Source organism: Micromonospora sp. URMC 103, from assembly GCF_051386435.1.
Classification (GTDB): domain Bacteria; phylum Actinomycetota; class Actinomycetes; order Mycobacteriales; family Micromonosporaceae; genus Micromonospora.
On sequence record NZ_JBPQTR010000006.1, the window covers coordinates 906,605 to 963,016 of the forward strand.

51 protein-coding genes and 1 tRNA gene (1 of these 52 running past the window's edge) are annotated in these 56,412 nt (G+C 73.2%); 16 read left to right on the forward strand and 36 right to left on the reverse strand.

Annotated elements, in window-relative coordinates; genetic code table 11:
- Positions 1-197: 197 nt before the first annotated feature.
- The 3 genes from ACSNOA_RS30570 to ACSNOA_RS30580 are packed head-to-tail and all read right to left on the reverse strand — an operon-like array spanning position 198 to position 1,583.
- Positions 198-716, reverse strand: a complete 519-nt coding sequence (locus ACSNOA_RS30570; protein ID WP_436663227.1) for a DUF998 domain-containing protein — start codon at positions 714-716, stop codon at positions 198-200.
- 13 nt (positions 717-729) lie between these two features.
- Complete coding sequence (locus tag ACSNOA_RS30575; protein ID WP_436663228.1) at positions 730-1,149, reverse strand: VOC family protein; 420 nt, start codon at positions 1,147-1,149, stop codon at positions 730-732.
- Between the two features lie 35 nt (positions 1,150-1,184).
- On the reverse strand, positions 1,185-1,583 hold the full coding sequence (locus ACSNOA_RS30580) for a helix-turn-helix domain-containing protein (protein WP_436663229.1): 399 nt from the start codon (positions 1,581-1,583) through the stop codon (positions 1,185-1,187).
- Between the two features lie 159 nt (positions 1,584-1,742).
- Between ACSNOA_RS30580 and ACSNOA_RS30585 the strand changes: the two genes are divergently transcribed.
- A complete protein-coding gene (locus ACSNOA_RS30585; RefSeq protein WP_436663230.1) occupies positions 1,743-2,987 on the forward strand; it encodes an acyltransferase family protein in 1,245 nt (414 codons plus the stop codon).
- A 108-nt stretch (positions 2,988-3,095) separates the two neighbouring features.
- Here ACSNOA_RS30585 and ACSNOA_RS30590 read toward each other — a convergent pair whose 3' ends face one another.
- Complete coding sequence (locus ACSNOA_RS30590; protein WP_436663231.1) at positions 3,096-3,218, reverse strand: hypothetical protein; 123 nt, start codon at positions 3,216-3,218, stop codon at positions 3,096-3,098.
- A gap of 178 nt (positions 3,219-3,396) precedes the next feature.
- A tRNA-Thr gene (locus ACSNOA_RS30595) sits at positions 3,397-3,473 on the reverse strand.
- A 340-nt stretch (positions 3,474-3,813) separates the two neighbouring features.
- Between ACSNOA_RS30595 and ACSNOA_RS30600 the strand changes: the two genes are divergently transcribed.
- Positions 3,814-4,905, forward strand: coding sequence for an ABC transporter ATP-binding protein (locus ACSNOA_RS30600; RefSeq protein WP_436663232.1), 1,092 nt, complete (start codon positions 3,814-3,816; stop codon positions 4,903-4,905).
- A 63-nt stretch (positions 4,906-4,968) separates the two neighbouring features.
- On the opposite strand, the gene rlmB is transcribed toward ACSNOA_RS30600, so the two are convergent.
- Positions 4,969-6,087 carry a 23S rRNA (guanosine(2251)-2'-O)-methyltransferase RlmB gene (gene rlmB / locus ACSNOA_RS30605; RefSeq protein ID WP_436663233.1) on the reverse strand — a complete coding sequence of 373 codons (1,119 nt, stop codon included), beginning with the start codon at positions 6,085-6,087 and terminating at the stop codon, positions 4,969-4,971.
- Positions 6,087-7,502 (reverse strand): cysteine--tRNA ligase, encoded by a 1,416-nt coding sequence (cysS, locus tag ACSNOA_RS30610; RefSeq protein ID WP_436663234.1) that lies wholly within the window; start codon positions 7,500-7,502, stop codon positions 6,087-6,089. Before cysS ends, rlmB begins: the two co-directional genes overlap by 1 nt.
- A 324-nt stretch (positions 7,503-7,826) precedes the next feature.
- On the opposite strand from cysS, the gene ACSNOA_RS30615 reads away from it, so the two are divergent.
- Positions 7,827-8,480: a helix-turn-helix domain-containing protein gene (locus tag ACSNOA_RS30615; protein ID WP_436663426.1), complete on the forward strand. Its 654-nt coding sequence runs from the start codon at positions 7,827-7,829 to the stop codon at positions 8,478-8,480.
- A gap of 242 nt (positions 8,481-8,722) precedes the next feature.
- Positions 8,723-9,778, forward strand: coding sequence for a hypothetical protein (locus ACSNOA_RS30620; RefSeq protein ID WP_436663235.1), 1,056 nt, complete (start codon positions 8,723-8,725; stop codon positions 9,776-9,778).
- A 132-nt stretch (positions 9,779-9,910) separates the two neighbouring features.
- Here the strand turns inward: ACSNOA_RS30620 and ACSNOA_RS30625 are convergent, their stop codons facing one another.
- The 3 genes from ACSNOA_RS30625 to ACSNOA_RS30635 form a co-directional block, all read right to left on the reverse strand.
- The gene (locus ACSNOA_RS30625) at positions 9,911-11,620 is read right to left on the reverse strand and encodes a S8 family serine peptidase (RefSeq protein WP_436663236.1); all 1,710 of its coding nucleotides are present in this window, start codon (positions 11,618-11,620) and stop codon (positions 9,911-9,913) included.
- A gap of 128 nt (positions 11,621-11,748) precedes the next feature.
- On the reverse strand, positions 11,749-12,429 hold the full coding sequence (locus ACSNOA_RS30630; RefSeq protein ID WP_436663237.1) for an HAD family hydrolase: 681 nt from the start codon (positions 12,427-12,429) through the stop codon (positions 11,749-11,751).
- A gap of 12 nt (positions 12,430-12,441) precedes the next feature.
- Positions 12,442-13,407: an EamA family transporter gene (locus tag ACSNOA_RS30635; RefSeq protein WP_436663238.1), complete on the reverse strand. Its 966-nt coding sequence runs from the start codon at positions 13,405-13,407 to the stop codon at positions 12,442-12,444.
- A gap of 85 nt (positions 13,408-13,492) precedes the next feature.
- On the opposite strand from ACSNOA_RS30635, the gene ACSNOA_RS30640 reads away from it, so the two are divergent.
- Complete coding sequence (locus ACSNOA_RS30640; RefSeq protein WP_436663239.1) at positions 13,493-14,038, forward strand: CGNR zinc finger domain-containing protein; 546 nt, start codon at positions 13,493-13,495, stop codon at positions 14,036-14,038.
- A gap of 1,108 nt (positions 14,039-15,146) precedes the next feature.
- Here the strand turns inward: ACSNOA_RS30640 and ACSNOA_RS30645 are convergent.
- Both ACSNOA_RS30645 and ACSNOA_RS30650 read right to left on the reverse strand, forming a co-directional pair.
- Positions 15,147-16,556 carry a class II fumarate hydratase gene (locus ACSNOA_RS30645; RefSeq protein WP_436663240.1) on the reverse strand — a complete coding sequence of 470 codons (1,410 nt, stop codon included), beginning with the start codon at positions 16,554-16,556 and terminating at the stop codon, positions 15,147-15,149.
- 47 nt (positions 16,557-16,603) lie between these two features.
- Positions 16,604-19,585, reverse strand: coding sequence for a BTAD domain-containing putative transcriptional regulator (locus tag ACSNOA_RS30650; protein WP_436663241.1), 2,982 nt, complete (start codon positions 19,583-19,585; stop codon positions 16,604-16,606).
- Between the two features lie 354 nt (positions 19,586-19,939).
- On the opposite strand from ACSNOA_RS30650, the gene ACSNOA_RS30655 reads away from it, so the two are divergent.
- Positions 19,940-22,336, forward strand: coding sequence for a hypothetical protein (locus tag ACSNOA_RS30655; RefSeq protein WP_436663242.1), 2,397 nt, complete (start codon positions 19,940-19,942; stop codon positions 22,334-22,336).
- Between the two features lie 60 nt (positions 22,337-22,396).
- Here the strand turns inward: ACSNOA_RS30655 and ACSNOA_RS30660 are convergent, their stop codons facing one another.
- The 3 genes from ACSNOA_RS30660 to ACSNOA_RS30670 form a co-directional block, all read right to left on the reverse strand.
- Positions 22,397-24,064, reverse strand: a complete 1,668-nt coding sequence (locus tag ACSNOA_RS30660) for a fumarate hydratase (protein WP_436663243.1) — start codon at positions 24,062-24,064, stop codon at positions 22,397-22,399.
- A gap of 80 nt (positions 24,065-24,144) precedes the next feature.
- Positions 24,145-25,593, reverse strand: coding sequence for an outer membrane protein assembly factor BamB family protein (locus tag ACSNOA_RS30665; RefSeq protein WP_436663244.1), 1,449 nt, complete (start codon positions 25,591-25,593; stop codon positions 24,145-24,147).
- 94 nt (positions 25,594-25,687) lie between these two features.
- Positions 25,688-26,176, reverse strand: coding sequence for an Lrp/AsnC family transcriptional regulator (locus ACSNOA_RS30670; RefSeq protein ID WP_436663245.1), 489 nt, complete (start codon positions 26,174-26,176; stop codon positions 25,688-25,690).
- A gap of 140 nt (positions 26,177-26,316) precedes the next feature.
- Between ACSNOA_RS30670 and hppD the strand changes: the two genes are divergently transcribed.
- From hppD to hisC, 3 genes are all read left to right on the forward strand, one after another.
- Positions 26,317-27,522: a 4-hydroxyphenylpyruvate dioxygenase gene (hppD, locus tag ACSNOA_RS30675; RefSeq protein ID WP_436663246.1), complete on the forward strand. Its 1,206-nt coding sequence runs from the start codon at positions 26,317-26,319 to the stop codon at positions 27,520-27,522.
- 211 nt (positions 27,523-27,733) lie between these two features.
- The gene (locus ACSNOA_RS30680; protein WP_436663247.1) at positions 27,734-28,708 is read left to right on the forward strand and encodes an RDD family protein; all 975 of its coding nucleotides are present in this window, start codon (positions 27,734-27,736) and stop codon (positions 28,706-28,708) included.
- Complete coding sequence (gene hisC, locus ACSNOA_RS30685) at positions 28,705-29,808, forward strand: histidinol-phosphate transaminase (protein ID WP_436663248.1); 1,104 nt, start codon at positions 28,705-28,707, stop codon at positions 29,806-29,808. Before ACSNOA_RS30680 ends, hisC begins: the two co-directional genes overlap by 4 nt.
- A gap of 58 nt (positions 29,809-29,866) precedes the next feature.
- Here the strand turns inward: hisC and ACSNOA_RS30690 are convergent, their stop codons facing one another.
- From ACSNOA_RS30690 to ACSNOA_RS30725, 8 genes are all read right to left on the reverse strand, one after another.
- Complete coding sequence (locus ACSNOA_RS30690; protein WP_436663249.1) at positions 29,867-30,937, reverse strand: hypothetical protein; 1,071 nt, start codon at positions 30,935-30,937, stop codon at positions 29,867-29,869.
- Positions 30,938-30,971: 34 nt separating this feature from the next.
- Positions 30,972-31,514, reverse strand: coding sequence for a hypothetical protein (locus tag ACSNOA_RS30695; protein ID WP_436663250.1), 543 nt, complete (start codon positions 31,512-31,514; stop codon positions 30,972-30,974).
- Positions 31,515-31,572: 58 nt separating this feature from the next.
- The gene (locus ACSNOA_RS30700) at positions 31,573-32,079 is read right to left on the reverse strand and encodes a hypothetical protein (protein WP_436663427.1); all 507 of its coding nucleotides are present in this window, start codon (positions 32,077-32,079) and stop codon (positions 31,573-31,575) included.
- Between the two features lie 194 nt (positions 32,080-32,273).
- Positions 32,274-33,527, reverse strand: coding sequence for an outer membrane protein assembly factor BamB family protein (locus tag ACSNOA_RS30705; RefSeq protein ID WP_436663251.1), 1,254 nt, complete (start codon positions 33,525-33,527; stop codon positions 32,274-32,276).
- A gap of 72 nt (positions 33,528-33,599) precedes the next feature.
- Positions 33,600-34,082 carry an SRPBCC family protein gene (locus ACSNOA_RS30710; protein WP_436663252.1) on the reverse strand — a complete coding sequence of 161 codons (483 nt, stop codon included), beginning with the start codon at positions 34,080-34,082 and terminating at the stop codon, positions 33,600-33,602.
- Between the two features lie 117 nt (positions 34,083-34,199).
- Positions 34,200-34,409 carry a DUF397 domain-containing protein gene (locus ACSNOA_RS30715; protein WP_436663253.1) on the reverse strand — a complete coding sequence of 70 codons (210 nt, stop codon included), beginning with the start codon at positions 34,407-34,409 and terminating at the stop codon, positions 34,200-34,202.
- Between the two features lie 206 nt (positions 34,410-34,615).
- On the reverse strand, positions 34,616-35,815 hold the full coding sequence (fahA, locus tag ACSNOA_RS30720) for a fumarylacetoacetase (RefSeq protein ID WP_436663254.1): 1,200 nt from the start codon (positions 35,813-35,815) through the stop codon (positions 34,616-34,618).
- A complete protein-coding gene (locus ACSNOA_RS30725) occupies positions 35,812-36,672 on the reverse strand; it encodes a hypothetical protein (RefSeq protein ID WP_436663255.1) in 861 nt (286 codons plus the stop codon). Before ACSNOA_RS30725 ends, fahA begins: the two co-directional genes overlap by 4 nt.
- Positions 36,673-36,766: 94 nt before the next feature.
- On the opposite strand from ACSNOA_RS30725, the gene ACSNOA_RS30730 reads away from it, so the two are divergent.
- Positions 36,767-37,933, forward strand: a complete 1,167-nt coding sequence (locus ACSNOA_RS30730) for a homogentisate 1,2-dioxygenase (protein WP_436663256.1) — start codon at positions 36,767-36,769, stop codon at positions 37,931-37,933.
- Between the two features lie 54 nt (positions 37,934-37,987).
- Here ACSNOA_RS30730 and ispF read toward each other — a convergent pair whose 3' ends face one another.
- From ispF to ACSNOA_RS30745, 3 genes are read right to left on the reverse strand one after another with little or no spacing between them, the layout of a single operon-like run.
- A complete protein-coding gene (ispF, locus tag ACSNOA_RS30735; protein ID WP_436663257.1) occupies positions 37,988-38,470 on the reverse strand; it encodes a 2-C-methyl-D-erythritol 2,4-cyclodiphosphate synthase in 483 nt (160 codons plus the stop codon).
- 16 nt (positions 38,471-38,486) lie between these two features.
- A complete protein-coding gene (ispD, locus tag ACSNOA_RS30740) occupies positions 38,487-39,182 on the reverse strand; it encodes a 2-C-methyl-D-erythritol 4-phosphate cytidylyltransferase (RefSeq protein ID WP_436663258.1) in 696 nt (231 codons plus the stop codon).
- Positions 39,183-39,238: 56 nt separating this feature from the next.
- Complete coding sequence (locus ACSNOA_RS30745) at positions 39,239-39,724, reverse strand: CarD family transcriptional regulator (protein ID WP_007073334.1); 486 nt, start codon at positions 39,722-39,724, stop codon at positions 39,239-39,241.
- Positions 39,725-40,053: 329 nt separating this feature from the next.
- Between ACSNOA_RS30745 and ACSNOA_RS30750 the strand changes: the two genes are divergently transcribed.
- Positions 40,054-40,737, forward strand: coding sequence for a hypothetical protein (locus tag ACSNOA_RS30750; RefSeq protein ID WP_436663259.1), 684 nt, complete (start codon positions 40,054-40,056; stop codon positions 40,735-40,737).
- A gap of 42 nt (positions 40,738-40,779) precedes the next feature.
- Here the strand turns inward: ACSNOA_RS30750 and ACSNOA_RS30755 are convergent, their stop codons facing one another.
- The 4 genes from ACSNOA_RS30755 to ACSNOA_RS30770 form a co-directional block, all read right to left on the reverse strand.
- Entirely contained in the window at positions 40,780-41,412 is a 633-nt protein-coding gene (locus ACSNOA_RS30755; RefSeq protein WP_436663260.1) for a hypothetical protein, read from the reverse strand.
- Positions 41,413-41,434: 22 nt separating this feature from the next.
- A complete protein-coding gene (locus ACSNOA_RS30760; protein ID WP_436663261.1) occupies positions 41,435-42,493 on the reverse strand; it encodes a type III polyketide synthase in 1,059 nt (352 codons plus the stop codon).
- A gap of 66 nt (positions 42,494-42,559) precedes the next feature.
- Complete coding sequence (locus tag ACSNOA_RS30765; protein WP_436663262.1) at positions 42,560-43,726, reverse strand: acyl-CoA dehydrogenase family protein; 1,167 nt, start codon at positions 43,724-43,726, stop codon at positions 42,560-42,562.
- 42 nt (positions 43,727-43,768) lie between these two features.
- Positions 43,769-44,530, reverse strand: coding sequence for a class I SAM-dependent methyltransferase (locus ACSNOA_RS30770; RefSeq protein WP_436663263.1), 762 nt, complete (start codon positions 44,528-44,530; stop codon positions 43,769-43,771).
- Here ACSNOA_RS30770 and ACSNOA_RS30775 point away from each other — a divergent pair.
- From ACSNOA_RS30775 to disA, 4 genes are all read left to right on the forward strand, one after another.
- Positions 44,529-45,416: a UbiA family prenyltransferase gene (locus ACSNOA_RS30775; protein ID WP_436663264.1), complete on the forward strand. Its 888-nt coding sequence runs from the start codon at positions 44,529-44,531 to the stop codon at positions 45,414-45,416. The genes ACSNOA_RS30770 and ACSNOA_RS30775 overlap by 2 nt on opposite strands.
- Before the next feature lie 139 nt (positions 45,417-45,555).
- Positions 45,556-46,338 (forward strand): hypothetical protein, encoded by a 783-nt coding sequence (locus tag ACSNOA_RS30780; protein WP_436663265.1) that lies wholly within the window; start codon positions 45,556-45,558, stop codon positions 46,336-46,338.
- 94 nt (positions 46,339-46,432) lie between these two features.
- Positions 46,433-47,887, forward strand: coding sequence for a DNA repair protein RadA (gene radA / locus ACSNOA_RS30785; RefSeq protein WP_436663266.1), 1,455 nt, complete (start codon positions 46,433-46,435; stop codon positions 47,885-47,887).
- A gap of 130 nt (positions 47,888-48,017) precedes the next feature.
- Positions 48,018-49,193, forward strand: coding sequence for a DNA integrity scanning diadenylate cyclase DisA (gene disA / locus ACSNOA_RS30790; protein ID WP_436663267.1), 1,176 nt, complete (start codon positions 48,018-48,020; stop codon positions 49,191-49,193).
- 63 nt (positions 49,194-49,256) lie between these two features.
- Here the strand turns inward: disA and ACSNOA_RS30795 are convergent, their stop codons facing one another.
- From ACSNOA_RS30795 to ACSNOA_RS30805, 3 genes are all read right to left on the reverse strand, one after another.
- Positions 49,257-49,991 (reverse strand): hypothetical protein, encoded by a 735-nt coding sequence (locus tag ACSNOA_RS30795; protein ID WP_436663268.1) that lies wholly within the window; start codon positions 49,989-49,991, stop codon positions 49,257-49,259.
- Between the two features lie 160 nt (positions 49,992-50,151).
- Positions 50,152-50,712 (reverse strand): peptide deformylase, encoded by a 561-nt coding sequence (locus ACSNOA_RS30800; protein WP_436663428.1) that lies wholly within the window; start codon positions 50,710-50,712, stop codon positions 50,152-50,154.
- Positions 50,713-50,720: 8 nt separating this feature from the next.
- Complete coding sequence (locus ACSNOA_RS30805; RefSeq protein ID WP_436663269.1) at positions 50,721-51,233, reverse strand: glycine cleavage system protein R; 513 nt, start codon at positions 51,231-51,233, stop codon at positions 50,721-50,723.
- 153 nt (positions 51,234-51,386) lie between these two features.
- Here ACSNOA_RS30805 and ACSNOA_RS30810 point away from each other — a divergent pair, with 153 nt between their 5' ends.
- Entirely contained in the window at positions 51,387-52,298 is a 912-nt protein-coding gene (locus tag ACSNOA_RS30810; protein ID WP_436663270.1) for an A/G-specific adenine glycosylase, read from the forward strand.
- 416 nt (positions 52,299-52,714) lie between these two features.
- Here ACSNOA_RS30810 and ACSNOA_RS30815 read toward each other — a convergent pair whose 3' ends face one another.
- From ACSNOA_RS30815 to lysS, 3 genes are all read right to left on the reverse strand, one after another.
- Complete coding sequence (locus ACSNOA_RS30815) at positions 52,715-55,249, reverse strand: ATP-dependent Clp protease ATP-binding subunit (RefSeq protein ID WP_436663271.1); 2,535 nt, start codon at positions 55,247-55,249, stop codon at positions 52,715-52,717.
- Between the two features lie 513 nt (positions 55,250-55,762).
- Positions 55,763-56,107: a histone-like nucleoid-structuring protein Lsr2 gene (locus tag ACSNOA_RS30820; RefSeq protein WP_165947327.1), complete on the reverse strand. Its 345-nt coding sequence runs from the start codon at positions 56,105-56,107 to the stop codon at positions 55,763-55,765.
- A 111-nt stretch (positions 56,108-56,218) separates the two neighbouring features.
- Positions 56,219-56,412, reverse strand: partial view of a lysine--tRNA ligase gene (lysS, locus tag ACSNOA_RS30825; protein ID WP_436663272.1) — the final stretch only. It continues 1,315 nt past the right edge of the window; the window shows 194 of its 1,509 coding nt (coding positions 1,316-1,509); its start codon lies off the right edge, out of view — the gene reads right to left on this strand; the stop codon is at positions 56,219-56,221.

The window sequence follows — 56,412 nt, forward strand, 5'->3', positions numbered from 1 at the left end:
CGCGATCGTAGTCGCGCCTCCCGATCCGCGTGGTACCGCGGTTCACCGTGACGGACCCCGTACGGCCGCCGCGAGCGTCACCGTGAGCCAGGCCCAGCCGGCCGTCACGGCGAGGCCGAAGCCGATCATGGTCACCGGTCCCGGCCGTACGATCATGGCAGTCCAGGCCACCGTGAAGAAGGCGCCGACGAGCAGGCTCAGCCCGGCCCGGCCCGGCCCCGGTCGCCCGACCGCGCGGCCCGGCGGGCGAGCAGCACGGTGGCGACGATCAGCGCCACGAAGGCGAGCGCCGCCGCGAGGAAGTGCAGACCGCCGTGCCAGCTGATCTGCCCGGGCCCGCGAGGTGTGCCGGCGGGAAAACCGTCCGCCGGGTCGGCGCTGAACACGCCGGCCGCCATCAGCCCGACGCCATAGAGGGTGACCAGCCGAGGCAGCCACACCGACCCGGCAGGCTCGGTCCGCCGGAGCGCCCGTGCCGCGCCGACGGTGAGCAGACCGGTGACCAGGAACGTGGCGATCTGGACCCAACCCAGGTCGCCGGTGCTCAACACGCTCACCGGATGCCGCCGGAAGTCGAAGCCGTCGCGGGTGAGGCCCTGGACGAGCGCGGAGCCGACGAAGATCGGCCCCGCCAGAATGCCCCCGAGCAGCGGGAGCCGGTCCCGGCCGACCGCCTCGGCCGGGCGTACGGGGTGGAACGTGGTCGCCTGGGTCACCGGTCTTCTCCCCTCAGCCCTGCTGGCGCATCTGACCGATACGGATCTTGTTGCCGAACGGGTCCCGGATCCCGAAGTCGATCCCGTACGGACGCTCGGTCGGCTCGTCGGTGATCTCGACGCCCTTGGCGACCAACGCCTCGAACGTCTTGTGCGCGTCGTCCGTCGTGATGGAGAGCCAGCCGCCCATGGCGCCCTTGGTCAGCAGCTCGCGGACCTGCTCGGCGGTCGCCGGGTCCAGGGCCGGCGGGCCGGGCTTCTCGAGCAGGATCTCCCGCTCGGGGTCGCCGGGCACGTTGACCGTGAGCCAGCGCATGAAGCCGAGGTCGACGTCGGTGTGCACCTCGAAGCCGAGCTTGCCGACGTAGAAGTCGAGCGCCTCGTCCTGGTCGAGGACGTAGATCTGGGAGCGGGTCAGTGCGTTCATCGTCATACCCGAAACGCTAGAGGGCCGCCCTGACGTGCTGCTTATCCAAAACTGCTGGGTCGCGTCCAGGCCTTCGTGAAGCAGGCCGGGACGTCGACGGGGACCTTGCGCCGGCGGTAGTCGGTCGGCGACTCCCCCACGATCTGGCGGAACGTCCGGCTGAACGTGCCGAGGCTGCTGAACCCGACCGCGAAGCAGATGTCGGTGACGTCCCGGTCGGTCTGCACGAGCAGGTACATGGCCCGCTCGACGCGGCGGCGCTGGAGGTAGCGGTGCGGGGTCTCGCCGAAGGTGGCCCGGAACGTGCGGATGAAGTGCGCCTCGGAGACGTGGGCGATGCGGGCCAGTGCCGGGATGTCGAGCGGGTCGGCGTACGACCGGTCCATCGCGTCCCGGGCGCGCAGCATCGCCCGGTTGGACTCCTCGACGGCCCGGCTCATCCGCCCCCTCCGCATGCGCTCCCGGCCAGGCTAGCGGCCCGCCACGACCATGGTGGGGGCGCGGCCCGTCCGCCACGGCGGCGAGAAACCTGGCATCATGCCTGGAGCGCCAGCCGACCCTCGGTCAGGCGGATGCCTCCAAAAGGTGCCCACATCAGGATGAGTTCTCCCAAAGACCGTATGCCCCGAGTCGAATCTCTGACCGGGCTGCGCTGGTTCGCCGCGTTCGCCGTGTTCCTGTTCCACGCCAACCAGATCATCAAGCTGCCCACGGTTCACGGCATCAGCCTCGGCGAGTTCTTCCGGTTCGGCGACGCCGGGGTGACGTTCTTCTACGTTCTCTCGGGCTTCGTCCTGACCTGGTCGTTCTCCCCCGCGGTGGACACCGGGACGTTCTACTGGCGCCGGTTCGCCCGGGTCTGGCCCGCGCTAGCGGTCAGCACCGTCATCGCCTGGGTGAGCTTCGACCAGGTCTGGCACGACTCCTGGAAACGCACCGCGCTGAGCCTGTCGCTGACCGAGTCGTGGTTCCCCCCGGCGGACCACTTCGTCGCCAACCCGGTGGCGTGGTCGGTCTCCTGCGAGGCCTTCTTCTACCTGCTCTTCCCGTTCATCATCCGGCCCCTGCTGCGGCTGCGGCTGCCGGCGCTCGCGGTCATCGCTGCGGCCGGCCTGGTCATCGAGTGGGCCTACTGGTTCACCGTGCAGGACTTCATCGACCCGGACGACTACTGGATCCAGCTCTCCTGGTTCCTCCGCTTCCCGCCGATCCGATTCATCGAATTCCTGCTGGGAATGATCACCGCGGCCGCCCTCCTACGCGGTTGGCGACCGAGGGTCAACCTGTGGCTCGCCCTGTCAGCGGTGCCGGCATCGGTGCTGGTGCTGTGGTGGGGTGCCCGGCAGGGTTGGTGGGGTGCGCACTGGTCGCAGCAGGGTCTGGTGCCCGCCTGCGTGCTGGTGGTGCTCGCGGCGGCGATCCGCGATGTCTCCGGCCGGCCCTCGTTCTTCCGGAGCAAACCACTGGTCGCCCTCGGCGCCTGGTCCTACGCCTTCTACCTGGTCCACCTGTCGGTCATCCACTGGCTGACCGGCACGGTGAAGACCGGCCCGGCGAGCTGGACGAATCTCAAGGTGCTGCTGGTCTGGGCGGTGATGGGCACCGCCCTGGCGTGGGCCTGCTACCGGTGGGTCGAGCACCCGGTGGAGAGGTTCCTGCGCGGCCTCTACCCGCGCCGGGTGCCGTCCGCACCGCAGGCACCGCAGGCACCGCAGGCACCGCGGGAGGCGGTTGCGGCGTTCGGGCAGCGCCCCGATGCCGCCCCGACCGGGCCTGGTGCCCTGAGGCAGGACATCGACGACGACGCCCGCCGGAGCAGGAGCTCCGTCCACCTCGGAGCGTGAAGGGCACGACAGGGCAGCACACCCAGGTCGACCGCCTTTGGCCGATGTGACGGGATCCCTTGCTCCCGGGATCCCGCCACATCGCCGCACTCGCGTGGAGAAGCGGTCCTACTGGTAGCGCCGGCCGGGCCTCGTGGAGCTGTTCTTGTTGACGACCGCGTCTCCGCCCCTGCGGCGAACCACGATGCTCTTCGCCTTCTTCTTCAACGGTGTCAGGATCCGGTCCTTCATCGCAGGCTTCCCCTTCCGGGTGCGTCGGATCGGCCCACGGCGCCGGGCCGCACCCGCGGTCGGTGGGCCGTGGTGGAGGCCGCGCCCTCCGGGGGCGCGGATCCTCCGCGCGTCGCATCCGGCGTACCCGACGACACGGCCGTCATACGTCGCTCGGCCGCGGCTTGCCTGGTGGTTCTGGAGCCCCCGGCCGGGATCGAACCGGCGACATCTCGCTTACAAGGCGAGTGCTCTGGCCAGCTGAGCTACAGGGGCCTGTGTGTCGTGGTCAGCATAGCGACTGACGTCCGGATTTCCCGCTCGGCAGGCCCCCGAGCACGGGAAACGTCAGCATCCCGACGATGACGGCTCGTCGAGGCGCGGCGATTGATGTCCGCCCGTGCCCGCTTGACCGGAATGCGTATGGCATGGGTCCCAACCGTGATCGTTCCGTCTTGGCAGCGCCCGCAAAGCCGTTTACCGTGCAGTGACACGGACGACACATCCGGCCGCCCCGCGACCGGTCCGCCGCCCGTTGGCCGGCGCGGCGCGCGCCGGTCGCTCCTTCACTCGGATCGTCCGGCACGTTCCTGCCGGTGAAAGGAAGCGCACCACCATGGCCACGGTCACCTACGCCAAGGCGTCCCGGATCTACCCGGGCACCGAGCGTCCCGCCGTCAACAAGCTCGACCTCGAGATCGGCGACGGCGAGTTCCTCGTCCTGGTCGGCCCCTCCGGTTGCGGCAAGTCCACCAGCCTGCGCATGCTCGCCGGCCTGGAGGACGTCGACGAGGGCTCGATCTACATCGACCAGCGCGACGTCACCCACCTCCCCCCGAAGGCCCGCGACATCGCGATGGTCTTCCAGAACTACGCCCTGTACCCGCACATGACGGTGTACGAGAACATGGCGTTCGCGCTGAAGCTCCGCAAGACCCCGAAGTCGGAGATCGACCGGCGGGTCAAGGAGGCGGCCGGGCTGCTCCAGCTGGAGGAGTACCTCAACCGCAAGCCGAAGGCGCTCTCCGGTGGCCAGCGCCAGCGTGTGGCGATGGGCCGCGCGATCGTCCGCGAGCCGCAGGTCTTCCTCATGGACGAGCCGCTGTCGAACCTCGACGCCAAGCTGCGGGTGCAGACCCGTACGCAGATCGCGTCGCTGCAGGCCAAGCTGGGTGTCACCACCGTCTACGTCACCCACGACCAGGTCGAGGCCATGACGATGGGCCACCGGGTCGCGGTGCTGCTCGACGGTGAGCTCCAGCAGGTGGACACGCCGCGGGCGCTCTACGACACCCCGGCCAACGTCTTCGTCGCCGGCTTCATGGGCTCCCCGGCCATGAACATCAAGACGGTGCCGCTGACCGAGAAGGGCGCCGAGTTCGCCGAGATGCACGTGCCGCTGACCCGCGAGCAGGTCGAGGCCGCCAAGGCCGAGGGCGGCGACGGCAAGGTGACCGTGGGCTTCCGTCCGGAGGACTGCGACCTCGTGAGCCCGACCGAGGGCGGCATGCCGGTCGTGGTCGAGCTGGTCGAGGACCTGGGCTCCGACGCCAACGTCTACGGCCACGCCGCGCTGGGTGGCGCGTCCGAGCGCTTCGTCGTCCGGACCGACCGCCGCACCATGCCGAACATGGGTGACACCGTGTTCGTCAAGCCGCGGGCCGACCGCACGCACGTCTTCCACGCCGCCACCGGCAAGCGCATCTGACGTACGACGGAAAGGGGCGGCCCGCCATCGGCGGACCGCCCCTTTCCGTGTCTGCGGGAGGCGTCAGTCGCCGGCGGAGCGGCGGCGGGCCACCTCGGCGAGGGTGACGGCGGCGGCCACGCTGGCGTTCAGCGACTCGACCTCGGAGACCATCGGGATGCGGACGGTCAGGTCGCAGGTCTCACCGACGAGCCGCGACAACCCGCGCCCCTCGGAGCCGACGACCACGACGAGCGGGCCGACGGCGACCTCCAGGTCGTAGAGATCGGTCTCGCCGTCGGCGTCGAGCCCCACGACCACGAAGCCCGCGTCCTGGCAGGCCTTCAGCGACCGGGTCAGGTTCGTGACCTGGGCGACGGGGACCCGCGCGGCCGCGCCGGCGCTGGTCCGCCAGGCGGTCGCGGTGATCCCGGCGGCCCTCCGCTCGGGTACGAACACGCCCTGCGCGCCGAACGCGGCGGCGGAGCGGAGCACGGCGCCCAGGTTGCGAGGGTCGGTCACCCCGTCCAGCGCCACCAGCAGCGGCGCGGGCTGTTCCACGGCGGCGGCGACCATGTCCTCGAACGGCTGGTACGCGAACGGCGGCACCTGAAGGCCCACACCCTGGTGCAGCACCCCGCCGGTCATCCGGTCCAGCTCGGCGCGGCTCACCTCGAGGATCGCGATGCCCCGGTCGGCGGCGGTGCGGACGATCTCGTTGACCCGCTCGTCGATGTCGATGCCCTGGGCGGTGTAGAGCGCCGTCGCCGGCACGTTGGCGCGCAGCGACTCGACCACCGGGTTGCGACCCACCAGCAGCTCGGGCGCGTCCCGGGGTGGGGTGAACTTGCGCCCCGGCGCGACCCGGGGCCCGCCCCGGCCGGCCTGCTTGCCGCCGCGCGGCGCCGCCTTGGCCGCGCCTCGGCCGCCGCCCTTGCCCCAGGTGGTGTCCTTGCTGCCGGGCTGACCGATCTTCGGGGCGCGCCCCTCCTCGGCCGCGGCGCGGCGCTCCTTCTCCTGCTTCCACGCGGTGCGCTGGGGCAGCTTCTCGGTGCCCGAGTACGCCTTGTGCCAGGGGCGCTCGTCCGCGGGCAGGGTACGCCCCCGACCGGCGAGGGCGTCCCGGTTCTTGCCGCCGGTGCCCTTCGAGGCGCCCGCTTTCGGGGTCACCCGCCGGCCACGGCGCTGTGAATTGCCGGCCATCAGTCCTGCTCTCCAATAGTCCAACGGGGGCCCTGGGGGGTGTCCTCGACCACCACACCGGCCTTGTTGAGCTGGTCCCGTACGGCGTCCGCGGCGGCCCAGTCCTTGCGGGCGCGGGCCTGCGCGCGCTGCTCCAGGGCCAGGGCGATCAGGGAGTCCACCACGCCGCGCAGGTCGTCCGCCCGGCCGCCACCGGTCCACGCCGGGTCGAGGGGGTCGACACCGAGGATATCCAGCATGGCGCGGACCGCGGCGAGCGCGGTGCGCAGCGTCACCTCGTCGTCGCCGGTCAGCGCGGAGTTGCCGTCGCGCACCACCTCGTGCAGGACGGCCAGCGCGGCGGAGGTGTTCAGGTCGTCGTCCATGGCGGCCACGAACGCGGGCGGCAGCTCACCGAGCTGGCCCGGGCCCACCCGCTCGACGGCCCGCTGCACGAAGCCCTCGATCCGCCGGTACGCGGTGGCCGCCTCGCGGAGCGCGTCCTCCGAGTAGTCGATGCGGGAGCGGTAGTGCGCTGCCGCGTAGTAGTAGCGCAGCTCGACGGGCCGCACCCCGAGCGAGCCGACGTATGTGAGGTCAAGGGTGTTGCCGAGCGACTTGCCCATCTTCGCGCCGCCGATGCTGAGCAGCCCGTGGTGTACCCAGTAGCGGGCGAAACCCAGGCCGGCGGCACCGGACTGGGCCAGCTCGTTCTCGTGGTGCGGGAAGATCAGGTCCAGTCCGCCGCCGTGGATGTCGAACTCGGCCCCGAGGTAGCGCCAGCACATGGCCGAGCACTCGATGTGCCAGCCGGGACGGCCCAGCCCCCACGGGGACGGCCAGTAGGCGTTGGCCGGCTCGTCCGGCTTGGCGCCCTTCCAGAGGGCGAAGTCGCGCGGGTCCCGCTTGCCCCGGTCGGGGGCGTCGCCCGCGGACTGCATGTCCTCCGGTGACTGGTTGGAGAGCGACCCGTACGCCGGCCAGGAGGCCACGTCGAAGTAGACGTCGCCGGAGCCGTCGACCGCCGGGTAGGCGTGCCCCTCGGCGATCAGCTTGCCGATCAGCTCGTGCATCTCCGGGATGTGCCCGGTGGCCCGCGGCTCGTACGTCGGCGGCAGCACGTTGAGCTGTCGGTACGAGTTCGCCAGGATCAGCTCGTTGGCGTACGCGATCGACCAGAACGGCCGCCCCTGCTCCTGCGCCTTGACGAGGATCTTGTCGTCGATGTCGGTCAGGTTGCGGATGAAGGTGACCTGGTAGCCCGCGGCCATCAGCCAGCGGCGCAGGATGTCGTAGTTGACCCCGGAACGAAGGTGACCGATGTGCGGCGGGGCCTGGAGGGTGAGACCACACAGGTAGACCCCCACCTTGCCGGCTTCCCGCGGGACGAAGTCCCGCACCGTTCGGGTGGCGGTGTCATACAGGCGTAGCGTCACCGTACAAGGGTAGCCGTCCGCACATTTCCGGGTCGGCCGGTGGCGCGTCGTACGCTCCCTGCCATGGACACGGCGGCACGGCCCGGCGGCGGCTCTGCGGCCGCCGATCCCGGGGGAAACCCGGCGGCCCGGCCTCCGCGCGCGGCCGGCGCGGCACGCACGGGCGGCCCGCCCCGACGCGCGACCTCGGCGGAGGGCGACCCGCGCGGGGGCCGGGCGGCCCGGCTCGCCGCCTCGCCGCCGGAGGACGACCGGCCCGGCGACCCCGCGGCCCGGCTCGCGGCCTCGGCCGAGGGCGACCGGGCGCGCGCCGCGGGTGCGGAGATCGACGGTGGCGGAGGCGGGCGGCCCGGCGAAAGCTCCCAGACGCTGGACCGGGGGCTTCGGCTGCTGCACCTGGTCGCCGACGCGCCCAACGGGCTCACCGTCACCGAGGCGGCCAACCGCCTGGGCATCGGCCGGGCCGCGGTCTACCGGCTGGCCGGCCCGCTGACCGGCCACGGCATGCTCCGTCGCGACGAGGCCGGGCGGCTGCGGCTGGGCGCCGGCGTGCTGCACCTCGCGCGGCGAGCCCAACCCCTGCTCGCCGAGGGAGCGCTCCCGGCCCTGCGACGCCTCGCCGAGCAGGCCGGCGCCACCGCGCACCTCACCGTCGTGGAGGGCGGCGAGGGGGTGGCCCTGGCCGTGGTCGAGCCGAGCTGGACGTCGTACCACGTCGCCTACCGCACCGGGGCGCGCCACCCGCTGGACCGGGGGGCTGCCGGTCGGGCCATCCTGGCCGGCCGAGCCGGCTCCGCCGAGCCGGTGAGCAGCAGCGGAGAGCTTCAGGCCGGGGCGTACGGGGTGGCGGCCCCGGTGCTCGGCGTACCCGGCCTCGAGGCGAGCGTGGGCGTCGTCGCGCTCGCGCCGCTGAACGTCGAGACGGTCGCCGCCCAGGTACGCGCCGCCGCGACCGCCATCGCCGCAGCCCTCGGCTGACCCGCCCCGCCCCGGCGCGGCCCGGAACGACGCGGCCGACGCGGCCGGTGCTTGATCGACACCATTCCGGCGATGTGGCGCTATCGACGACGCCGTGACCCCGCCATATCGCCGATCTGGTGTTGATCACATAGCACGACCCGGACGGATCGGTCCGGTTGTCCACAGGGAGCCGTCGCGGGACCGCCGGTCGCCGTCCACAGGGGTGCCGAGGACTGCCCGCCGACCCCGATGGTGGACGTATGCCTCCTCACCCGGCCCGACCCGCTTCCCTCGCGTGGCAGGTCTTCCGCGGCTCCTGCGCCGTCCGCCAGGGCCTGCTCACCCGGCACCAGCTTCGTGGCGCCTCCTGGGTCCGGCTGCTGCACGACGTCTACGCGGACGCCCGCCTCGACCGTGACCACCGGCTCACCTGCGAGGCCGCCCTGCTCCGGTTGCCGCCCGGGGCGACCATCGCCGGCCCGTCCGCCGCCTACCTGCACGGCGTGGAGCACGCGGCCTCATTCACCAACGACGTGCATGTCCTCGTACCGAAGGCCGCCCGCGTCGACTCCCATCGCGGCATCCGGGTGCACGTGGCCGACATGTCGGGTTCGTTGGCCCCTGCCGTCGCTGACCTGTCGGCGGGGCGAGCGTCGAAGGTCCTGGACACCGGTCGGGATCGGTGTGAGGGTGCCCCGCCTCTGGCTCCTGCTCACCCAGCAGGCCCGGTGGTCGGGCCACGTTCCGCTCGGCGCATTCCCAGGTCGGACCCGACCACGACGGCCTGGGAGACGGCCGTCTGGCTGGAACCCGTCCGGGCGGTCGGCATCGTGGACGCCCTCCTCGGTCGCGGTCTGGTCGACGCCGGCGCGCTGACGGAGATCGCCGACCGTCGGATCGAGCGGCCGGGCGGGCGGCGGGCGCGGTGGGTCTTCGACCTGGCCGATCCCGCCGCGCAGTCACCGCCCGAGTCGCACCTGCGGGTCCGGCTGGTGCTGGCCGGGCTGCCCCGGCCGGTCGCGCGACACCCCGTGCGTCTGCCCACCGGCCTGGTGCTGCATCCCGACCTGGCGTGGCCGCGATATCGGGTCGCGGTCGAGTACGACGGGGTGTGGCACGCGGACGCGGATCAACTGCAGCGTGATCGGCGGCGCCTCAACCAGCTCGTGGGCGAGGGCTGGCTCGTGCTCCACGTGACCGGCCGCCGCCTTCAGCAGGACTTCCCCGGCATCGTCCGTGAGGTGTCGGCCGCCCTCTACGCCCGCGGGTGGCGTTCTCGGCCCGGTCGACAGACCGGCGTCCGCCTCGCGAGTTGATCCACTCCATTCCGGCGAGGTGGCGGTCTCTGAGCCTCCCGGACACCGCCATTCCGCTGATCTGGCAGGCACCGGCGCCGAGAACGGGTCCGGGCCCGGCCGAGGATCGACCGGGCCCGGGCAGGGTGTGCGTTACGGGCGGGCGTTGGGCTTGAGCGGGGTCTTCACGGCCGCGTACGCGTCCACGATCCCGTAGCCGTAGAAGCCGTTGAAGTTGAGCCCGCCGGCGCAGTACGCGTCGAAGGTCTCGTCCCGCCCCTCGTTGCGGTACTGCTGGAGCCGCGGCTCCGGGCAGGCGTGCTCGGCCGCGGTCCGGTAGAGGTGCTGCTCGACGAGGTCGGGCGACATGCCGAACCCGCCACGGCGCTCGGCCTTGCCGTACCGGCTGACGATCAGCGCGGCGACGCCGGCGGCGTGCGGGGACGCCATCGAGGTGCCCTGGAGGTACGTGTAGTACCCGCACTCACCGTTGCGCTTGCACTGCTTGAAGACCTCGTTCGCGACCCGGGGGTCGATGTTGCCGTTCTCGTCCACCCGGGGGTCCGGGATGTCGGCCGAGATCGGCTCCTCCTGGAGCACCTTCTTCGGGTACGTCGAGAGGATCATGTTGTCGGGGAGCCGGTAGGTGTCGGTGCCGAACCCGTCCCGGAACCAGCCACCGGGAGCGGCGAGCGAGACCTGCTCGGTCCCGTAGTTCGAGTAGTCGGCCTTCTTGCCGGACGGGCCGACCGACGACACGGCGATCACGTTCGGGCCCTCGGTGGGCAGGTTCCAGCAGCTCTCGTTGTCGATCGGCCGGGGGTACGCGGGCGCGCCGTAGTCCGGGCTCGTCGTGTCGACCCGGGGGCTGCCCAGGTCGTCGTTCTCGTTGCCGAGAGCGGCGACCAGCGTGACGCCCCGGTCGTGGGCGAACGTGAGCGCCCGCTTCATCGCCTTGATGATCGCCCGCTGCTCGGCCTGGTCCTCCGCGGAGTCGGCCGGGTTGGCGGTGCAGTTGTAGAGCCACGGGTCGACGTAGAAGGACATGTTCACCACGTCGAGGCCGGCCTTGCCGGCGTAGAGGAGGGCGTTGACCACCGGGTCGAGGAAGAAGTACCCGGAGTCCTGTCCACCCTTCAGCTCCACCAGCGAGACGTTCGGGGCGACGCCGGAGACGCCGAAGCCGTTGGCCGCCGCGCCGATGGTCCCCGCGACGTGGGTGCCGTGCCCGCCGTCGTCGGTGCCGACCCGGTCGAGGCAGCTGGGCACCTCGCAGGGACCGTCGACGTCCACGAGGTCGGGCGCGAAGTTGCGCGACAGCGACCAGTTGAAGTTCGGGGCGATGTCGGGGTTGCTGGCGTCCACACCGGTGTCCAGGACGCCGACGGTGACCCGTCGGTCACCCGCCTCGACGGTGCGCGCCCGGTCGGCCCGGATCATCTCCAGGCCCCAGAGCCGGTCGTCCAGCGGGTCGAGTTTTGCGGCGTGCGGTTTGCCGGAGCTCTTCTTCGCCGCCGCGGTCAGCAGGTGCTCCTGCTCGACCCGGTCGAGCTTCGGCTTGCGACCGATGGCCTTCTGCTCGGCCGCGCCGATCAGCGCGGTCGCGGCGGTCGCCTTCGCGGCGAAGTCCGCGCGGTCGCTCGTCACCTGGAACATCCCGACCTCGTCGGTCCGGGAGACGACGGTGCCGCCGGCCGCCCGGATGGCCGCGATGGCCGCGTCCGCGCCGACGCCGTCCTCCGCGACCACGGTGAACGTCCGGGAGCTGGCCGGAGCGGCGCCGGCGGGCACCCCCAGACCGGTCACCGTGAGTGCCAGCGCGGTCGCGGTGGCGACGGTGCCGGCGGTGAAGCGCTTGCTCACCACATCGAATCCTTCCGTTCCGCAGATGTGCCAGCCATCACATCGCACGGACGGGAATTCCGCCAGTCGAGCCCGTACCGGAACGAACCGCCTGGACAGGCGCGCGGACCGGCGCCCGGATCTATCGGTCAGCGGCCGAGGCTCGCCAGTACGGCGGGCAGATCCGCCACAGTGGTCAGTTCGGCGTCCGGCACGACGCCGGGCGGGCGGGGCAGGCCGAGGCGGTTGAGCCACACGGCCCGCAACCCGGCACGCTGCGGGCCCACCACGTCGTGGGCGAGCGAGTCGCCCACGTAGACCACGTGCGGGGCGGGGACGCCGGCGGCCTCGACCACCGCCGCGTAGAACTCCGGCGCGGGCTTCTTCGGCAGGCCGCCCTCGTGCGCGTACAGCTCGAAGGCGAACTCACCGGCGAGCCCGCACCGTTCGGCGCGGCTGTTGCCGTTCGTGGCGAAGCCCAGCGTCCACCGCTCCCGCAGGGCCGCGAGCGCCGGCAGCACGTCCGGGTACGGGCGGGTGAGCGCGAACCGCCGGGCGAAGAAGAGCGCGGCAATGTCGTCCAGGTGCGCGTCCAGCCCGGCGCGGGCCAGGGAGCGGGCCAGCGCCGCCCGCCGGATCTCCATGACGGGCGCCGCGCTCAGCGCGCCGAAGACCGCGGCCCAGTCGGACTCCAGGTCCGCGAGGGACACCCCGGCCGCCGCCGGGGTGAGCCGCCGCATCTCCTCCAGTACGGCCACCAGCCCGCCCGTCACCGCCGGGCGCAAATCGAGCAGGGTCTCGTCGGCGTCGAAGACCACGGTCGTCAGCACGCGCCCAGGATGTCACCGCTCCCCGGCAAGCGCGGGCTCGGGCGCCGCGTCGATCGGCCGCCGCGTCCCGCGCAGCTCGTCGAGGCGTACGAGGGCGACGCCGGCAAGGATCAGCAGGCCGCCGAGCATCTGCACCACGGTCGGCAGCTCGCCGAGCACCAGCCAGGCGATCAGGACGGCGAACATGACCTCGGTCAGCCCCACGAAGGACGACAGACGGGGGCCGAGGAGCCGCGCGCCGGCGATCCCGGCCATGTACGCCACGGCGGCCGCGATGAGGGACAGGCCGGCGATCGGCAGCAACCAGCTGGTCTCCTGCCCCGCGAAGGTCACCTCGCCGTACGTGGCGTGCAGCGGCAGCACCCCGACCGCTCCGAGCGCGGCGAGCGCGACGGCGCCCACGCCCATCCCACCGCTGGCCAGCACCACCGAGGGCAGTTCCTCGTCGACACGGCCGGCGAGCACGTAGTAGCCGGCCAGCCCGATCGCGGCGCCCAGCCCCCAGAGCACGCCCAGCGGGTCGAGCCGGCCGGCACCCGTGAGGTCGAGCACGAAGACCAGCCCGGCCAGCGCCGCCACGGAGCCCGCCACGGTGAGGCGCTTGGGGCGCTGCCCGTGGACCAGCCACGTCCAGACCACGACCAGGATGATCCCGAGGTACTCCAGCAGCAGCGCGACGCCGACCGGCAGGTACCGCACCGCGTTGAAGAAGCAGACCTGGGCCAGCGCCACGCCGAGCAGGCCGAAGACGCCCACCACGCCGAGGTTGCGTCGCAGCACGTGCGTACGGCCGCGCAGGGCCAGCGCCGCCGGCACCGCGAGCACCAGCGCGGCGATCCCGACCCGGGCGATCACGGCGGACGGGGCCGACCAGCCGGCCTCGATCAGTGACCGCGCGAAGGTGCCCGAGGTGGCGAACGTGAGGGCGGAGGCCACGGCGAGACCGAGGCCGACCCCCGCGCCGGGTGACTTCTGCATCGGGCGCTCCTTGGCAGTTGGCGGCAGTCATGGGCAAACTATTGCTATGCCGATGACGCTAGGCGGCCACCCGACAGGAGTCAAGTTGCTTTTTGCCCATGACACCGAATGTTCGCTGACCGCCGCCGCGGCGCTCGTCAACACGGGCGGCAGCGACGGCGAGGGGCTTCCCGACGTCGCCGCCCTCGACGCGTTCTACGCGACCCACGCCTACACCGGTCGGCACGAGCACACGGAGGCGGAACTCGCCTCCGTCCGCGCCCTGCGGCCGCGCCTCCGCCGGATCTGGGACGCGGACATCGACGAGGTCGTCGCCATCGTCAACGGGCTCCTCCGCGAGAACGACGCCCAGCCACAACTGATCACGCACGACGACGAGCCGTACCACTTCCACGCCGTACCCCGGGACGCGCCGCTCGCGACCCGCATGGCGGTCGAGGCGGCGATGGCGTTCGCCGACCTGATCCGCAACGGGGAGACCAGCCGGCTGCGCACCTGCGCCCACCCCGACTGCGACAACGTGCTCGTGGACCTTTCCAAGAACCGGTCCCGCCGGTTCTGCGAGGCGGGCTGCGGCAACCGCGCGGCCGTCACCGCGTACCGGGCCCGCAAGGCGGCCTCCCGCGGCTGACCGCCGTGAGCGAACACGGCGCAACCTCCGCGCCGGGCCCGCCGGATCCCTGCCGTCCCGCACCGCCGCGCAGCAACCGCGACACGTCCGCTGGCCGAATCAGCTCCTGCCCCGAACACGCAGTCCAGGTAGGCCAGTTCGGTGCCGTCGGGAAGCGTCGCCCCGACCGAGGACCGGGGCCGGTCCAGCACGGCGCGCGGGACCGGCCGGATCCGGCCGGCGACCTGGGCTCGCTCTGGCCACCCTGCCAGACGCCCTGCCGGGCGCTCGAGCGAGTCTCCGGCGTCTCCTGGCCCGGCCCTGGCCCGCCCCTGTCGAGTTGCCCCAGTTCTGGGGCGACACGATCCGGCGCGGCGCGGACGCCCGGCGGGCGAGCAGGCTCCAGCTTGATCGACTCCAGATCGCCGATGTGGCGGGGTTGCGGTGGGTGTCATACCGCCACCTCGCCGATCCGGCGCGGATCATGCCGGACCGGTCGGGCTGATCGGCCTCCCGTCGCGTCGGGCGCCGGCCAGACCGCGCCGGGTCCCGGCCGCTCGCCGGGCTGCTGCCCGCCACCACCGAACCGCCGGCACGCAGGCGGCCGAGGCGCCGCCACTGCCGCCTATCCCGTCCGGACGAGCTGAGCGGAGGGACCGCAGTCGAGCGGTCTGGCGTCGGGGCGCGCGCCGGGGCTCTGGCCTCGTCACATCGTGGCCCCCGGCGGATTGCCCCGGTCAAACCGTCGTCGCGACCGGCCTGGCCCGGTCAAACCGTCGTCGCGACCGGCCTGGCCCGGTCACACCGTCGTCGCGGCCGGCCTGGCCCGGTCAAACCGTCGTCGCGGCCGGCTGGCCCGGTCAAACCGTCGTCGCGACCGACTGGCCCTGGTCACATCGCGCCGCGCGGGCGATATGGGCCCGCCGCCACGTGCCCCACATTTGGGGCAGCTCGACAGCGACCACCAAGCAATCCCCGCCGCGCCACGTCGACCCTCGGTCCGAGCGCGAACCGGCCGCCGAGGGCGACGGCGCACGCCGGCTAACGACCACCAAGCACTCCCCGCCGCGCCACGTCGATCCCCGGTCCCCGAGCGCGAACCGGCCGCAGGGCCTCGGCACACGTCTGCTCAGGGATGGGTCATCCGGAGCAGGTCGAGCGCCTCGTCGAGCTGGCTCTCGCTGAGCGTGCCCGACGCCACGTGCCCCCGGGAGATCACCACCTCGCGGATCGAGACCTGCCGGGCCAGCGCCTCCTTGGCGATCGAGGCGGCCTCGTCGTACCCGAGATAGCGGTTGAGCGGGGTGACGATCGACGGCGAGCCCTCGGCGTACGCCAGACAGACCTCGGCGTCCGCGACCAGCCCGACCACCAGGCGGTCGGCGAAGAGCCGGCTCGACGCGGCCAGCAGCTTGATGGACTCCAGCAGGTTGCGGCCCATCACGGGGAGCATCACGTTCAGCTCGAAGTCGCCCTGGGTGCCCGCGAACGCGACGGCGGCGTCGTTGCCGATCACCTGGGCGCAGACCTGCCGCATCGCCTCGGCGATCACCGGGTTCACCTTGCCGGGCATGATCGACGAACCGGGCTGGAGGTCGGGGATGCGCAGCTCGCGCAGGCCGGCCCGGGGGCCCGAGCCCATCCAGCGGATGTCGTTGGCGATCTTGTAGAGGCCGACGGCGATCGTGCGGAGCTGGCCCGAGGTCTCGACGAGGGCGTCCCGGGCGCCCTGCCCCTCGAAGTGGTTACGTGCCTCGGTGAGCGGCAGGCCGGTCGACTCGCGGAGCTTGCCGATCACGGCGGCCGCGAAGCCGAGCGGGGTGTTGATGCCGGTGCCCACCGCGGTGCCGCCCAGCGGCAGCTCGGCGAGCCGGGGCAGCGACGCCTCCAGCCGCTCGATGCCGTAGCGGACCTGCGCCGCGTACCCGCCGAACTCCTGCCCGAGGGTCACCGGGGTCGCGTCCATGAGGTGCGTACGCCCGGCCTTGACGACCGTCTCGAACTCGGCCGCCTTCTCCTCCAGCGCCCCGGCCAGGTGCTTCAGGGAGGGGATCAGATCCTCGACGACGAACTGGGTCGCCGCCAGGTGGATCGACGTCGGGAAGACGTCGTTGCTGGACTGCGAGGCGTTCACGTGGTCGTTCGGGTGCACGTCGCGGCCCAGCTCGCGGCTCGCCAGCGTGGCGATCACCTCGTTGGTGTTCATGTTGGACGAGGTGCCCGAGCCGGTCTGGAAGACGTCGATGGGGAACTGGTCGTCGTAGCCGCCGTCGGCCACGTGCGCCGCCGCCGCGGTGATCGCCGACGCCACGTCGGCGTCGATCACCCCCAGCTCACCGTTGATCTGCGCCGCGGCGCCCTTGATCTGGGCCAGCGCCTTGATCTGCGCCGGCTCGATGCCCCGGCCGGAGATCGGGAAGTTCTGCACGGCACGTTGGGTCTGCGCCCGCCACAGCGCCTCGCTGGGCACCTCCACCTCGCCCATGGAGTCGCGTTCGATGCGGTAACCCGTCGCCTCTGGAGTCGTCACGCGTACCATCCTGCCGCGCCCCGCCAGGACGTGCAGATGATCGCGGACACACCCGGTCAGTCCAGCTCGGCGAGGAGCCGCTCCACCTCGTACCGCTCGGGCGCCTCGATCTTGCGGTAGAGGGCCAGCGCCCGCGCCCAGTGGGCGCGCGCGGCGGCCGGGTCGGTGCCGCGCAGGCAGCGGGCGATTCCGTCCAACGCCCGGGCCTGCTCGGCACGGGCGTCCAGTCGAACCGCATCGGCCAGCACCCGGCGATGCAGGTCCAACGCGGCGCCGGCGTCGCCGGCGTCCCGCAGCGCCCGCGCCAGCAGGTTCCGGGAGGCACACTGCCCGAGGCGGTCGCCGGCGTCGCTCATCGCCACGAGCGCCTCCCGGTGCAGCGCCATGGCCGCCTCCGGGTCGCCGCCCGCCCGCTCGAAAACACCGAGCTCGTTGAGCAGCTCGCCGACGCCGTACCGGTTGCCGAGCCGGCGCTTGATGGCGAGCGCTGCCCGGAGCCGCCGGAGCGCCGGCTCACCGTGGCCCATCCTGGCCCGGGCGGCCCCGACATGGCCCATCGCCATGGCCGCGTCGTACAGGCTGCCGGCCGACCGCGCCGACAACAGCTGCTTACGGGACACCGCCAGCGCCTCGGCGAGCCGCCCGGCGCCGAGGAGGATGGCCGCCTGGTTGCCGAGGATGGAGACGACGGCGCCGTCGTCGTCCTCGGGACGGAGAAGATCCATCGCGTCGCGCAGGTGCCGCAACGCGGTCGCGACGTTGCCGCGGAGCGCGTGGACGATTGCCACGTTCCGGTGCGTCGCCGCCTGTCCCACCCTGTCCCCGAGCCGGCTGCGCAGCCTGAGGGCGATCTCCATCGAGGCGATCGCCTCGCCGTAGCGGGCCCGGCGGTGGTACCCGGAGGCGAGATAGTTGTGCATGGCGGCGACCGCCGCGTCGTCACCCAGACGCTCGGCTGCCCGGAGCCCGATCGAGTGCGCTTCGATCAGGTCGTCGAGGTGACCGTGCGCATACCAGTAGCTCCACCCGGCGTGGGCGAGCTGCCAGCAGTAGATCTCCCACCCGGTCGCCTCCGCCAGGCGGATCATCGCGATCAGGAGCAGTCGGTCCGCGTCGAGCCATTCAACGTCCGGCGGCGTTCCCGCCTCCGTGAGGTCGGGCCGGGCCACCGGAGGCAGCGACAACGGCGCCCGGCTGGCCGAGCGGTTGATCCGGCGGCCGGCGGCCACGACCAGATGCAGGTGGACGTTCAGCAGCCGCTCCACGGCCGCCGACCGCTCGGCGTTCGACGTCACCTCCGCCGTCAACCGCCGCGCGTAGTCGCGCACCAGGTCGTGGAAGCGGAACCGCCCCGGGTCGGTCTCGTCCAACAGGTGGGCGTCCACCAGTTCGTCGAGAAGGTGCTCGGCGTCCGCCAACGGCAGGTCGGCCAGCGCCGCGGCGGCCCGGGCGTCGATCGTCGTTCCCGGGTGGAGACCGAGCATCCGGAACATCCGCTGGGCAGCAGGGGTGACCTGCGCGTACGACAGGGCGAACGCCTGCCCCACGGAGCGGTCGCCGGCCACCAGCTCGGTGAGGGCGTCCCGGCCGTCGGTGAGGCGCGCGGCCAGGTCGGCGATGCGCCAGCGGGGGCGGTGCGCGAGCCGCGCGGCGGCCAGCCGGATGGCCAACGGCAGGTATCCGCACCCGCGTACCACCTCGGCAGCGGCCTCCGGCTCGGCCGCCACCCGCTCCCGGCCGACGATCAGGGCGAGAAGGTCGATGCCCTCCTCCGGGTCGAGTACCGCGAGCGACGACGGCCGGCCCTCGTCCAGCCCCGTCAACCGGCGCCTGCTGGTGATCAGGGTGAGCGTGCCCCGCCCGCTCGGCAGCAGTGGCGCCACCTGGGCGGCGCTCGCCGCGTTGTCGAGCACCACCACGGCCCGCCGGTCGGCCAGCTCGCTGCGCCAGAGAGCCGCCCGCTCGTCGGCGTCGGCGGGAACCCGCTCGCCGGGCACGCCGAGCTGACGCAGCAGCGCGGCGAGCGCGGCGGCCGGGGCCACCGGCTCCCGCTCGCTGTGCCCGTGCAGGTCGACGAAGAGCTGCGCGTCGGGATAACGGTCGGCCAACGCGGTGGCGAGATGGATGGCCAGGGTCGTCTTCCCGCTGCCCGCCATGCCGTCGATGAGCTGGACGCGCGTGCGGTCCTCGTCGATCTCCTTGATCAGCCGCGCGAGGGTGTCCTGGCGGCCGGTGAAGTCCTGGATCGCCCGGGGCAGGGCACGGACCGGCACGGCCGGGCGGCGCTCCGGGCCGGTCAGCGCCAGGTCACCGGCGAGCACACGCTGGTGCAGCTCCTGCAGCGCGGCGCCCGGCTCGATGCCCAGCTCCTCGGCGTAGAGCCGCCGCCCGTCCCGGTAGACGGCGAGCGCGTCCGCCTGCCGGCCGACCGCGGAGAGGGCGAGCATGAGGTGACCACGCAGCCGCTCGCGCAGCGGATGCCGGTCGACGGCCTCGGTCAGCTCGTCGATCAGCCCGGCCGCCTGGCCGAGGCGCAGCTCGACGTCCACGCACTCCTCGAGCGCGGCGAGCCGCTGCTCGTCGAGCGCCTGCGCCCGCCGCCGGATGCTCCGGCTGGGTATCCCGGCGAGCGCCGGCCCGCGCCAGTGCCGGAGGGCGGCCCGGAAGTGGCGGCGCGCCTCGGCGAGCCGGCCGACGCCGACCGCGGCCCGCGCGGCCTCGACGGCGCTCGTGAACAGGTCGGCGTCCAGCTCGCCGGGCGCGGTCCGGACGCCGTAGCCCACGGGATCGGTGACGATGGCCTCGGACGGCACGCCGAGTTGGGTGAGCCGGCGCCGGAGGCGGGACACGCACGTCTGCACCTGGGCCCGGGCGGTGGCCGGCGGCTCGTCCTCCCAGATCGCGTCGACCAGGTCCTCCACGGGCACGACCTGGCCGACGCGCAGCAGCAGCATGGCGAGCACGGTGCGGTCGCGACCCGCGGTGACGGTGGCCTCGCCATCGCCGACCCGCAGGGGCCCCAGGATCCCGAACCGCATTCCCGCCCCCGTACGAACCGACGCAACCGTCGCAGGGTAGCCGGGCCCTGACCAGCCACCTCCGTCCGGTGATAGCGATGTGAGAGCGGATCGGCAGCGGGCCGGCCCACACTCCTTGCGGGGTGTCAGCGATGGCATCTGACGGGGGCGGTGCGCCCGCCCGTACCCCCCAGGGGCGGGCGCACCGACGTCGGACCCGACGAGCGTCCTGAGTCCCGCCGCTTCATGGTCACCCGGACCGCGAGATCAGCCGAAAGTCTGGCGCGGTAGCGGCATTTACAGACTTAAGATCATGCGCTCGTCACCACTCCCCTCGGAGGATCTACCTTGCACCAACACGGGGACTCCCCCGGCGTGCCCACAGCACGCCGTCTGCGTATCCGGCGTCGGCTCTGCACCGCCGGTCTCGCCACCCTGCTCGCCGCCACCGCAGCGGTGACCGTCGCGCCCCAGCCCGCCGCCGCCGGCCCGCTCCGGTGGGTCCTGCCATCGAGCGTGAGCTACACGGACGACCGACAGCCCGATACCGCCTTCCCCACCACCGGCGGAGACGTACCGGTGGGCACCTGGGAGTCGGACGGAGCGAAGCACACCTCGCGGGCCTACTTCACCTTCGACCTCACCCCCTACCGCGGTAAGCAGATCCTCCGCGCCGAGCTCCAGACCGGGGAGTCGTCAGTCGGCGACTGCACCAAGCCCCGTGAACTGGAACTGTGGCGGACCGACACGCCGGCCGACGCGCCCACGTGGAACAGCGCACCCACCGCGCGCGAGAAGGTCGGCGACATCGGGGCGACGGCACCCTGCCCGGCCAGCTACCTGGAGCTACTGATCACGCAGGCCGTGCAGCAGGCGGTCACGGATGGGCGGGGCTCGCTCACCCTGATGGCGAGGATCACGGGCGACCACGAGGCGAGCAAGCACCACGGCCGGCGGATGAAGAAGCCGGGCGTCTCGCTCGAGGCGAACGCCGCTCCCGACGTCCCGGTCACGCTCACCGTGGCCGGCCGCGCCTGCGTCGACGGGCGGCGGATCGGCACGACCGCTCCGGTCCTCGCCACCGAGGTGACCGACCCGGACAAGGTCGACTCGTACGCCGGTGACCTGGTGAAGGCGACCTTCGCCTGGTGGCCCGTGGACCGGCCGACCGAACGCACCGAGTGGACGTCCTACTCGGAGCAGTACGCGCCGGCGCGCTTCCAGTACACGGTGCCCGATGGCGCGATGGTCACCGGTCAGACGTACGCCTTCGCGGTGCGCGCCGCCGACCGGTGGGCCACCTCCGACTGGTCCGCCGAGTGCCGGTTCACGGTGGACACGGTCAGCCCGCCGGCGCCCACGGTCTCCTCCGCCGTCTATCCGGCCGGTTGGAGCTCTCCCGGCCACGGCGGCCCGGGCATGGCCGGCGAGTTCACCTTCACCAGCGTCGCCGACGACCTGGCTGGCTACCGGTACGGCCCGACCGGCGCCACCCAGTACGTGGACGCGGACGCGTCCGGTTCGGCGACTATCAACTACACACCCGAGCGTTACGGCCTCAACAGGCTCTATGTGCAGGCGGTCGACCGAACGGGAAACCAGTCGGCGGCGACCATCTACGAGTTCAACGTCCGCAACACTGCGCCCACCGTGGTCGACGGTGACCCCGACGCGGCGCCGGGCCAGCCGCGCGGCTTCACCTTCACCCCGAACATGGCCGACGTAGTGGAGTACGTCTACCGACTCGACGCCGGCACGGAGAAGACCGTGGCGGCTGCGGCCGACGGCACCGCCACGGCGACCGTGACCCCCGTGGCCGGGCGCAACACACTGCACGTCCGCAGCCGTACGCGGGACGGGGTGTTGTCGGGGGACGCCAACTACGGGTTCCACGTGAGCGGCGCACCGGCCGTCAGCTCTGAGCAGTGGCCGCTCGACGGGAGCGCGGGCGCGCCCGCCGGCACGGCGGGCACCTTCGTGCTGAGGCCGAGGATGCCGGACGCCGTCGAGTACGTCTACGTCTTCGACTACGGCGAGCCGCAGACGGTGCCCGCTGGCCCGGAGGGAGTCGCGACGATCCCGTTCACACCCCGCGACGCCGGACGCCACACGCTCGACGTGTTCAGCCGGAGCAGCGACGGGACCGAGTCGGAGACGGCGTACCTGTCGTTCGAGGTGGCCTCCGTCGCCCCGACCGTGTACTCCGAGGTGTATCGGCAGAACCTGACCGGTGGTGGGCCGGGGGTGCAGGGAAGCTTCACCTTCACGCCGCACCCGGGCACCGCCGCCGTCACGTCGTACGTCTACGAGTTCCGGGGCGAGCCCGAGCGGACCGTGACGGCGGGGGCGGACGGCATCGCGACGATCGAGTGGACCCCACGGGAGTTCGACAGCGAGTGGGGCGGCTGGAACGAGCTTCGGGTGCGGGCGCGGACGGCCACCGGGCAGACCACGGACGCCCAGTACTACGCGTTCCAGGTCGACCCGAAGGATCCGCTGGTCACCTCGGAGGTCTTCGGCTGGCAGGGTGGGGCGGTCGTCGGTCAGACGGGTGAGTTCCTGTTCACCGCGCAACTGGCCGGCAGCACCGAGTTCGTCTATTCCGTCGACGGGGGCGCGGATCGTACGGTTCCGGCCGGCGCGGACGGTACCGCCCGGGTGAGCTGGACCGCGGACGCGCCGTACAGCCACAGCATCACCGTGAAGAGCCGCACCGCGACGGGCACGGTCTCCGGGGCCGCCTACTACAACATCTGGATCGACCCGAGCTGACCGAGGACGCAGGAGGGGCGCCGGGCTCGTGCCCGGCGCCCCTTTCGCGTACGTGGTGGGTCAGCGGCGGCCGATGGTGAGCACCGGCTTCGTGACCTCGGCGAAGAAGTCGTTGCCCTTGTCGTCGACCACGGTGAAGGCGGGGAAATCCTCCACCTCGATCTTCCAGACCGCCTCCATGCCGAGTTCCGGGTATTCGAGGACCTCGACGTGCTTGATGCAGTCCTGGGCGAGCCGGGCGGCCGGGCCGCCGATCGAGCCGAGGTAGAAGCCGCCGTACTGCTGGCAGGCGCGCGTGACCTGGGCGGAGCGGTTCCCCTTGGCGAGCATCACGTACGAGCCGCCGGCGGCCTGGAACTTCTCGACGTACGCGTCCATCCGCCCCGCGGTGGTGGGGCCGAAGGAGCCGGAGGCGTAGCCCTCGGGGGTCTTGGCCGGGCCCGCGTAGTAGACGGCGTGGTCGCGCAGGTACTGCGGCATCGGCTCGCCGGCGTCGAGCCGCTCGGCGATCTTCGCGTGGGCGATGTCGCGGGCCACCACGAGCGGGCCGCTCAGCGACAGCCGGGTCTTCACCGGGTACTTGGCGAGTTCGGCGCGGATCTCGTCCATCGGCCGGTTCAGGTCGACGCGCACGACCTCGGAGCTGTCGAGGTGCGCCTCGGTGACGTCCGGCAGGTAGCGGGCGGGGTCGGTTTCGAGTCGTTCCAGCCACACGCCCGACGGGGTGATCTTCGCGATTGCCTGCCGGTCGGCGGAGCAGGAGACGGCGATCGCCACCGGGCAGGAGGCGCCGTGGCGGGGCAGCCGGACCACGCGGACGTCGTGGCAGAAGTAGCGGCCGCCGAACTGCGCCCCGATGCCGAAGTTGCGGGTCAGCTCCAGCACCTCGGCCTCCAGCTCCAGGTCGCGGAAGCCGTGCGCGCTCATGGAGCCGGAGGTGGGCAGCGCGTCGAGGTACTTGGCGCTGGCGTACTTGGCGGTCTTCAGGGCGTACTCGGCCGACGTGCCGCCGATGACGATGGCCAGGTGGTACGGGGGGCAGGCCGAGGTGCCGATGAGCCGCAGCTTCTCCTCGAGGAACTGCATCATCCGTGTGGGGTTCAGCAGCGCCTTGGTCTCCTGGTAGAGGAACGACTTGTTGGCCGAACCCCCGCCCTTGGCCATGAAGAGGAACTTGTACGCGTCCGGATGGCCGTCCGGGTCCTCCGCGTAGATCTCCACCTGCGCGGGCAGGTTGCTGCCCGTGTTGCGCTCCTCCCACATGGTCAGCGGGGCGAGTTGAGAGTAGCGCAGGTTCAGCCGGGTGTACGCCTGCCACACGCCGCGGGAGACGGCCTCCGCGTCGGCGCCGTCGGTGAGGACGTGCCGGCCGCGTTTGCCCATCACGATCGCGGTGCCGGTGTCCTGGCACATGGGCAGCACGCCGCCGGCGGCGATGTTGGCGTTGCGCAGCAGGTCCAGTGCGACGAAGCGGTCGTTGGGCGAGGCCGCCGGATCGTCGATGATGGAGCGGAGCTGGGCCAGGTGGGCGGGGCGCAGGAAGTGGGCGATGTCGTGCATCGCCTCGGCGGTCAGCGCGGTGATCGCGGCCGGCTCCACGGTGAGGAAGCGGCGGCCACCGGGGCCGTGCACGACGTCGACGCCCTCGTCGGTGACCAGGCGGTACTCCGTCTGGTCGGGGCCGGTCGGCAGCAGGGGGGCGTACGAGAAGGCGGCGGCACTGCTCATGAGCGGAAAGCCTAGGGCAGACCGGTCGATCATTCCCACCCGCCGGGTGCCCCCTGGGACGCCGCTCTCACCGGGCCTGGTCAGCCGTCCTTGCCGGCCGGCTCCGGGCACAGCTCGCGCTTGGGTCCGCACGGGTCGCCGGCACCGGGGGTGGACGGCGTGCCGCCGGGGCCCGGGCCGGGGACGCCGCCATCCCCGGGCCGGCCGGTGGGAGCGACCGCCGCGCCACCGAAGCGGACGTACGCAATCTCGCGCCCCTCGCCGATGATCATCCCGTTCGGGCCGACGGCGAGCGCGTTCGCCGACGTCCGCAGCAGCGCGAGTTCCCGGCCGGTGCGTGGGTCGAGGGCGGCCAGTCGGGACGGCTTCTCGTCGGCGACCACGGCCGCGTACGGGGTGAGGACGGCGCCCGCCTTCGCTCCGGCCGGGCGGGTCCACAGCGCCCGCTCGGCGGTCAGCGCCCGGGCGACGATGGACCGCTGGTCGGCCGATCGGGCCAGCGCGTACCGGTCGTCGACGGCCACGAGCTTCTCGCGGTCCGCGCCGACCCACAGCAGCCGCCCGTCGTACCCGTCGAGCACCGCTTCCCGCCCGTCCGGCGCCACCCCGACGAGCACGTTGCGCGCGCCCTGCGGGTCCTCGCGCTGCACGCAGCCGGCGCTGTCGGCGGTGCGCAGGTTGATCCCGGTCCGTTGCCAGACCTGCTGCCCGGTGGCCGGGTCGACACCCGTGATGGCGAAGTAGCAACTGCCGTCCTCGGACCGGGCGGCGATGCGCAGCAGGCGCCCGCCGACCACGGAGAGGCGTTCGTCGCGGCCGGGTTCGACGTTCTGCAACACCGACCCGGTGGCGGTGTCCACGACGTGCACCCGGCCGTCGACGGGGAAGCCGAGCAGGGGCGGCGCGGGCTCCGGGCCGGCGACGCCCTCGTCCAGCCTCGGTGCGGTGAGGCGCCGGGTGCCGCGCAGCCCGGGGTTGTCGGCGAACAGGCCGCTGCCCACCCCGGGCAGGAAGGCCGTCCACAGTGGCGCCGTGCCGCGCGGGTCCCAGGCGCTCAGGGTGCAGTCGGTGGGCTCGGTGCAGCGCGCGTCGAGCAGCAGGTTGCGGTACGTCCAGACGGCCACCGCGTCGTCGTCGCGTCGCCGGGTCGCGCCGGTGGTGGGGTCGAGCACCTCGTACCCCTTCACCAGCAGCTTGCCCACGACGACCACCGCGTCCCGGTCGCCGCCCGCGACGGCCGCCCAGTCGGCCTTGCGCTCCCAGAGCTGGCTGCCGGTGGCCAGGGCGCGCGCCTCCACCCGGGTGCGCTGCTCGACGACGATTGCGTCGCCCGCGAAGGTCACGGTCTTCGGCGTGCCGCCGATCCGCTGCTGCCAGACCACGTCGGGCTCGGCGATGGGCTCGCTCCGGTCGACCCAGTCCCACACCGCGGGGAACGGGTTCCACACGCCGGTGGCGGCGAGGACGACGACCGCGACGAGCGCGAGCAGCAGCACGTTGCGTACGCCGTGCCCGCCTTCCTTCGCCACACGCACACGGTAGCCACGATCACCGATCGTCCGTACGCCCGCGTCGCCGTGTCGCCGCGCTTTCTGCGACGGAAGGTGTTAACGGGCGACGTGCTCAGCCGCGGACGGCGGAGCGGACCAGGGGAAGCGTGCGGAAGGGGATCTGCTCGGCGAGCGCGATGATCGTGGACGCGCGCCGGATCCCCTCGGACGAGACGATCTGGTCGATCACCCGCTGGAGGTCGGTGTTGGACCGGGCGACGATCCGGCAGAGCAGGTCGCTGGAGCCGGTGATGGTGTGCGCCTCGAGCACCTCGGGGATGCCGGCCAGGTGCGCGGTGACCTGGTCGTGCCCGTGCCGCTGGCTGATCTCGAGGGTGACGAAGCTGGTCACCCCGAACCCGATGGCGGCCGGCGAGATCTCCGGCCCGAAGCCGACGATCACGCCCCGGTCGAGCAGCTTGTCGAGCCGGGCCTGGACGGTGCCCCGGGCCACCCCGAGGCGGCGCGAGCACTCCAGCACGCCGATCCGGGGCTCCTCGGCGAGGAGTTCGACCAACCGCGCGTCCAGCTCGTCGAGCTGTGCATCCTGACCAGTGTTCATAGAGTTTCACCCTACTGAATGCACAACCTGACCAGCATTTCGGCCAACTATTGCCCAACCGGCGGCGGCTCCGCGATCCTCGCCACATCAGCACACGAACGGCGGCCCACGAGGCCGGCCGGTACGCAAGGGAGGCCACCATGACCCAGGCGATCGACCGACCCGAGTCGACCGAGGAGGTCGACGTCGACCGGCTCGTCGGTGCCGTCGACCACGACATCGCCCACGACCCGTTCCCGGTCAAGGGCCTCGACCACGTGCACTTCCTGGTCGGCAACGCGAAGCAGGCCGCGCACTACTACTCCACCGCCTTCGGCATGACCTGCGTGGCCTACCGCGGGCCGGAGCAGGGCTACCGCGACCACGCCCAGTACGTGCTGACCAGCGGCTCCGCCCGGTTCGTGCTGACCGGCGTGGTCCGCCCGGACGCAGAGGGCGCCGAGCACGTCGCCCGGCACAGCGACGGGGTGAGCGACATCGCCCTGGAGGTGCCCGACGTCGACGCCGCGTACGCCCACGCCACCGCGCAGGGCGCGACCGGTCTGGTCGACCCGCACGACGTGAGCGACGAGCACGGCACCGTCCGGATGGCCGCCATCGCCGCGTACGGCGACACCCGCCACACCCTGGTCGACCGGTCCCGCTACACCGGCCCGTTCCTGCCCGGCTTCGTCGCCCGCGGGCCGATCGTGGACCGGCAGCCGATGATCGACGCCGGCATCCAGCCGAAGCGGTTCTTCCAGGCCGTCGACCACGTGGTCGGCAACGTCGAGCTGGGCCGCATGGACGAGTGGGTGGAGTTCTACAAGCGGGTCATGGGCTTCACCAACATGGCCGAGTTCATCGGCGACGACATCGCCACCGACTACTCGGCTCTCATGAGCAAGGTGGTCGCCAACGGCACGCGCAAGGTGAAGTTCCCGCTCAACGAGCCGGCGATCGCGCGTAAGAAGTCGCAGATCGACGAGTACCTGGAGTTCTACCAGGGCGCGGGCGCCCAGCACATCGCCGTGGCCACCAACGACATCCTGGCCAGCGTCGACGCCATGCGCGCCGCGGGCGTCGAGTTCCTCGACACGCCGGACTCGTACTACGACGACCCGGAGCTGCGGGCGCGCATCGGTGACGTGCGGGCGCCGATCGAGGAGCTGAAGGCCCGCAAGATCCTGGTCGACCGGGACGAGGACGGCTACCTGCTCCAGATCTTCACGAAGCCCGTCCAGGACCGGCCGACCGTCTTCTTCGAGCTGATCGAGCGGCACGGGTCGCTCGGCTTCGGCAAGGGCAACTTCAAGGCCCTCTTCGAGGCGATCGAGCGCGAGCAGGAGAAGCGCGGCAACCTGTAACACTTGCGGATGTGACGCAACCCCCGTCGTACCCGACGCCGCCGGCGGGTGGGCTCCGGCCCACCGCCGGCGGTTTCGCACCCCCGGCACCGCCCCGGGTCCCCGTGCCCGGGTCCGGCCACCGGGCCGGGTTCCCGCGGCGCCGGCACGAGCCCGGGCGGCAGCGCCGCCGGGAGCGGTTGTCCGGAACGGTCGTCGTTAAGGTGTCTGCGTGAGCGTGCAACCCGGCTGGTACGTCGATCCCGCCGATCCCGAGACCCGGCGATACTGGGACGGCGAGGGCTGGATCGGCGCGCCCATCCCCGTCGACGCCACCCCGCCCGAGGGTCCCCCGCCCGTCGAGCCGCCGCCGGCCGCCCCGGCGCCGCAGCCGGTCACGCCCGGCGCGGTCCCGACCGTCCCCGGATCGACGCCGCCGGCCGCCGGCCCCGCACAGGGTCCGCCGCCGCCGGCCGCCGGCCCGGCGTGGGGCCCGCCGCCGGGCGCCGCCGGGCCCGCACCGGGCTGGCCACCCCGACCGGGGTACGGCCAGCCGGGCGGCGCGCCACCCGGCTGGGCCCCACCCGGCTGGGCCGGCCGGATGCCCGAGCCGCGCCCGCACGGCCTGCCGCTCGCCGGCTACGGTGCCCGGCTGGTCGCCCGTCTCATCGACCTCGCCGTCCTCCTGGCGCTCAACGTCGTCGTGAACGGCTGGTTCGTCTGGCGCTTCTACCAGGAGTACGCCCCGTACGTGCGGGAGGTGACGCGGCGCTTCGAGGCCGGCAACACGTCCCGGGAGGGCCTGCCGGCGATCGGCGAGCAGGCGGGAAGCCTCCAACTGGCGATCCTGGCGATCATCGTCGCGCTGTGGCTGGCGTACGAGGTGCCGGCCGTGGCGTCCACCGGGCAGACGCTCGGTAAGCGGATCATGCGCATCAAGGTGGTGTCGCTCCCGACCGACGAGCCGATCGGCTTCGGCCGGTCGCTGCGCCGGTGGAACACCTACGGCGGGCTGCCCACCCTGCTCTGGTGCTGCTTCGGCCTCGGCCTCCTCTTCCAGCTCCTCGACGCGCTCTCCCCCCTGTTCGACCACCCGATGCGGCAGGCGCTGCACGACAAGCGGGCCCGGACCGCGGTCGTGCAACTTCCTCCCCCCGGCTCCCCCACACCGAACGACAGCGCCAACCCCCCGGGAGACACCCCATGACCGACACCGGACGTTCCCAACCAGCGGTACGGCTGACCCGCGCCGATCTGGACGCCCTGCCCACCTACGTGCCCGGCCGCAGTCCGGCCGACCTGGCCCGCGAGCTGGGGCTGCCCGAGGCCATCAAGCTGGCCAGCAACGAGGTTCCGTACGGCCCGCTGCCCGGCGTCGTCGAGGCGGTCGCCGAGGCCGCGGCCGGTGCGCACCGCTACCCGGACATGGGCGTGGTCGCGCTCCGCGACGCGCTCGCCGAGCGGTACGGGGTGGATCCCGGCCGCATCGCCACCGGCTGCGGGTCCGTGGCGCTCGCCGAGCACCTGGTCCGAGCCACCTGCCTGCCCGGAGACGAGTTGCTCTACTCGTGGCGGTCGTTCGAGGCGTACCCGATCATCGCGGCCACCAGCGGCGCGACCAGCGTGCGGGTGCCCAACGACCCCGGCCACGGGCACGACCTCGCGGCCATGTCGGCGGCGGTGACCGACCGGACCCGCATGGTGCTGGTCTGCAACCCGAACAACCCCACGGGCACGTCCGTCCGCAAGGCCGAGCTGGACCGCTTCCTCGACTCCGTGCCGGACGACGTGCTCGTGGTGATCGACGAGGCGTACCGGGAGTTCGTCACCGACCCGGAGGTGCCCGACGGGCTGACCTACCTGGACCGGCCGAACGTGGCGGTGCTGCGGACCCTGTCGAAGGCGTGGGGTCTCGCCGGCCTGCGGGTCGGTTTCCTCGTCGCGCAGCCCGAGGTGGCCGCCGCCGTCCGCAAGGTGGTCACCCCGTTCTCCACGAGCCTGGTGGCCCAGGCCGCCGCGCTGGCCGCGCTCGCGCAGGCCGACGAGGTGGAGCGCCGGTGCGCCCTGGTCGTCGCCGAGCGGGACCGGGTCACCGAGGCCCTGCGCAAGCTCGTGCCGGAGGTGCCCACCAGCCAGGCGAACTTCGTCTGGCTGCCGCTGGGCGACCGGGCCGTGCACTTCGGCAAGGCGTGCGAGGCGCGCGGGGTCATCGTCCGGCCGTTCCCCGGCGACGGGGTGCGCGTCACCATCGGCACCCCCGCGGAGAACGACGCCTTCCTGGCCGCCGCCGAGGCGGCGCTGGCCTGACGGGCCCACCCGTCCGGTCCGGTCCGCCTTCCCCTGTGCGCGGACCGGACCGGACGGGTCAGGCAGCCGTAGCGGGCTGCCGGATCCGGGCGCGCCGCCGGTACGCGTAGACCGCGAAGAGCGCGAGCACCAGCGCCGAGGTGACGAGCCCTCCGGTGACCACCTCGTCGGAGCGGTCCTCAGCACTCGCCGCCGCGGGCGCCGCGCCGAAGGTGACGGTGCCGGTCGCGGCGCGTTTCGTCCAGCCACTGGCCAGCGCGAGCTTCGCGGCCCAGGGTCCGTCGGGCAGCCGCCGGTCGAGCGGCACCCGGACGGTCGTGCTGCCGTGCAGCGGGAGCGTCTTCGCCTCGGCGCGGACCGGTCCGGCGGAGAGGCCGCCCGGCCCGTCGCTGAGCCACAGCTCGCCGGCCAGGTCGAGCGCCCGCTGGCCGGTGTTGCGCACCTCGGCGCTCACGAAGGGCGTCCCGTCGGCGTCCCGGCCGCCCGTCAGCGGGCCGATCTCGAAGCCGGACGGCGGCTCCCCGCCGGGGCCGACCGAGAGATAGACACGGATGCCGGCCCGCCCGATGTTGCGGACGTTCTGGCCGTCCACCCCGGACACCTCGGCCCAGACGACCGCGTACCGCTCGCCGGCCTCCGCCTTGCGCGGCACCTCGACGGTCACGAGGGCCTCGACCTCCTCGTCCGGCGCCAGCGCCTCCTCGCCCGGCTCGACCCTGATCCAGCTGCTCAACTCGTTCTCGGCCCGGTCTGGGGCGAGCCGGAAGCCGTCGGCCGTGACGTCGGCGGCCGCGGCGTAGAGGGTCACCCGGCGGTGGATCTCCGAGGTGTTCTTCACCATGACCCGGCGCTCGAACGTCGTGCCGGGCTTCACGTGGTCGACGATGTACTTGTGCGCCCGGGTGTCGTCGCGGCGGTTCAGAGGCGCGTCGAGCAGCCGGATGCCGACCCCGGTGTCCGGAGCGTCGGGGGTCGCGCTGGGCGACGGCCGGCTCCGGTCTCCACGCCCGGTCTCGGTCATCGCCGGCACGTCGGCCTCGGGCACGGTGGGCTCGGCGAGCGCCGGCGGCCGGGGGGCCGCGGCGGAGGCGGGTACGGCGGCCGACGCCGACGCCCCGGCCGCGACCACGAGGGTCAGGGCCAGGGCGAGGCGACGGGCCGGGTCATGCCACCGAATGGGTGATCACCCCTGTGTAGGTGCCACCCACAGCGGTCGCCGGGACGGTGACCCGGATGTCGGGAGCCCAGCTCGCGGTGTTGTTGCCGCTTCCCGACATCTTGGAGAAGGCGGTCCGGGGCAGGTTCAGCGTGACCGCCTCGGCCTGGGTGGGCTGCCCCGGCACGAAGGTGCCGGTGCCCGAGGTGGAGGTGGCGTTGCCGGACCAGTACTCCACCAGGTTGGGCGGGATGGTCTCCTCGGCGGTGCCGGCTCCGGTGGTGAAGCCGCTGCTGCTCACCGTCGCGGTCCACGTGGCGGACAGCGCCGCCCTCTGGTCGGTGACGGTCACGGTGCCGAGTTCACCGGTGATGGTGGAGCCGGCGAAGACGGACCCGAGGTTGATCCCCGGCGGAACGGTGATGTTCAGGTCGGCGGTGGCGACCGTGAAGGTCACGATGGTGTCGCCCGTCGGCGCGGCCGCGGCGGGCGTCGCGAGGGCCACCACGGCGGCCGCGGCGGCGGTCAGGGAAAGAAGTGGCTTCTTCATGGGTGCGACGCTATGGCTCGGAATGGCACGAGCAGGCATGATTCGGACAAATCATCCGTTAGGCGACGGAGTGTGTGATCGTGCCGCGATAGGTGCCAGCCACGATGCCGGTGGGGATTGCGATCCGGATGGTCGGCATCCAGAAGACCATGTTGTTGCCGTTGCCGGCGGTCTTGCGGAAGGCCTGCCGGGTCACGTCGAGCGTGACGGCCTGCGCAGCGGTGGGCTGGCCCGGCACCAGGACGCCCCCGCCGGTGCTGCGCGTCACCGGGCCCGACCAGTAGGAGATTCGACTGTTGGGAATGGTGCGTTGCGCGCCGCCCGCCCCGGTGACGAAGGCCGTCGCGCTGACCGTCGCCACCCAGGTGTTCGGGTTCACGGGCCCCCGCGAGTCGCGGACCTCCACCGGGCCGAGCTGGCCGGTCAGCGTGCCTCCCGCGAAGCCACTGCCGAGGTTCACCGAGGGCGACACGATGATGTCCACACCCACCGTCTTGGCCAACCGCACCGTCCGAAGGCTCGGCGCGGCATCGGCCGGGGCGGGGGTGACCAGAATGATGATCACGCCCAACAGGGCTGCCAGGAGTCGCACAGTGGGACTATAAGTAACTTATGTCCGTTTTGTCGAACACCTGCGACGGTGGGCGCGTCGCCGTTCTCCGCAGGCGCCCGACTCTGACCTCCTTGATCGACACCATTCCGGAGATGTAGCGGTGTCCAGCTGACCGGGATACCGCCACATCGGCGAAACGGAGTCGATCAGGTCGCGGCCAGGACCAGCGGCTCGGAAGTGAGGTAGTAGCGCTGGTCGTCCGCGTCGGGGTCGACGGGCTTCCGCAGACGCTCCACGGCGAGGTAGCCGTCCGCCGCGTACGCCGCGCCCGGCACGTAGCCGGTGCCGTCCTGTCCGACGGTCAGGGTGAAGCGGGACCGGTCGGCACCCGTCGCCGGGTCCAGCGTCACCAGGTCGTTGGCATCGGTCAGCAGGTGCACCCGGCCGGGTTGGACGGCGATCACCCGTCCCGACCCGAGGTCGGGCCGCCGCCACACCTCGTCACCGGTCCGCGCGGATCGGCCCACGAGCACCCCGTCGACGATGCCCACGGCCTGCTCGCCGACGAGCTGGGTGTCCGGCCGGTCGAGCGCGGGCGCGGCCACCGGCGTGCCCCCGTCCAGCAGCCATCCCCGTCCCGCCGCGTCGCTCGGTGCCGCCGTACGCAGGGCGGGGCATCCGGACCGCGCGACCCGGCAGCCGACCGGCGTGACGACCAGCTCGTCGCCGGCGCCCTCCGGCCGCCACCGGGCGGTCACCGCGCCCGTCGCCGCGTCCCGGAACTCGACGGCGGCCGGGCCGGCGCACCGGTCCACGCCCACGAGCTGCCCGCTCGGCGTGGTGCCCACGTCGCTGCGGCAGCCCTTCGCGAGTGCGGCCCGCCAGAGCTCCCGCCCGCCGGCGACCTCGACGCCCCGCGCCTCCTCGTCGCCGGTCGCCACCACCACGTCCCGCCCGTCGGCCGCGCGGGTGAGGTACAGCCCGGGCGCGTCCCACACGACGGCCGCCCCGGTGCGCCGCGCCGCGGGCTCTCGTGCCGGCGTGGGCCCGTCCGCCCGCCACGCCACCCGCCCGTCGCGCGCGTCCAGCGCCACGAGCCGCCCGTCCGACCAGCGGCTGACCACGGTCGTCCCGGTCGCCACCACCCCCACCAGCTCGGCGGGCCAGCGGCGGTACGACCAAAAGGGTGTGTTCCGGTACCGGGCGTCGACGGGCCGGTCGGCGTAGACCTGGCGGTGGGCGGCGTACACCCGCAGGCGGCCGTCCACGATCAGCGGGGCGGCAGGCAGCCGCCCGATCACTCCGGCCGAGGGCTGCGCGGGGGCCGGATAGGCACGCGTCGCGACCGTGCTGACCTCGGCGGGCGCGAGCACCCGGTAGACCGTGGCCGCGATCGCCGCGACGGCGAGCAGAGCCGCGACCGCCAGCACGACCCGTCGCCGGCCGTTGCGGAACCCCATGCGCACCTCCGCCCGGCACCCTACCGAGCGCGGGCCGGCGGGACCGGGTCAGGTGGCGGGCCGGGCGAGAACCTAGGCGGCGCGGTCCGCGGTGGCACGCCCCTCGGCGACGGCGGTCAGCGCCGCGAGGTCACGCCGGAGGGCGTGCTCCACGGCCCGGGCGGCGAGCCCGCCGAGGATCAGGGCGACCACCCGCCCGTACGGCGCGGTCGGCAACGCCTCCTGGGTGACGGTGACCCGGGTGCACCCGCGGCGGCGCCGCTGCACGGTGCGCAGCGTCCAGGTGATCCGGTAGTCCACGCCGGCCCCCGGGGAGTCGAGGACGAGACGCCGGGGCGGCACCGCCTCCACCGCGCGGAACTCCTCGACCAGCACGCTGCCGTCCGGTTGCGACCGGGGCTCCCGCCAGCGGGTGCCGGGCCCGAACGGGCCGGGGGTGAGCAGCTCGACCGGGCCGGCGAGGTGTCGCCCGGCCCGGTCGGGCAGGTCGGTCAGCAGGCGCCAGACGTCGGTGGCGTGCGCCTCGATGAGACCGGAAACCGCGACCGTCGACATGCCACCTCCCGTGGCGTCGACGGTACGCCGAGTGAGCGTGGAAGGGGGGTCTCCGGGCGGAATTTCCACCGGAGACCCCGATCGGTGTGTCTGTCGGTCCTGCGGGGGCTCCGACGGTCAGCGGTCGAGGCGGCCCGCCCGGATCGCGTCGACGAACGCCGTCCACCCCGGCGGGCTCACCGCGAGTGTGGGGCCGGCCGGGTCCTTCGAGTCGCGGACCGCGACCACACCGAGAACGTCGACCAGGTTGTCCGCCACCTCCACGCAGAGTCCCTGGTCGTTGGAGCGGCTGCTGGTACGCCAGACGGCGCCCGCGAGATCGTGCATCGTGACTACCTCCCTGTCGGTGGGACGCCCCGTCCCGACCGGACGGGACCCGTGCGGGCCCGTCCGGCGCGACGGGGCGTCGGAATCCGGAGCGATCAACGCGGGAGGTCACGGGCCCGGTCGCACAGATGGTGCGACCGGGCTGACCACGATCGGACACCCGTCACGTGCCGGGCCGGTGTGTGTCCGCGGGACGCCTCGGCTGCTCAGCGGGTGGGCAGGATGGTGCCGGCGACCTCGCCGAGGGCGATGGTCGTGCCGTCCGGGCCGGGGGCGGTGGCCGTGACGGTGACCGTGTCGCCGTCCTCCAGGAACGTCCGGGTCATCCCGTCGCCGAGCTTCACGGGCTCGGCGCCGCCCCACGTCAGCTCCAGGAACGAGCCCACCTGCCCGCGCTCGGGCCCGGAGACGGTGCCGGACGCGTAGAGGTCGCCGGTACGCAGGGAGGCCCCGTTGACCGTGAGGTGGGCGAGCTGCTGGGCGGGCGTCCAGTACATGGTGCGGAACGGCGGCTCGCTCACCCGCTCGCCGTTCCACTCGACGGCGAGGCGCAGGTCGAGCCCCAGGTGCGGCACGTCGCGGAGGTAGTCGGTGACCTCGGGGTCCTGCTCGGGAGCGGGCACGAACGCGTCGGCGAGCGCCTCCAGCGGCGTCACCCACGCCGAGACGGAGGTGGCGAACGACTTGCCGAGGAACGGCCCGAGCGGCTGGTACTCCCAGGCCTGGATGTCCCGGGCCGACCAGTCGTTGACGAGCACCACGCCGAAGACGTGGTCGGCGAAGTGGTCGACCGGGACCCGGGCGCCCAGCGGGCTGGGCACTCCCACCACGAAACCGACCTCGGCCTCGATGTCGAGCCGCCCCGACGGGCCGTACGTCGGGCCGTCCGGCCCTGGCCGCTGCCCGGCCGGCCGTACCACCGGCGTGCCGGAGACCACCACGGTGCCGGCCCGCCCGTGGTAGCCGATCGGCAGGTGCCGCCAGTTCGGCAGCAGCGGCGGCTGGCCCGGCCGGAAGATCTGCCCGACGTTGCCCGCGTGGTGCTCCGAGGAGTAGAAGTCGACGTAGTCGGCCACCTCGAAGGGCAGCAGCAGCCGGACGTCGTCCAGCGGCGCCAGCAGGGGTTCGACGACCGCCCGGTGGGCGGGATCGGTGAGCAGCTCGGTCACCCGCTGCCGGACGGCCGTCCACTGCGGACGCCCGAGGGCCATGAACTCGTTGAGCGTGGGCCGGCGGAGGGCGCCGCCCGCCAGCACGAGCTCGGCCGCCTCGGCCGCGGCCAGATCGAGCACGAAGTCCCCGATGCGGACGCCGATGCGCGGCTCGCGCCCGGCCCGCGTGAACACCCCGTACGGCAGGTTGGTCACCCCGTACGGCGAGCCGTCCGCACCCGTCACCCAGGTCATGCCTCGTCGCCCCCGTTCAGCAGCCCGAGCCGGGCCAGGTCGGTCAGTGGTTCCACGATGCTGCACGAGCCGAACCCGACCCACAGCGGGCGCGGGGTCGCGAGCCGGCCCTCGACCCGTTGCAGGAGCGGGCGCGGGTCGGTGGCGGTGAGCAGATCGGCGACCGGCTGCACGCCGGCGCCCTCGGTGGCGGCGAGCGCGGCGGCCAGCACGTTGACGAAGCCGTGGTGGAGGAACGCGGTCTCCGGGTCGAAGTGCCGGACGGCGTGGTGCAGCCCGGCGGTCAGCTTGAACGGCAGGTCGCGTTCCCCGCAGGCGCAGATGACGGCGGCCAGCTCGGGCGGGGTCGGGAACAGCTCGGCGGCCAGGCCCCCGGTGCGGAACTTGGCGGCGACGGGCGCCCCGTCGGCACGGGCCTCGGCGAGGGCGTCGAGCGCGCCCATGAGGCCGAAGGTCAGCGGGATCTCGGCGTAGACGTCGACGCCCCGCCATGCCTCGGCGCGCTTCAGCAGCTCGGTGAGGCCGGGCTGCGGGTCCTCGCCGCGCTTCGCGACCGCCACCTCCACCTGCCGGACGGTGATCCGGTCCTCGGCGAGCATCGACATCGCGGCGGGCAGCCCGGCGATGCCGGTGTCGCCGATGAGCCCGACGGCGGAACCCGGGTCGACGAGGTCGCGCAGTTTTCCGTCGAGGACGGCCGAGGCGGGCACGAGGAGCGGGCCGACCAGGTCGGCGTACCAGGCGGCGCGGTGCCGCCGGTGCGCGTCGACCGCGTCGGGCAGGGATGCGCTGCCGGGCGGGAACACGGCCGCGTCGTCCACCAGACCGTCGAGGAGCGCGGGCACCTGCGTTGACACGGAACAAGAATCTACGGGACGCTACGAGAAGCGGACAACAGCGTCCGATTATCGGACGTCATTGGCCGCTGAACGGGACCTATCGGGAGGCGAGATGCCGTACTACCGCAGCGTCGGCGAGGTGCCGCGCAAGCGCCACACCCAGTTCCGCCAGCCCGACGGCAGCCTCTACGCGGAGGAGCTGATGGGCCAGGAGGGCTTCTCCTCCGACTCGTCGCTGCTCTACCACCGCCACGCCCCCACGGCGATCGTGGCGGCCGACGAGTTCACGCCGCCGGCCTTCACCCGGACGCCGAACCTGCCCCTCAAGCCCCGACACCTGCGCACCCACAAGCTCGACGGCGCGGGCGCCGACCCGGTCCTCGGCCGGCAGTACCTGCTCGCCAACGACGACGTGCGCATCGCGTACGTGCAGGCCGACCGCCCGTCCCCGCTGTTCCGGGACGCGACCGGCGACCACTGCCTCTACGTCGAGTCGGGCAGCCTGCGGGTCGAGTCGACGTTCGGGGCGCTCGACGCGGTGGCCGGCGACTACGTCGTCATCCCCACCTCGACCATCCACCGGCTCGTCCCCACGGGCCACGAGCCGGTCCGCCTGCTCGCCGTCGAGGCGGCCGGGCACATCGGCCCGCCCAAGCGCTACCTGTCCGTCCGGGGCCAGTTCCTCGAGCACGCGCCGTACTGCGAGCGCGACCTGCGGGGCCCGGACACGCCGCTGCTCGTCGACGAGGAGGAGGTGGAGGTCCTCGTCCGCCACCGACGCGGCTGGACCCGGTACGTCTACGCCAAGCACCCGTTCGACGTGGTCGGCTGGGACGGGCACCTCTACCCGTGGGCGTTCTCCATCCACGACTTCGAGCCCATCACCGGCCGGATCCACCAGCCGCCACCCGTCCACCAGACCTTCCAGGGCCCGAACTTCGTGATCTGCTCGTTCGTGCCGCGCAAGGTGGACTACCACCCGGACGCCATCCCGGTGCCGTACAACCACCACAACGTCGACTCCGACGAGATGCTCTTCTACACCGGCGGCAACTACGAGGCCCGGCGCGGCTCCGGCATCGAGCAGGGTTCAGTCTCGCTGCACCCGTCCGGCTTCACCCACGGGCCGCAGCCCGGCGCCGTCGAGCGGGCCATCGGCGTCGACTTCTTCGACGAGCTGGCCGTCATGGTCGACACCTTCCGTCCGCTCGACCTGTGCGACGCGGCCGCCACCTGCGAGGACCCGGGCTACGCCTGGACCTGGGCACGTCGCCCCTGATCGCCCCGGGGCGCCGGGCGCGCTGGGCGAGGCGTCACCGACCGGCGGCGCCTCCTAGCCGACCGGCGCCTCGTACACCAGGGCCACCGCGATCCCGGCGAGGCCCTCGCCGCGGCCGGGAAAACCGAGCCCGTCGGTGGTCGCGGCGGTGAGGCTCACCGGCGCGCCGACCGCGGCCGAGAGCACCCGCTCGGCCTCCGCCCGGCGAGGCCCGATCTTGGGCCGGTTGCCGATCACCTGCACCGAGACGTTGCCGATGGACAGGCCGGCCGCACGCACCCGGCGGGCGGTCTCGGTGAGCAGCGTGACCCCGGGGGCGCCCGCCCACTCGGGCTGGTCGACGCCGAAGTTGGCCCCCAGGTCGCCGAGGCCGGCCGCGGAGAGCAGGGCGTTGCAGGCCGCGTGCGCCACCACGTCGGCGTCCGAGTGACCGGCCAGGCCGTCCTGGTCGGGCCAGAGCAGGCCCGCGACCCAGCACGGCCGGCCGGCCTCGAAGGCGTGCACGTCGGTGCCGATGGCGACCCGAGGAACGATCATGACCAGAGGGTACGCGTCAGCCGGCGGCGGACAGCAGGTGCTCGGCCAGCGCAAGGTCGAACGGTCGGGTGATCTTGAGCGCGTACTCCGAGCCGGGCACGCAGAAGACCGGGACGCCCTGCTTCTCCACGAGCCCGGCGTCGTCGGTGAGCGGATCGCCGGCCGCGGCGTGCGCGGCCGTGAGCACCGACCGCCGGAACCCCTGCGGGGTCTGCACGGCCCGCAGTGCGGAACGGTCGACGGTGCCGAGGACGACCTCCTCGGCACCCACCTCCTTGATCGTGTCGACGACCGGGAGGACCGGGATGACCGCGTGCCGGCCCGCACGGACCGCCGCGGCCACCGCCTCGACCAGGTCGGGCGGGGTGAGCGCCCGGGCCGCGTCGTGCACGAGGACGATCTCCGGGCCGGCAGGCACGGCCGCGAGCGCGGCGGCGACCGACGCCTGGCGTTCCGCGCCGCCGGCCACCACGGTCACGGGCGCCACCGGAGCGAGCAGCTCGCGGACGGCGTCGACGTCGGCCGCGGGCGCCGCCACGACGATGGTGCGCACGCTGGGCGCGGCCGCGAGCCGGCGTACCGCGTGCACCAGCAGCGGCTCGCCCGCGAGCAGGCGCAGGGCCTTGGGTCGGCCGGGGCCGAGGCGTACCCCCGCACCCGCCGCAGGCACGAGGACCGCGACGTCACCGCGCGGGTTGAGCTGCGCGGTCACGTCGCGGTCCTCGGTGGTTTGTTCGCTACGAACTGGGTACGTCGATGCTGCGCGGACTAGGCCTCGGTCAGCACCTTGTCGAGCAGCGTCTCCGCCTCGTCCTTGGTGCTCTTCTCGGCCAGCGCGACCTCGCCGACGAGAATGTCGCGGGCCTTGGCGAGCATGCGCTTCTCGCCCGCGGAAAGACCCCGCTCCCGCTCCCGGCGCCACAGGTCACGCACGACCTCGGCCACCTTCAGCGGGTTGCCGGAGGCCAGCTTCTCCAGATTCGCCTTGTAACGCCGCGACCAGTTGGTCGGCTCCTCGGTGTGCGGAGCCCGGAGAACGTCGAAGACCTTGCCGAGGCCCTCTTCGCCGACCACCTCACGCACACCCACGATCTCGGCGTTCTCAGCCGGAACCCGGACCGTCAGGTCACCCTGCGCGACCCTCAGGACGAGGTACTGCTTAGGCTCGCCCTTGATGACCCGAGTCTCGATTGCCTCGATGAGTGCGGCCCCGTGGTGGGGGTAAACAACGGTCTCGCCGACACTGAAAACCATAGGTTCGAAACCCCTTTCGCTGTGTCTAGGGTAACACGCTCAGGCACCGCTGTCTCACCGCTGTCCTGACCGTTGGCGCAGCTCAGGGGCCCTGTGAGAGGTATTTCTTCGGCTTGACAGGCGGCCAAACCAATGGTTCAAACACGCTCCGTGACGACCGGATGACATGCCGGTACGGGTGAACGGAACGCCGAGATCAAGGGCTATGCGCTTCGCCCATGGTATCCCGACGGCCGCTGCCGCGCCCAGGTGTAGCGGGAGCAGCCCCGGGTGCGCGAGGCTGGAAGGCGAGCCGTAGTCGGCTCTACGAGACGGTTCCAGGGGGTCCGATGGGCATGCCGGACGCAGAGGGACACGGGCCGTCCGACGGGCTGCCCGACCTGCCGCCGGAGTGGGGCCGGGTCGTGGTGCCCGACGACGCCTCGGCACTGGCCCGTGAGGCCGCCGAGGTGCGCCGGGAGTTGCGCCGCGCCCGCCGCGCAGCGGGGCGCTGGCGCCCGCCCGGGCTGCCCCTGCTGATCCTGGTCGTGGCGGTGCTGACCACGCTCGCCGGCCTGGCGGCCGTCACCTGGCCGCGATCGACCCGCTCCACCGACCGTTCCACCCCGGCGCCGTACGCCTCACCGCCGACGCTGACCGGTCGGTCGCTGCCCGCGCTCGACCTGGTCGACGCCGGGCAGGATCCGGTGCCTCTCCGCGGCCTGCTGCCCGCCATGATCGTTCTGGTGGACGCGTGCGCGTGCGCCGAACGGGTGACCGAGGCCGCGGCGGCCGCACCGCCCGGGGTGACCGTCGTGACCGTCACCGGCGACCGGCGCGCGCCCACGGCCGGGCCCGGAGTCCGGACGCTCGCCGACCCCGCCGGCGGCCTCCGCTCGTTCCTGCACGTGCCGCCCCGCCCCGGCACCGCCTCGGCGCTGCTGGTCGACCGGGCCGGCGTCGTCGTACGCGTGCTGCCCGACCTCGGGCCCGTCGACGCGTACCGCGCCGACCTGACCCGCCTCGGGGCCTGACGCCGGGCTCACCGGTTGCCCGGCGACGTCACCGAGGGCCGATCAGGGCAGCTCGACGAGTTGCGCCTGGGCCACGATGGGCCCGTTGCCCACCGCGGACAGCGACACGCGCAGCGGCCCGCTGGTCGGGGCGACCCGCGCCGTGGTGACCGAGCCGTCGCAGTCGACCCGGGTGGGCGCGTCGATCTGGGCGCCGGTGACCCGCACCCGCAGCGTGCCCGGCCGGACGCAGCGGTACTGCAGCAGATAGCGACCGCCGGCGTCGGTGGCCTGCCGGACGACCGGGCTCCCGGGGACGAGCGTCTCGTCCACCCGCCAGATCGTCATCGTGAACCGGGGCAGCCCGCCGTCGGGGTCCGGCCGGTAGAACAGCTCACCCGGAGCGCCGCCCACGTCGGTGACCATGCCCGTCGCCGGGTCGATCGACACCTCGGGCCGGCCGTCGACGCGGAGCACCTCGCCCGTCTCGGCGTCCACCTGCACCCGGACCTCCGGCCCCGGCCGGTCCACCGCGCCACCCTCGCCCGAGCCCGCGCCGCCGGCCCGGGCGGCCCCCGACGCGGGCACCGGCCCGATGGCCGGCGCGTGGGCCCGCCACCACGAGCCGCCGACGGCCAACGCGAGCACCGCCGCTCCGATCAGCACCCCGCCCCGCAGGCGGTCTCCCGCGTCCATGGAACGAGCGTAGGCGGCACGCTCAGCCCTGTCGATCGAGCAGGACGGCGTAGAGGGTCAGACCGGGACCGAACGCGAGCATCATGATGCGCTCCGGTGGCGTGGCCGCGCGGCGCAGCCGGTCCAGGGCCAGCAGCACCGTCGGGGACGAGCAGTTGCCGTGCTCGTCAAGCGTCGCCCGCGACGCGGCCAGCGCCTCGGGCGGCAGGCCGAGCTCGCGCTCCACCACGTTGAGGATGCGCGGCCCGCCCGGGTGCACCGCCCAGCCGTCCACCTCACCGACGCTGGCGCCGTGCCGGGCCAACAGGTCGTCGACGAGACCCCGGACGTGTGTCGACAGCACCTGCGGCACCTTCGGCGACAGTCCCATCCGGAAGCCGGCGTCCGTCACGTCCCAGGTCATGTGGTCCGCCGTGGAGGTGTCGGTCACCGAGGTCACCTCGCGCAGCGCGTACCCGGGGCCGCCGGGCAGCACCACGGCGGCGACCGCGGCGTCCGAGAACAACGCGTGCGACACGATCTGCTGGGTGTCCACCCGGGCCGTCGACGGCTGGATGTGCAGGCTGGTCAGCTCTGCGCAGAGCAGCAGCGCGGGGCGGCCCCGGGCGGTGACGAAGTCGCTCGCCGCGCCGAGCCCGGGCAGCGCGGCGTAGCAACCCATGTGGCCCACGAACATCCGCTGGGTGCCCGGCGCCATCCCCAGGTCCCGGGCGAGCAGGATGTCCAGCCCCGGCGTGGCGTACCCGGTGCACGAGCAGACGATGAACAGCCCGACGTCACCGGCGTCCAGGCCGGCGGCGGTCAACGCCCGGCCGACCGCCTCCTTGCCGAGCGGCAGCGCCTCCACCTGGTAGCGGCGCATCCGCCGCTCGGTCGGCCAGTCGGAGACGTCCTCGAGCAGTGGATTGACCGCCGCCTGCCGCCTCGTCACGCCCGAGTTGGCGAAGATCCGTTGCGCCAGCGACCGGGTGGCGCCGGTGAAGTGCCGGGAGAAGAAGCCCTCCCACAACTCGTCCTGGCGGGCCGACGGCGGCTGCGCCGTCCCGAGGCCCGCGATCACTGGTACCGACACGATCCCCACCTCTCGTCCGACGCCGACCTCCCCAGGGCCCTCCCCCCACCGGGACGTCCCCCGGTGGCCCCACGTTCACCAACGAGGCGCCGAGCCGTCCCGGTCCGGGTCGCCGCCCAATGCCGCGATGCCGAGCCAGTCGGCGCAGACGTCGGAGGTGGCCGGATGCAGCGAGCCGCAGCGGGCGTCCCGGTAGAGCCGCTCCAGCGGATGGCCCCGCCGGGTCGCCGAGGTGCCCGCGGCCTCCAGCATGGACGCGGCCACGTCGGCGGCGGTCGTGCCGGCGAGCAGCTTCGCGCGCCACACCCACCGGTTGGTCTCGGCGTCGCCCGGCGCCTCGTCCACCCGCCGGGCCGCCTCGGCCACCACCAGCTCGGCCGCCGCGACCGCCGCGTCGGCGCGGCCCAGACGTGCCCGGACGGCCGGCAGGCCCGCGAGGTTACGGGCGTTCAGGTGCTCCGCCGCCGCCTCGACGGCGGCCCGCGCCACCCCGACGTAGACGGCCGCGTAGCTGGCCACGAGCCAGTGCGGCATGAGCTGGGCGACCACCAGCGCCAGGCCCTCCACCCCGCCGAGCAGGCGGTCCGCGGGCACCGTCACGTCCAGGTGCAGGTCGTGGGAGGCGGTCGCGCGCATGCCGAGCGAGTCCCAGGTCGGCTCGACGGTGATCCCCTCCCCGGCCGGAACCAGGAACTGGGAGACCACCGACTGGTCGGCGGCGCTGCGCGCGGCCACCAGGTAGCCGTCCGGGTGACCGGCGCCGGAGCAGAACGTCTTGCTGCCCTTCAGGTGCCAACCCCCCTCGACCGGCTCGTAGACCGTGCTGAGCTGCGAGAGCCGGGCGCCCGCGCCACGCTCGCTCATCGCCACCGCGTACCAGGAGCCCTGCGCGGCCGCCGCGAGGAGCCGGTCCCGGGCCGCCAGCGCGTCGTCCGGGACGCCGAGCGCCTCGGCCAGCTCCTCGGTGACCGCGCCGAGGGCGCCCGTCACGGAGGCGTGCATGTTGAACACCAGCGCGGTCGCGCCGTTGCCGCGGGCCAGCTCGGTCGCGACCGCGGCGTACTCGGCGAACGTCGCCCCGAATCCGCCGAGCGCGCGCGGGACCATCAGGCCGAAGAGGCCGGCCTCCCGCAGGTCCTCGAAGTCAGCGGCCGGGAAGGAACCGTCCCGGTCGTGCTCGGCCGCCCGGGCGGCGAGTCGCGGCGCCAACCTGCGGGCCGCCTCCAGCGCGTGCACCGTCATATCCGCCCCCTTCTCGGCGTCCCTTACCCCCGCCGGGCCCGACTATCCTTTCCGGACCCCCCAGCCCTGGTACAGCACCGCGGTCGAGCGGGTCGGGACGATCCGCGGCACCCGCCCGCCCCCCGCCGTGCCCTCGACGCCGCGAGCCCGGCGCAGCAGCCAGCCGAGCAGGCCGCGCAGCTCCGGCCGGGCGCCGCGCACCCGCAGCTCGACACCGTGCCGCGCGCACTCGGCGACCAGCTCCCGGGCGTCCACGAACAACCGCGGGTCGTGGATGCCGCGCGGGACGGTGGGCAGCCGCTCACCGATGTGGACCGCGACGATCCGGCTCAGCGCGGTGTCGTTCAGGGTGTCCACCACGAGCAGGCCGCCCGGCCGGAGCAGCCGGCACGCCTCGGCCACGGCGCCCCGCCAGTCCGGAACGTGCTCGAGCACCTCGCCGGCGGATACCACGTCCGCGCAGCCGTCGGCCAGCGGGACGGCCGTGACGTCCCCGTTGACCACCCTGACGCCGTGCGCGGCGGCCTGGGCCAGCGCCGACCGGGTCAGGTCGACACCCACGTGCCGGTAGCCCTTGCCGGCGAGGTGCGGCGCGAGCAGCCCGGCGCCACAGCCGAGGTCCACCAGCAGCGCGTCGGAGCGGCCGGCGGGCGGCACCAGGGCGGCCCGCGCCTCGGCGATCCAGTGCAGCATCGCGAACGCGCCGTCCGGTCGCCACCACTCGCCGGCCAGGTCGTCGTACTGACGCGGGTCGTTGGGCGGCAGCACCCGCTGTCGGGTTGACGGCGCCGCCACGTCTCGCATGGCACCGAGCGTGGCATGTCTCCCCGACAACGACCAGACTTCCCTTATGTCGACAACGGTGTTAGGGCTGGTCAGGGCGAGCCACCCGGAACCGGCCGCCGCGGTGACCGTGGTGGCCGGTCTGCTGGCCGCCGGCGTGGGCCACCCGCCGGCCGGGGTGGCCGCCGTCGTCCTCGCCGTGCTGGCCAGTCAACTGGCCGTGGGCTGGGCCAACGACGCGCTCGACGCCGACCGGGACGCCGCGGTGGGGCGTACCGACAAACCCATCCCCGCGGGCGCGGTCGGCCGCCGCACGGTGGCCGTGGGTGCGGTGCTGGCCGCGCTCGCCACCCCCGCGTTCGCCCTGCTCACCAACCCCACGGCGGCCCTCTGGGTCACCGTCGGGCTGATCTCCGCGCTGCTCTACGACTGGCCGCTGAAGTCCAGCCCGGTGTCGGTGCTGCCGTACGCGGTCTCCTTCGGCTCCCTGCCGGGCTTCGTGGTGCTCGCGCTGCCCGCGGCGCCGCCACCGCCGGCCTGGCTCCTCGCCGCCGGGGCCTGTCTCGGCGCCGGCGCGCACTTCGCCAACGTCCTGCCCGACCTGGCCGACGACGCCCGCACCGGGGTCCGCGGGCTGCCGCACCGGCTCGGGGCGGGCGGCAGCCGGGCCGCCGCCGCCGTGCTGCTGCTCGCGGCGACCGCCACGCTGGTCTTCGGCCCGCCCGGGCCGCCGTCGGCGGTGGGGCTCGCCGCGGTGCTGGCCGCCGTCGTGGTGCCGCCGCTCAGTTGGTACGGCGGTCGCGCCGCGATCCGCGCCGGGAGGCGCCCCGTGGCCGCCTTCCGGGCCGTGATGCTGGTGGCGATCATCGACGTGGTGCTGCTGGTCACCAGCGGGCGGGTGGTCTGACGGTCACCCCCGCAGGTGGAGTCCCCGGGTCGGCGTGCGGCCCTCGATCAGCCCCAACTACCCTGGAGCGCGGTCTGCGCGGGCATGGCCAGCGTGCCCGGCGTGCGCACCGGGTGTGATCGTGACGAGGAGGACCGACGTGACGCGCTCGATCAGGGGTTCCCGGCGGGCGGCCCTGCTGCTGTCCGGGGCGGCGGCGGTGACGAGCCTGCTGCTGTCCGGCTGCGGCGCCGGTCAGATCGCGGAGACCGCCAACAAGGAGCCGTCGGTCCAGGGCGTCAACCTCCAGACGGAGAACGGCCAGCTCGCCGTACGCGGCCTGCTCGTCGACTTCCCCGGCGTCGAGGGCTACAAGGCCGGCGAGAACGCCCTGCTCAACGCCGTCATCTACAACGACTCGCGCAACCCGGTCACGGTCACCGTCACCACGCAGGACGCCCGTGAGGTGCTGCTCAGCGACACCAACCCCTCGGCCAGCCCGTCGCCGTCCGAGTCGGCGGCGGCGACCCTGTCGCACTCGGCCACGCCGAGCGGCTCGGCCTCCGCCAGCCCGTCCGGGTCGGCCAGCCCGTCGGGGTCGGTCAGCCCCTCGGGATCGGCCAGCCCCTCCGGATCGGCCAGCCCCTCGGCGTCGACGAGCCCGTCGGCCCCGGCCGGCCAGCCCGCTCGGATCGAGATCGCCCCGCTGAGCTACGCCCAGCTCAACCAGCAGGCCGGCCGCCAGCTCCAGCTGGTCGGCCTCAACGAGGCGCTGCGCTCCGGCCAGAACGTCTTCGTGACCTTCGACTTCGGCAACGGCAACGTCCTCACCGGCCCGGCGCCGATCGCCGTCCCGTTCACGCCGCCGGCGCCGCCGTCGCCGATCGTGGAGCGCGAGGGCGGCCACGGCGACGAGCAGGGCGGCTCCGGCCACGGCGACTGACCGAGCCATCAGCTTTCTCGGAGACCGCCGGCGTGGCGACGACCACGCCGGCGGTCTTCTCGTCGTACGGCCGGGCTAGCGTCCAGGTGTGACGATGTCCCGATCCACCTCTCCCCGCGGCGGCGCGGCGACCGGCGCCCGCGGCCGTGCCGCCGGCCGCGACCCCCGCCCCGCCTACGAGTGCGACGCGTGCGGCCACCAGCCACCCAAGTGGGTGGGGCGCTGCCCGGAGTGCGGCGAGTGGGGTTCCGTGGTCGAGTGCACGCTCACCGGCCCGACGGTCTCCGGCCGGGTGGTGAGCTCCCGGATGCCCGCGGAGCCGGCCCGGCCCATCGCCACCATCAGCGCCGCGCCCGCCCGGGCCCGTCCGACCGGGGTGAGCGAGCTGGACCGGGTGCTCGGTGGCGGTCTGGTGCCCGGCGCGGTGGTGCTGCTGGCCGGTGAGCCCGGCGTCGGCAAGTCCACCCTGCTGCTCGACGTGGCGCAGCAGTGGGCGGCCGGCGCGGGCAGCCCGTCGCTGGTGGTCAGCGGCGAGGAGTCGGTCAGCCAGGTGCGGCTGCGCGCCGAGCGGATGGGCACCCTGCACGACCAGCTCTACCTGGCCGCCGAGAGCGACCTGGCCGCGGTGCTCGGGCACCTCGACGCCGTGAAGCCGGGGCTGCTGGTGCTCGACTCGGTGCAGACCATCTCCACCACCGGCACCGAGGGCGTGCCCGGCGGCGTGACCCAGGTCCGCGCCGTCACCGCCGCACTGGTCGCCGTGGCCAAGGAACGCGGCATCGCCACCGTGCTGGTCGGCCACGTCACCAAGGACGGCCAGGTCGCCGGGCCCCGGGTGCTGGAGCACCTGGTCGACGTGGTGCTGCACTTCGAGGGCGACAAGCACTCCTCGCTGCGGATGGTGCGCGGGGTGAAGAACCGGTTCGGCGCGGCCGACGAGGTCGGCTGCTTCGAGATGCACGAGGGCGGCATCACCAGCCTCGCCGACCCGTCCGGCCTCTTCCTGACCCGCTACTCCGAGCCGGTGCCCGGCACCTGCGTCACCGTGGCCATGGAGGGCCGCCGGGCGCTCGTCACCGAGGTCCAGGCGCTCATCGGCGCCACGGTGGCCGGTTCGCCCCGGCGCACGGTCTCCGGGCTCGACTCGGCCCGCCTCGCGATGGTGCTCGCGGTCCTGCAGCGGCGTACGGAGCGGCTCACCCTGCACGACCGGGAGGTCTTCGCGGCCACCGTGGGCGGCATCCGCGTGGTGGAGCCCGCCGCCGACCTCGCGGTGGCGCTCGCCGTGGCGTCCGGCGGGCTCAACCTGGCCATCGCCCCGCACCTCGTGGCGATCGGCGAGGTCGGGCTCACCGGCGAGGTCCGGCGGGTGGGGGCCGTGCCGCGCCGGCTGGCGGAGGCCGCGCGCCTCGGCTTCCGGATCGCCCTGGTCCCGCCCGGGTGCGGCCCCGAGTCGACCGGGGTCGTGGCGCCCGAGCACATGCGGGTGACGGAGGTCACCGACGTCCGGACGGCGCTACAGTGTGCCGCACGTGCGTCGGCGGAGTGACCGACCGTGGCCGCGGGCCGGACCGCGAGGGCGATACCGGACAGCCCGTCACGGGCCGGACGGGAGGCATCGTGACACATCACAGTAACCACGACAGCACCCACCGCACGGCAGTCCGTAGACTGTGCCCGTGCCGATCGACCGCGATACCACCAAGCCTGCCGGCGCGACGCCCCACGCCCGCACCGGCGCCGTGGGCTCGCCCGCCCGTCCGATCAGCGTGAACGTGACCGGGAGCGCGGCCGGCGACCCGCTGCGCGCCAATCTGGCCCTCATGGCGCCCGGCACCGCCCTGCGCGACGGCCTCGAGCGCATCCTGCGGGGGCGCACCGGCGCCCTGATCGTCCTCGGTTACGACAAGGTGGTCGAGGGGCTCTGCACGGGAGGCTTCCCGCTGGACGTGGAGTTCTCCGCCACCCGGGTGCGCGAGCTGTGCAAGATGGACGGCGCGGTGGTGCTGTCCAGCGACGGCACCCGCATCGTCCGGGCCGCCGTGCACCTGATGCCCGACCCGTCCATCCCCACCGAGGAGTCGGGCACCCGGCACCGCACCGCCGAGCGGGTGGCCCGGCAGACGGGCTACCCGGTCATCTCGGTCAGCCAGTCGATGCGGATCATCAGCCTCTACGTCAACGGTCAGCGGCACGTCCTGGACGACTCGGCCGCGATCCTGTCCCGAGCCAACCAGGCCCTGGCCACGCTCGAGCGCTACAAGCTGCGACTCGACGAGGTCTCCGGCACGCTCTCCGCGCTCGAGATCGAGGACCTGGTGACCGTACGGGACGCGGTGGCGGTGGTGCAGCGGCTGGAGATGGTCCGCCGGATCGCCGACGAGATCGCCGGCTACGTGGTCGAGCTGGGCACCGACGGCCGTCTGCTGGCCCTCCAGCTCGACGAGCTGATGGCGGGCGTCGACGCCGACCGCACCCTCGTCATCCGCGACTACCTGCCGGCCGGGCGCAAGTCGCGCACGCTCGACGAGGCGCTGGTCGAGCTGGACCTGCTCGGCGCCACCGAGCTGATCGACCTGGTCTCGGTCGCCAAGGCGATCGGCTACCCGGCCGCCTCCGACGCCCTGGACGCGGCGGTCAGCCCCCGCGGCTTCCGCCTGCTGGCCAAGGTGCCGCGCCTCCCGGCGGCCGTGGTGGACCGACTCGTGCTGCACTTCGGCAGCCTCCAGCGGCTGCTCGGCGCGACCGTGGAGGATCTCCAGGCGGTCGAGGGCGTCGGTGACGCCCGGGCGCGGGGAGTCCGCGAGGGCCTCTCCCGGCTCGCCGAGGCGTCGATCCTCGAACGGTACGTCTGAGCCGTCGGCCTCGTTGCGCCGGGCTCGTGGTGGTCGGGCCGGGGCCGCCGTGGTCGGCGCTTGTCAGCCCGTGACGGTCAGCTTCGCGGGGTCGCTGATCTTCGTGCCCACGCGGGCGAAGACCTGGTACGTCCCGGGCGCCACGGCCGGGCCGTTGGCCACGCCGTTGGCGCACCGGCTGGCGTCCTGACCGTTCCAGGTCACCTCGTACATGCGCTCGAAGTTCGGGGTGAACGACTGCACGTCCGAGCCCTTCGCGGTGCCGCAGGTGTCGGAGGACCACACCTTCTCGGCACCCGACTTGACGAAGATCTCCTGATGGTCGGCGCCCACGTCGCGGCTGCACGTACGGTCGGACGTGTTCTTGATCTTGAGTTGCAGGTCGACGGCCGCGCCGCTCTGGACGCTCGCGGGCTGCGCCACCGGGGTCACCTTGATCTCGGCGTCCGTGCAGCTTCCGTCGTCGGCCACGCCGGCCGCCGGCGCCAGCGGCGCGCGCTCGGTCGGTGAGGCGGGTGGGCTCGCGGTGGCGCCCGCGTCGCCGCCGGCGTCGGTCGACGCCCCGCCCGACGCCTCGGGCGGTGGGGAACCGGTCGTCGGGGTGAGGATCGAGGCCGTCGGGCTGGGGCTGCCCGTCGACGTCGGGCTCGACCCGGCCTGCGGCCGGTTGTCGCCGTCGTTGCCCGACCCGGTGCACGAGTAGAGCAGGACAATCAGGAAGAGAAGCCCCGCTCCGAGTACGACGGCGCGACGCCGCCAGTAAACGGCGGGTGGCAGGGGGCCGACCGTCAGACGCATGATGCCCCCACCGTAGCGGCGCGCGGCCCCGCCGACGTGGCACGACGCGCCGGAACGTTCACACTGTCCACTTTAGACGGTTTCGCTCCGTTGCCGGTCGCAGCCCGGCGGCGTGCCGCCCGTCCGGCCACGCTCCCGGCGCTGCGCGGCCCACCGAGGCTCAGAGGTAGACCTTGCGCTGGTAGACGGCGTGCGCGCCGGCCACGCGGTCGAGGAAGAGCAGCCCCGCGCAGTGGTCGATCTCGTGCTGGAGCGCGCGCGCCTCGAACCCGTCGGTGACCAGCCGCACCGGGGCGCCGCTGCCCGGCAGGTCGCCCTCCACCACCAGACGGCTCGCCCGCTTGACGTCCCCCGTCAGGTCCGGCACCGACATGCAGCCCTCGCGCCCCGGCTTCCACCGGGTCGCCTCCACGACCCGTGCGTTGCAGAGCACGAAGGTGCCGTGCACGGTGACCGCCTTCGGATGGCCGGTCACGTCCACCGCGAAGACCTGCGCGCCCACCCCGACCTGCGGCGCCGCCAGGCCCACGCAGCCCGGTGACACGCGCATCGTGGCGACCAGGTCGGCGGCCAGCCGTACGGTCTCCGCCGACGTCGGATCCACGGCACCCCCCGCGCGGCTGAGCACCGGATGCGGGGCGGCCACCACGGGACGGACCGCACCGGGCACGCCGAGCGACTCCGGTGTCCAGTCCCCCAGCCCGGCGTACTCCCCGCGCACCTCGCCACTCACAACAGGTCCGGATCCGCCGGACGGAGTGTGACCTCGACGCCCAGCTCCGCGGCGGCCCGGTCCAGCCGGCCGGCCAGCTCGCCGGCGGTGCCGGGCGGCAGGTCCACCTCGGCGACGACCACGTAGAGAGTGCCGGCCAGTCGGGTGCTCAGATCGGTGACGTTGCCGCCGGCGTCCGCGAGCACCCGGGTCATGGCCGCCACGATCCCCATCCGGTCGGCGCCGTGCACCGCCATCACGTACGGCTCGCCTCCGGAGGCCGCCGCGCCGTCCGGAGTGACCGCCCGTACGGTCGCGAGCAGCTGACCGTCGGCCGCGAGGGGCGCCAGGGCGGCCTCCACGTCCCCGGCCGCCGGCCCCACACAAATGAGCGTCATCGCGAAGTGCCCCCGCAGGCGCGTCATGGTGCTGTCGGTGAGGTTCGCGCCCAACCGGGCGAGCACCTCGGCGACGTCGGCGACGATGCCCGGCCGGTCCCGGCCGATGACGGTGATGGCGAGCTCGCTCATCCGGGCATTCTGCCCGATCGTCACGCCGCTTTCCGCCGCCCCGCCGGGCGCCCACCCCTCGGGAAGGGTGTCCCACCAGCTCTCGGGTGTGCCGGGCGGCAGGTGGCCGGGGTGGCCGCTGGCGTCGGGCGGCGTGACATCATCGGCGACACGATGACTGAGCCGACGTTCGCCACCCTGGTCAGCCGCTGGTACGAGGAGAACGCCCGCGACCTGCCGTGGCGCAAGCCCGGCGTCGGCGCGTGGGCCATCCTGGTGAGCGAGGTGATGCTCCAGCAGACGCCCGTTGTCCGGGTGCTGCCCGCGTACGAGGCGTGGCTGGCCCGGTGGCCCGTACCGGCCGCGCTGGCCGAGGACTCGCCGGCCGAGGCGATCCGCATGTGGGGAAGGCTGGGATATCCGCGCCGGGCGCTGCGACTGCGCGAATGCGCGGTGGCGATCGTGGAGCGGCACGGCGGGGAGGTCCCCGACCGCCTCGACCAACTGCTCGCACTGCCCGGGGTGGGGACGTACACGGCCCGGGCGGTGGCCGCCTTCGCGTACGGGCAGCGGCACCCCGTGGTCGACACCAACGTACGCCGGGTCGTCTGCCGCGCCGTGGCCGGCGAACCCGACGCCGGGCCCACCACCCGCCCGGCCGACCTGGCCGCCACCGAGGCGCTGCTGCCCGACGAGCCGGCCGCCGCAGCGCTGGCCAGCGCGGCCTTCATGGAGCTGGGCGCCGTCATCTGCACCGCCCGGTCGCCCCGGTGCGACCGCTGCCCCGTCGAGGCGACCTGCCTCTGGCGGGCGTCGGGGCAGGAGGCACCGGCCGGTCCCACCCGGCGGCCCCAGCGGTACGCGGGCACCGACCGGCAGGTACGCGGCCTGCTGCTCGGTGTGCTCCGCGAGACCACCGGTCCGGTGCCGCGCCAGCGACTCGACCAGGTGTGGAGCGACGATGCCCAGCGAGCCCGGGCACTGGCCGGCCTCGTGCAGGACGGTCTCGTGGAGCCGGTCGACGTGGACACCTTCCGCCTCGTGGGCGACGGCCCGACCCTGCCGGTCCCCGACCTCACCCGCTGAAGCCTCCACGGGCGACCTCCACGCGCCGGCGAGCCCGGGCCGGGGATCGTGCGGGCGGCAGGCTGGCGAGCGAGGCCACTACAACCCGGAAGTTGTCGCCTCCGGGCCGGCCCGAGGCAACTACTTCGGTGAGGTTGCGCGGTCATCAGCGTGGGCATCCCGGCGCGTCGGGAAACACCTCCGGGGCGACCGGGCTCGCGGAAGATCCACGCAACGTCAGAGAAAGTGCTGCCTCCCGACCTCGCGAGAGCGCAACTTCAGCGATGTTGCTGCCTCCCGACCTCAAGGACCCGAGCGTCTCGCCCGACCTTCCACTCGGCGTCCGAGGACGCGCCGTGCGGGCGGGCACTGGATGCGGAAAAAGGCGGGGCCCCGGTGGCTCTCGCCACCGGGGCCCCGCCCCTACCGCTGGTGTCTTACTCGTCCGCGCCGGCTGCGGCGGCCGTGCCACCGAGGTCGGCCGGGACGGCGTCCGGCACGGTGACCGGCTTGTCCGCGCCCCGGAAGACGAGCTTGGACTTGTCGACGTTGTTCGGATCGCCCTCGCAGTCCACCACCACGATCTGACCCGGGGTCAGCTCGTTGAAGAGGATCCGCTCGGACAGGTTGTCCTCGATGTCGCGCTGGATCGTGCGACGCAGCGGACGCGCACCGAGCACCGGGTCGAAGCCCTTGGTCGCCAGGTACTTCTTGGCGTTGTCGGTCAGCTCCAGGCCCATGTCCTTGTTCTTCAGCTGGGTCTCGATGCGGGCGACCATGATGTCGACGATCGACAGGATCTCCTGCTGACGCAGCTGGTGGAAGACGATGGTGTCGTCGATCCGGTTCAGGAACTCAGGACGGAAGTGCTGCTTGAGCTCGTCGTTGACCTTCTGCTTCATCCGGTCGTAGTTGGACTCGGAGTCCTCCGACGCCTGGAAGCCGAGCGACACCGCCTTGGCCACGTCCCGCGTGCCGAGGTTGGTGGTCAGGATGATGACCGTGTTCTTGAAGTCCACGATCCGACCCTGACCGTCGGTGAGCCGACCGTCCTCCAGGATCTGGAGCAGCGTGTTGAACACGTCCGGGTGGGCCTTCTCGATCTCGTCGAACAGGACCACCGAGAACGGCCGACGCCGCACCTTCTCGGTCAGCTGCCCGCCCTCGTCGTAGCCGACGTAGCCGGGAGGGGCACCCACCAGCCGGGAGACCGTGTAGCGGTCGTGGAACTCGGACATGTCCAGCTGGATGAGGGCGTCCTCGCTGCCGAACAGGAACTCGGCGAGCGCCTTCGAGAGCTCGGTCTTACCCACACCGGACGGGCCGGCGAAGATGAACGAGCCCGACGGACGCTTCGGGTCCTTCAGGCCGGCGCGGGTACGCCGGATCGCCTTCGAGACCGCCTTGACCGCGTCCTCCTGGCCGATGACGCGCTTGTGCAGCTCGTCCTCCATGCGCAGCAGGCGCGAGGTCTCCTCCTCGGTCAGCTTGTAGACCGGGATGCCGGTCCAGTTGCCGAGCACCTCGGCGATCTGCTCGTCGTCGACCTCGCTGACGACGTCCAGGTCACCGGCCTTCCACTCCTTCTCCCGCTGCGCCTTCTGGCCAAGGAGCTGCTTCTCCTTGTCCCGCAGCTGGGCGGCGCGCTCGAAGTCCTGCGCGTCGATCGCGGACTCCTTGTCGCGACGGACCTGGGCGATCCGCTCGTCGAAGTCGCGCAGGTCTGGCGGCGCGGTCATCCGGCGGATCCGCATCCGGGCACCGGCCTCGTCGATCAGGTCGATCGCCTTGTCCGGCAGGAAGCGGTCGGAGATGTACCGGTCGGCAAGAGTTGCGGCAGCAACGAGAGCCGCGTCCGTGATCGACACGCGGTGGTGCGCCTCGTAGCGGTCGCGCAGGCCCTTGAGGATCTCGATGGTGTGGGCCAGCGACGGCTCACCCACCTGGATCGGCTGGAAGCGGCGCTCGAGTGCGGCGTCCTTCTCCAGGTGCTTGCGGTACTCGTCGAGGGTGGTCGCGCCGATGGTCTGCAGCTCGCCACGGGCCAGCATCGGCTTGAGGATGCTCGCCGCGTCGATCGCGCCCTCGGCGGCACCCGCACCCACCAGGGTGTGGATCTCGTCGATGAACAGGATGATGTCGCCCCGCGTGCGGATCTCCTTGAGCACCTTCTTGAGGCGCTCCTCGAAGTCACCGCGGTAGCGGGAACCGGCGACCAGCGCACCGAGGTCGAGCGTGTAGAGCTGCTTGTCCTTCAGCGTCTCGGGCACCTCGCCCTTGATGATCTTCTGGGACAGCCCCTCCACCACGGCGGTCTTGCCGACGCCGGGCTCACCGATCAGGACCGGGTTGTTCTTGGTACGGCGGGAGAGCACCTGCATGACCCGCTCGATTTCCTTCTCGCGCCCGATGACCGGGTCGAGCTTGCCCTCGCGGGCGGCCTGGGTCAGGTTACGGCCGAACTGGTCCAGCACGAGGCTGGTCGACGGCGCGGCCTCACCCGCCGCGGCGCCCGCCGCGGCCGGCTCCTTGCCCTGGTAGCCGGAGAGCAGCTGGATCACCTGCTGGCGGACCCGGTTGAGGTCCGCACCGAGCTTGACCAGCACCTGGGCGGCGACGCCCTCACCCTCGCGGATCAGACCGAGCAGGATGTGCTCCGTGCCGATGTAGTTGTGGCCGAGCTGCAGCGCCTCGCGCAGCGACAGCTCCAGCACCTTCTTGGCCCGCGGCGTGAACGGGATGTGCCCGCTCGGCGCCTGCTGGCCCTGGCCGATGATCTCCTCGACCTGCTGCCGGACGCCCTCCAGCGAGATGCCGAGGCTCTCCAGAGCCTTGGCGGCGACGCCCTCGCCCTCGTGGATCAGGCCCAGCAGGATGTGTTCCGTACCGATGTAGTTGTGGTTGAGCATCCGGGCCTCTTCCTGGGCCAGGACGACAACCCGTCGCGCTCGGTCGGTGAACCGCTCGAACATGCCCTCGTGCTCCTCACGTGCCGTGCGCCTTGATGGTCAAAGATCTTGGCGGGGCCGGTGCGCGGACGTCCGGGACGGGCGTCCGTGCCTCATTACTCTATCGCCGCGGACCGACTCAGCTGAGGTCGTGTGTCTCCGGCAGGAGCCGGGTACGCGTCGTTTTGCACAACCGTGCGCGCTCAGGAGGTGTTCCGGTACCTCCGGCGCTACGCGCAGAGCGAAATTCTCCCCGGCCCGTCGGAGGGCCGTCCGGGCCGTCGGGGGCCGGATCCGCGTCGGCGCGACCCGTCGAGGGGCCGCCCGGGAGTCGTCCACAGGCTGTGGACGAAGTCTCCACCGCCTGTGGACAACGCCGACCGCCGGGAGATTCTTCCCGGGGCGCCGAACCGGCCGTGGATACGGCGGGCCGAACCGGCCCGTGGATACGGCGACGCCGGCCCGGCCGTGGATACGGCGACGCCGGCCCGGAGGATCCTCCGGCCCGGCGTCGGGTCGCCGCTGCGATCGCCTCGGTCAGCGGCGGGCGTGGTACTCGTCGACGATCTCCTGGGGAATACGGCCCCGGTCGGAGATGTCCTTCCCCGCCTTCTTGGCCCACTCCCGGATCGCCCGGTTCTGCTCCCGGTCCGCGGTGGCGCCGCCCCGGCCCCGGGCCGCACGGCCACCGACCACCACGCCGCCCCGGCCGACCTTGGTGCCGGCGCCGACGTACGGCGCGAATACGTCGCGCAATTTCTCGGCGTTCGCACTCGACAGGTCGATCTCGTACTGAACGCCGTCCAGCGCGAACTTGACCGTCTCGTCCGCGTCCCCGCCGTCCAGGTCATCGACCAGCTTGTGAATGATCTGCTTGGCCACGTCCCACATTCCTTTCGAGCAGGGTGTTCCTGCCTACTCAGAGCACAATAACCCGGGCGGCGCGCGCCGCGTCAATAGGACGCGGTATAACGACCCGGTGGCGACCGCCGACTACTCGGGGCGGACCAACGGGAACAGGATCGTTTCCCGAATTCCGAGCCCGGTGAGCGCCATCAAGAGCCGGTCGATTCCCATTCCCATACCGCCGGCCGGCGGCATTCCGTACTCCATGGCGCGGAGAAAGTCCTCGTCGAGCCGCATGGCCTCGTCGTCGCCGCGGGCCGCGAGCTGCGCCTGGGCGACCA

Excerpts from the sequence above, each read along its gene's own strand:
- ACSNOA_RS30710 (WP_436663252.1), bottom strand. The coding sequence starts at position 34,082 with ATGTCGACGGTCGCGGTTTCCGGTCTCATCGAGGCGCACGCCACCGAC.
- ACSNOA_RS30730 (WP_436663256.1), top strand. The coding sequence starts at position 36,767 with ATGCCGTACTACCGCAGCGTCGGCGAGGTGCCGCGCAAGCGCCACACC.
- ACSNOA_RS30650 (WP_436663241.1), bottom strand. The coding sequence starts at position 19,585 with ATGCGGTTCGGGATCCTGGGGCCCCTGCGGGTCGGCGATGGCGAGGCC.
- hisC (WP_436663248.1), top strand. The coding sequence starts at position 28,705 with ATGACCGACACCGGACGTTCCCAACCAGCGGTACGGCTGACCCGCGCC.
- ACSNOA_RS30770 (WP_436663263.1), bottom strand. The coding sequence starts at position 44,530 with ATGCGAGACGTGGCGGCGCCGTCAACCCGACAGCGGGTGCTGCCGCCC.
- ACSNOA_RS30715 (WP_436663253.1), bottom strand. The coding sequence starts at position 34,409 with ATGCACGATCTCGCGGGCGCCGTCTGGCGTACCAGCAGCCGCTCCAAC.
- ACSNOA_RS30775 (WP_436663264.1), top strand. The coding sequence starts at position 44,529 with ATGGCACCGAGCGTGGCATGTCTCCCCGACAACGACCAGACTTCCCTT.
- ispF (WP_436663257.1), bottom strand. The coding sequence starts at position 38,470 with ATGATCGTTCCTCGGGTCGCCATCGGCACCGACGTGCACGCCTTCGAG.
- ACSNOA_RS30585 (WP_436663230.1), top strand. The coding sequence starts at position 1,743 with ATGAGTTCTCCCAAAGACCGTATGCCCCGAGTCGAATCTCTGACCGGG.
- ACSNOA_RS30660 (WP_436663243.1), bottom strand. The coding sequence starts at position 24,064 with ATGAGCAGTGCCGCCGCCTTCTCGTACGCCCCCCTGCTGCCGACCGGC.
- ACSNOA_RS30750 (WP_436663259.1), top strand. The coding sequence starts at position 40,054 with ATGGGCATGCCGGACGCAGAGGGACACGGGCCGTCCGACGGGCTGCCC.
- hppD (WP_436663246.1), top strand. The coding sequence starts at position 26,317 with ATGACCCAGGCGATCGACCGACCCGAGTCGACCGAGGAGGTCGACGTC.
- ACSNOA_RS30815 (WP_436663271.1), bottom strand. The coding sequence starts at position 55,249 with ATGTTCGAGCGGTTCACCGACCGAGCGCGACGGGTTGTCGTCCTGGCC.
- ACSNOA_RS30705 (WP_436663251.1), bottom strand. The coding sequence starts at position 33,527 with ATGGGGTTCCGCAACGGCCGGCGACGGGTCGTGCTGGCGGTCGCGGCT.
- rlmB (WP_436663233.1), bottom strand. The coding sequence starts at position 6,087 with ATGGCCGGCAATTCACAGCGCCGTGGCCGGCGGGTGACCCCGAAAGCG.
- ACSNOA_RS30765 (WP_436663262.1), bottom strand. The coding sequence starts at position 43,726 with ATGACGGTGCACGCGCTGGAGGCGGCCCGCAGGTTGGCGCCGCGACTC.
- ACSNOA_RS30600 (WP_436663232.1), top strand. The coding sequence starts at position 3,814 with ATGGCCACGGTCACCTACGCCAAGGCGTCCCGGATCTACCCGGGCACC.
- ACSNOA_RS30695 (WP_436663250.1), bottom strand. The coding sequence starts at position 31,514 with ATGAAGAAGCCACTTCTTTCCCTGACCGCCGCCGCGGCCGCCGTGGTG.
- ACSNOA_RS30755 (WP_436663260.1), bottom strand. The coding sequence starts at position 41,412 with ATGGACGCGGGAGACCGCCTGCGGGGCGGGGTGCTGATCGGAGCGGCG.
- ACSNOA_RS30810 (WP_436663270.1), top strand. The coding sequence starts at position 51,387 with ATGACTGAGCCGACGTTCGCCACCCTGGTCAGCCGCTGGTACGAGGAG.
- ACSNOA_RS30670 (WP_436663245.1), bottom strand. The coding sequence starts at position 26,176 with ATGAACACTGGTCAGGATGCACAGCTCGACGAGCTGGACGCGCGGTTG.
- radA (WP_436663266.1), top strand. The coding sequence starts at position 46,433 with ATGTCCCGATCCACCTCTCCCCGCGGCGGCGCGGCGACCGGCGCCCGC.
- ACSNOA_RS30635 (WP_436663238.1), bottom strand. The coding sequence starts at position 13,407 with ATGCAGAAGTCACCCGGCGCGGGGGTCGGCCTCGGTCTCGCCGTGGCC.
- ACSNOA_RS30805 (WP_436663269.1), bottom strand. The coding sequence starts at position 51,233 with ATGAGCGAGCTCGCCATCACCGTCATCGGCCGGGACCGGCCGGGCATC.
- fahA (WP_436663254.1), bottom strand. The coding sequence starts at position 35,815 with ATGACCTGGGTGACGGGTGCGGACGGCTCGCCGTACGGGGTGACCAAC.
- ACSNOA_RS30580 (WP_436663229.1), bottom strand. The coding sequence starts at position 1,583 with ATGAGCCGGGCCGTCGAGGAGTCCAACCGGGCGATGCTGCGCGCCCGG.
- ACSNOA_RS30645 (WP_436663240.1), bottom strand. The coding sequence starts at position 16,556 with ATGGTACGCGTGACGACTCCAGAGGCGACGGGTTACCGCATCGAACGC.
- ACSNOA_RS30575 (WP_436663228.1), bottom strand. The coding sequence starts at position 1,149 with ATGACGATGAACGCACTGACCCGCTCCCAGATCTACGTCCTCGACCAG.
- ACSNOA_RS30590 (WP_436663231.1), bottom strand. The coding sequence starts at position 3,218 with ATGAAGGACCGGATCCTGACACCGTTGAAGAAGAAGGCGAAGAGCATC.
- ACSNOA_RS30620 (WP_436663235.1), top strand. The coding sequence starts at position 8,723 with ATGCCTCCTCACCCGGCCCGACCCGCTTCCCTCGCGTGGCAGGTCTTC.
- ACSNOA_RS30745 (WP_007073334.1), bottom strand. The coding sequence starts at position 39,724 with ATGGTTTTCAGTGTCGGCGAGACCGTTGTTTACCCCCACCACGGGGCC.
- ACSNOA_RS30795 (WP_436663268.1), bottom strand. The coding sequence starts at position 49,991 with ATGCGTCTGACGGTCGGCCCCCTGCCACCCGCCGTTTACTGGCGGCGT.